General features: G+C 63.2%; 58 protein-coding genes (1 of these 58 cut by a window edge). 13 read left to right on the top strand and 45 right to left on the bottom strand.

Annotated features, from left to right (window positions below; all coding sequences use genetic code 11):
• Positions 1-737 carry the 5' portion of a LuxR C-terminal-related transcriptional regulator gene (locus A0J57_RS17025; RefSeq protein ID WP_061937546.1) on the bottom strand. The gene continues 619 nt to the left of window position 1, outside the view, so only the first 737 of its 1356 coding nucleotides appear in the window; its start codon is at positions 735-737; its stop codon lies beyond the left edge, outside the window.
• Positions 738-1029: 292 nt separating this feature from the next.
• Between A0J57_RS17025 and A0J57_RS17020 the strand changes: the two genes are divergently transcribed.
• The 4 genes from A0J57_RS17020 to A0J57_RS17005 are packed head-to-tail and all read left to right on the top strand — an operon-like array spanning position 1030 to position 2881.
• Entirely contained in the window at positions 1030-1674 is a 645-nt protein-coding gene (locus A0J57_RS17020; protein ID WP_061937543.1) for an HdeD family acid-resistance protein, read from the top strand.
• On the top strand, positions 1667-2152 hold the full coding sequence (locus A0J57_RS17015) for a redoxin domain-containing protein (protein ID WP_061937540.1): 486 nt from the start codon (positions 1667-1669) through the stop codon (positions 2150-2152). The genes A0J57_RS17020 and A0J57_RS17015 overlap by 8 nt, the downstream gene beginning before the upstream one ends.
• The gene (locus A0J57_RS17010) at positions 2109-2705 is read left to right on the top strand and encodes a DsbA family protein (RefSeq protein WP_201030946.1); all 597 of its coding nucleotides are present in this window, start codon (positions 2109-2111) and stop codon (positions 2703-2705) included. Before A0J57_RS17015 ends, A0J57_RS17010 begins: the two co-directional genes overlap by 44 nt.
• The gene (locus A0J57_RS17005) at positions 2702-2881 is read left to right on the top strand and encodes a hypothetical protein (protein WP_061937534.1); all 180 of its coding nucleotides are present in this window, start codon (positions 2702-2704) and stop codon (positions 2879-2881) included. The genes A0J57_RS17010 and A0J57_RS17005 overlap by 4 nt, the downstream gene beginning before the upstream one ends.
• 32 nt (positions 2882-2913) lie before the next feature.
• Here the strand turns inward: A0J57_RS17005 and A0J57_RS17000 are convergent, their stop codons facing one another.
• Together A0J57_RS17000 and A0J57_RS26400 are read right to left on the bottom strand one after the other, a co-directional pair.
• Entirely contained in the window at positions 2914-3318 is a 405-nt protein-coding gene (locus A0J57_RS17000) for a PRC-barrel domain-containing protein (protein WP_061937531.1), read from the bottom strand.
• 73 nt (positions 3319-3391) lie between these two features.
• Entirely contained in the window at positions 3392-3559 is a 168-nt protein-coding gene (locus tag A0J57_RS26400) for a hypothetical protein (RefSeq protein ID WP_158298523.1), read from the bottom strand.
• Between A0J57_RS26400 and A0J57_RS16995 the strand changes: the two genes are divergently transcribed.
• Positions 3558-4115, top strand: a complete 558-nt coding sequence (locus A0J57_RS16995) for an Hsp20/alpha crystallin family protein (protein ID WP_158298522.1) — start codon at positions 3558-3560, stop codon at positions 4113-4115. The genes A0J57_RS26400 and A0J57_RS16995 overlap by 2 nt on opposite strands.
• Positions 4116-4193: 78 nt before the next feature.
• Here the strand turns inward: A0J57_RS16995 and A0J57_RS16990 are convergent, their stop codons facing one another.
• Positions 4194-5075 carry a hypothetical protein gene (locus A0J57_RS16990; protein WP_061937524.1) on the bottom strand — a complete coding sequence of 294 codons (882 nt, stop codon included), beginning with the start codon at positions 5073-5075 and terminating at the stop codon, positions 4194-4196.
• Positions 5076-5298: 223 nt separating this feature from the next.
• Positions 5299-5604, bottom strand: a complete 306-nt coding sequence (locus A0J57_RS16985) for a putative quinol monooxygenase (RefSeq protein ID WP_061937520.1) — start codon at positions 5602-5604, stop codon at positions 5299-5301.
• An 816-nt stretch (positions 5605-6420) separates the two neighbouring features.
• Between A0J57_RS16985 and A0J57_RS16980 the strand changes: the two genes are divergently transcribed.
• Positions 6421-6870: a hypothetical protein gene (locus A0J57_RS16980; RefSeq protein WP_193394944.1), complete on the top strand. Its 450-nt coding sequence runs from the start codon at positions 6421-6423 to the stop codon at positions 6868-6870.
• A gap of 15 nt (positions 6871-6885) precedes the next feature.
• Here A0J57_RS16980 and A0J57_RS16975 read toward each other — a convergent pair whose 3' ends face one another.
• The 6 genes from A0J57_RS16975 to A0J57_RS26035 form a co-directional block, all read right to left on the bottom strand.
• On the bottom strand, positions 6886-7449 hold the full coding sequence (locus tag A0J57_RS16975; RefSeq protein WP_153017840.1) for a hypothetical protein: 564 nt from the start codon (positions 7447-7449) through the stop codon (positions 6886-6888).
• 38 nt (positions 7450-7487) lie between these two features.
• Entirely contained in the window at positions 7488-7616 is a 129-nt protein-coding gene (locus A0J57_RS27210; protein ID WP_268873891.1) for a hypothetical protein, read from the bottom strand.
• A gap of 42 nt (positions 7617-7658) precedes the next feature.
• Complete coding sequence (locus A0J57_RS16970; RefSeq protein ID WP_061937514.1) at positions 7659-8312, bottom strand: BON domain-containing protein; 654 nt, start codon at positions 8310-8312, stop codon at positions 7659-7661.
• Positions 8313-8482: 170 nt separating this feature from the next.
• Entirely contained in the window at positions 8483-10384 is a 1902-nt protein-coding gene (gene dnaK / locus A0J57_RS16965) for a molecular chaperone DnaK (protein ID WP_076605767.1), read from the bottom strand.
• A 332-nt stretch (positions 10385-10716) separates the two neighbouring features.
• Positions 10717-11019 (bottom strand): sigma-70 family RNA polymerase sigma factor, encoded by a 303-nt coding sequence (locus tag A0J57_RS16960; protein WP_076605770.1) that lies wholly within the window; start codon positions 11017-11019, stop codon positions 10717-10719.
• Between the two features lie 56 nt (positions 11020-11075).
• Positions 11076-11318 carry a hypothetical protein gene (locus A0J57_RS26035; RefSeq protein WP_153017839.1) on the bottom strand — a complete coding sequence of 81 codons (243 nt, stop codon included), beginning with the start codon at positions 11316-11318 and terminating at the stop codon, positions 11076-11078.
• Between the two features lie 257 nt (positions 11319-11575).
• On the opposite strand from A0J57_RS26035, the gene A0J57_RS16955 reads away from it, so the two are divergent.
• Positions 11576-13828: a TonB-dependent receptor gene (locus tag A0J57_RS16955; RefSeq protein ID WP_062017285.1), complete on the top strand. Its 2253-nt coding sequence runs from the start codon at positions 11576-11578 to the stop codon at positions 13826-13828.
• A gap of 110 nt (positions 13829-13938) precedes the next feature.
• Entirely contained in the window at positions 13939-15720 is a 1782-nt protein-coding gene (locus tag A0J57_RS16950; protein WP_061937500.1) for a CocE/NonD family hydrolase, read from the top strand.
• A gap of 18 nt (positions 15721-15738) precedes the next feature.
• On the opposite strand, the gene A0J57_RS16945 is transcribed toward A0J57_RS16950, so the two are convergent.
• From A0J57_RS16945 to A0J57_RS16850, 21 genes are all read right to left on the bottom strand, one after another.
• Positions 15739-16710 (bottom strand): nitronate monooxygenase family protein, encoded by a 972-nt coding sequence (locus A0J57_RS16945; protein ID WP_044660895.1) that lies wholly within the window; start codon positions 16708-16710, stop codon positions 15739-15741.
• 113 nt (positions 16711-16823) lie between these two features.
• Positions 16824-17357, bottom strand: a complete 534-nt coding sequence (locus tag A0J57_RS16940; protein ID WP_369118715.1) for a glutathione S-transferase family protein — start codon at positions 17355-17357, stop codon at positions 16824-16826.
• Positions 17291-17452, bottom strand: coding sequence for a hypothetical protein (locus A0J57_RS26940; protein ID WP_235600892.1), 162 nt, complete (start codon positions 17450-17452; stop codon positions 17291-17293). Before A0J57_RS26940 ends, A0J57_RS16940 begins: the two co-directional genes overlap by 67 nt.
• A gap of 206 nt (positions 17453-17658) precedes the next feature.
• Entirely contained in the window at positions 17659-18369 is a 711-nt protein-coding gene (locus tag A0J57_RS16935) for a CoA transferase (RefSeq protein WP_076605765.1), read from the bottom strand.
• Positions 18297-18578 carry a CoA transferase gene (locus tag A0J57_RS16930; protein WP_268873893.1) on the bottom strand — a complete coding sequence of 94 codons (282 nt, stop codon included), beginning with the start codon at positions 18576-18578 and terminating at the stop codon, positions 18297-18299. The genes A0J57_RS16935 and A0J57_RS16930 overlap by 73 nt, the downstream gene beginning before the upstream one ends.
• 62 nt (positions 18579-18640) lie before the next feature.
• Positions 18641-19531 (bottom strand): SDR family NAD(P)-dependent oxidoreductase, encoded by an 891-nt coding sequence (locus A0J57_RS16925; protein WP_061937490.1) that lies wholly within the window; start codon positions 19529-19531, stop codon positions 18641-18643.
• Positions 19532-19590: 59 nt separating this feature from the next.
• Positions 19591-20616 (bottom strand): NADP-dependent oxidoreductase, encoded by a 1026-nt coding sequence (locus tag A0J57_RS16920; protein ID WP_061937487.1) that lies wholly within the window; start codon positions 20614-20616, stop codon positions 19591-19593.
• Positions 20613-21776 (bottom strand): MFS transporter, encoded by a 1164-nt coding sequence (locus A0J57_RS16915; protein WP_158298521.1) that lies wholly within the window; start codon positions 21774-21776, stop codon positions 20613-20615. The genes A0J57_RS16920 and A0J57_RS16915 overlap by 4 nt, the downstream gene beginning before the upstream one ends.
• Positions 21777-21799: 23 nt before the next feature.
• Positions 21800-22807 carry an NADPH:quinone oxidoreductase family protein gene (locus A0J57_RS16910; RefSeq protein WP_061937481.1) on the bottom strand — a complete coding sequence of 336 codons (1008 nt, stop codon included), beginning with the start codon at positions 22805-22807 and terminating at the stop codon, positions 21800-21802.
• Complete coding sequence (locus tag A0J57_RS16905) at positions 22807-23979, bottom strand: acetyl-CoA C-acyltransferase (protein ID WP_061937478.1); 1173 nt, start codon at positions 23977-23979, stop codon at positions 22807-22809. The genes A0J57_RS16910 and A0J57_RS16905 overlap by 1 nt, the downstream gene beginning before the upstream one ends.
• A gap of 29 nt (positions 23980-24008) precedes the next feature.
• Complete coding sequence (locus A0J57_RS16900) at positions 24009-24461, bottom strand: MaoC family dehydratase (protein WP_061937476.1); 453 nt, start codon at positions 24459-24461, stop codon at positions 24009-24011.
• Positions 24458-26500 (bottom strand): 3-hydroxyacyl-CoA dehydrogenase NAD-binding domain-containing protein, encoded by a 2043-nt coding sequence (locus tag A0J57_RS16895; RefSeq protein WP_061937473.1) that lies wholly within the window; start codon positions 26498-26500, stop codon positions 24458-24460. Before A0J57_RS16895 ends, A0J57_RS16900 begins: the two co-directional genes overlap by 4 nt.
• Before the next feature lie 10 nt (positions 26501-26510).
• A complete protein-coding gene (locus A0J57_RS16890; RefSeq protein WP_061937470.1) occupies positions 26511-27305 on the bottom strand; it encodes an SDR family NAD(P)-dependent oxidoreductase in 795 nt (264 codons plus the stop codon).
• A 2-nt stretch (positions 27306-27307) separates the two neighbouring features.
• A complete protein-coding gene (locus tag A0J57_RS16885; RefSeq protein ID WP_044660902.1) occupies positions 27308-28087 on the bottom strand; it encodes an SDR family NAD(P)-dependent oxidoreductase in 780 nt (259 codons plus the stop codon).
• 34 nt (positions 28088-28121) lie between these two features.
• Complete coding sequence (locus tag A0J57_RS16880; protein WP_044660903.1) at positions 28122-28904, bottom strand: SDR family NAD(P)-dependent oxidoreductase; 783 nt, start codon at positions 28902-28904, stop codon at positions 28122-28124.
• Positions 28905-28919: 15 nt separating this feature from the next.
• Positions 28920-29975 (bottom strand): phosphotransferase family protein, encoded by a 1056-nt coding sequence (locus A0J57_RS16875; RefSeq protein WP_082718703.1) that lies wholly within the window; start codon positions 29973-29975, stop codon positions 28920-28922.
• A 39-nt stretch (positions 29976-30014) separates the two neighbouring features.
• Positions 30015-31298 (bottom strand): acyl-CoA dehydrogenase family protein, encoded by a 1284-nt coding sequence (locus A0J57_RS16870; protein ID WP_061937467.1) that lies wholly within the window; start codon positions 31296-31298, stop codon positions 30015-30017.
• Positions 31299-31336: 38 nt separating this feature from the next.
• Positions 31337-33052, bottom strand: a complete 1716-nt coding sequence (locus tag A0J57_RS16865) for a class I adenylate-forming enzyme family protein (RefSeq protein WP_061937464.1) — start codon at positions 33050-33052, stop codon at positions 31337-31339.
• Complete coding sequence (locus A0J57_RS16860) at positions 33045-34001, bottom strand: alpha/beta hydrolase (RefSeq protein ID WP_158298520.1); 957 nt, start codon at positions 33999-34001, stop codon at positions 33045-33047. The genes A0J57_RS16865 and A0J57_RS16860 overlap by 8 nt, the downstream gene beginning before the upstream one ends.
• A gap of 41 nt (positions 34002-34042) precedes the next feature.
• Positions 34043-36274 (bottom strand): TonB-dependent receptor, encoded by a 2232-nt coding sequence (locus A0J57_RS16855; RefSeq protein WP_061937458.1) that lies wholly within the window; start codon positions 36272-36274, stop codon positions 34043-34045.
• Between the two features lie 137 nt (positions 36275-36411).
• The gene (locus A0J57_RS16850) at positions 36412-37689 is read right to left on the bottom strand and encodes a TetR family transcriptional regulator (protein ID WP_061937455.1); all 1278 of its coding nucleotides are present in this window, start codon (positions 37687-37689) and stop codon (positions 36412-36414) included.
• 202 nt (positions 37690-37891) lie between these two features.
• Here A0J57_RS16850 and A0J57_RS16845 point away from each other — a divergent pair, with 202 nt between their 5' ends.
• Positions 37892-38938 carry a helix-turn-helix domain-containing protein gene (locus A0J57_RS16845; protein WP_158298519.1) on the top strand — a complete coding sequence of 349 codons (1047 nt, stop codon included), beginning with the start codon at positions 37892-37894 and terminating at the stop codon, positions 38936-38938.
• Here A0J57_RS16845 and A0J57_RS25400 read toward each other — a convergent pair.
• The 8 genes from A0J57_RS25400 to A0J57_RS16805 form a co-directional block, all read right to left on the bottom strand.
• Positions 38861-39340: an ester cyclase gene (locus tag A0J57_RS25400; protein WP_076605764.1), complete on the bottom strand. Its 480-nt coding sequence runs from the start codon at positions 39338-39340 to the stop codon at positions 38861-38863. The genes A0J57_RS16845 and A0J57_RS25400 overlap by 78 nt on opposite strands.
• A gap of 226 nt (positions 39341-39566) precedes the next feature.
• On the bottom strand, positions 39567-40418 hold the full coding sequence (locus tag A0J57_RS16835) for an alpha/beta fold hydrolase (RefSeq protein WP_061937444.1): 852 nt from the start codon (positions 40416-40418) through the stop codon (positions 39567-39569).
• 20 nt (positions 40419-40438) lie between these two features.
• Complete coding sequence (locus A0J57_RS16830) at positions 40439-41038, bottom strand: HD domain-containing protein (protein WP_061937441.1); 600 nt, start codon at positions 41036-41038, stop codon at positions 40439-40441.
• 33 nt (positions 41039-41071) lie between these two features.
• Positions 41072-41869 (bottom strand): class II aldolase/adducin family protein, encoded by a 798-nt coding sequence (locus tag A0J57_RS16825; RefSeq protein ID WP_061937438.1) that lies wholly within the window; start codon positions 41867-41869, stop codon positions 41072-41074.
• 66 nt (positions 41870-41935) lie between these two features.
• Positions 41936-42970, bottom strand: a complete 1035-nt coding sequence (locus A0J57_RS16820; RefSeq protein ID WP_044660912.1) for an alpha/beta hydrolase — start codon at positions 42968-42970, stop codon at positions 41936-41938.
• Positions 42971-43168: 198 nt separating this feature from the next.
• Positions 43169-44326 carry an alpha/beta hydrolase gene (locus tag A0J57_RS16815; protein WP_062017279.1) on the bottom strand — a complete coding sequence of 386 codons (1158 nt, stop codon included), beginning with the start codon at positions 44324-44326 and terminating at the stop codon, positions 43169-43171.
• Position 44327: 1 nt separating this feature from the next.
• Complete coding sequence (locus A0J57_RS16810; RefSeq protein ID WP_235600891.1) at positions 44328-45140, bottom strand: enoyl-CoA hydratase-related protein; 813 nt, start codon at positions 45138-45140, stop codon at positions 44328-44330.
• A gap of 47 nt (positions 45141-45187) precedes the next feature.
• On the bottom strand, positions 45188-46981 hold the full coding sequence (locus A0J57_RS16805; RefSeq protein ID WP_044660915.1) for an acyl-CoA dehydrogenase: 1794 nt from the start codon (positions 46979-46981) through the stop codon (positions 45188-45190).
• Positions 46982-47314: 333 nt separating this feature from the next.
• Here A0J57_RS16805 and A0J57_RS16800 point away from each other — a divergent pair, with 333 nt between their 5' ends.
• Positions 47315-48121, top strand: coding sequence for an SDR family oxidoreductase (locus tag A0J57_RS16800; protein ID WP_061937432.1), 807 nt, complete (start codon positions 47315-47317; stop codon positions 48119-48121).
• Between the two features lie 50 nt (positions 48122-48171).
• Here the strand turns inward: A0J57_RS16800 and A0J57_RS26650 are convergent, their stop codons facing one another.
• Positions 48172-48378, bottom strand: a complete 207-nt coding sequence (locus A0J57_RS26650) for a helix-turn-helix domain-containing protein (protein WP_255309043.1) — start codon at positions 48376-48378, stop codon at positions 48172-48174.
• A gap of 221 nt (positions 48379-48599) precedes the next feature.
• Positions 48600-48848: a class II aldolase/adducin family protein gene (locus A0J57_RS16790; protein WP_235600890.1), complete on the bottom strand. Its 249-nt coding sequence runs from the start codon at positions 48846-48848 to the stop codon at positions 48600-48602.
• Positions 48849-49360: 512 nt separating this feature from the next.
• Between A0J57_RS16790 and A0J57_RS16785 the strand changes: the two genes are divergently transcribed.
• On the top strand, positions 49361-50410 hold the full coding sequence (locus A0J57_RS16785; protein WP_061937427.1) for an NADP(H)-dependent aldo-keto reductase: 1050 nt from the start codon (positions 49361-49363) through the stop codon (positions 50408-50410).
• A gap of 122 nt (positions 50411-50532) precedes the next feature.
• Here A0J57_RS16785 and A0J57_RS16780 read toward each other — a convergent pair whose 3' ends face one another.
• Positions 50533-51426, bottom strand: a complete 894-nt coding sequence (locus A0J57_RS16780) for a LysR family transcriptional regulator (RefSeq protein WP_061937424.1) — start codon at positions 51424-51426, stop codon at positions 50533-50535.
• Positions 51427-51502: 76 nt separating this feature from the next.
• Here A0J57_RS16780 and A0J57_RS16775 point away from each other — a divergent pair, with 76 nt between their 5' ends.
• Together A0J57_RS16775 and A0J57_RS16770 are read left to right on the top strand one after the other, a co-directional pair.
• The gene (locus A0J57_RS16775; protein ID WP_061937421.1) at positions 51503-52102 is read left to right on the top strand and encodes a pyridoxamine 5'-phosphate oxidase family protein; all 600 of its coding nucleotides are present in this window, start codon (positions 51503-51505) and stop codon (positions 52100-52102) included.
• 5 nt (positions 52103-52107) lie between these two features.
• Positions 52108-52518, top strand: coding sequence for a VOC family protein (locus tag A0J57_RS16770; RefSeq protein WP_025550669.1), 411 nt, complete (start codon positions 52108-52110; stop codon positions 52516-52518).
• Between the two features lie 77 nt (positions 52519-52595).
• Here the strand turns inward: A0J57_RS16770 and A0J57_RS16765 are convergent, their stop codons facing one another.
• A complete protein-coding gene (locus tag A0J57_RS16765; protein WP_061937418.1) occupies positions 52596-55562 on the bottom strand; it encodes a TonB-dependent receptor in 2967 nt (988 codons plus the stop codon).
• Between the two features lie 115 nt (positions 55563-55677).
• Positions 55678-56386, bottom strand: a 709-nt coding sequence (locus A0J57_RS16760) for a cupin domain-containing protein (protein WP_062017273.1), incomplete at its 5' end; no start/stop codon positions are given.

The raw sequence follows: 56386 nt of genomic DNA, 5'->3' as shown, positions 1-56386 counted from the left end.
GAGTGAATGCCGTCAAGCCAGATCTGAAAAGTTACTTTCGTGCCGTCGGACAATCCCCACATCCTTCGGACTCTGTCGTCCCAGGTCAGGCGACTTTCCCCGCCCTCGATCTCGATCGAGTAAAGCCCAAGGCCTGCGAGCTCGACGGCTGATTTGAGGCTCTCCCGGCTTTGCCGGGCCGAGTGGTGCGCATTGATCGTCTGATAAGCAGCAGCGGCGAACCGCGCGAGGCTGGTGAGAACCCGCCCATCCTCGGCATCGAACTCACGCGACGGATCATGGCTGATCGCCCACACCGTGCCGATCGGCGCGTCATCATGATGAAACGGGGCGAGGAGTATCTCCTCGATGTCAGGCGTCGCCTGCCCCGTTGCCGGGAACTGCGTGATCGCGTCTCGGAAGATCAGCACTTCGTTGCACTCGATGACTTTGCCGCACGGGCTCGCGGAGCGTGGCATGCTGCCATTGACGAACGGCGCCCACTCGCCAGCGACCGCCGGCCAGACGAACTCATCCGTCTCCTCGCGCAAGAGGCTGACCCCCGCAGAATCCGCGGTGCAAATCTGGAGGATTAGCTCGCATAACAGATTCAGCACATTGTCAGGCCGTTGCGCCATCTCGTCGGCCAGGGCGATGAGCGCCGCGTTCTCGCGCGCGGAATCGGCCGGCCTTTGCGGTCGTGAAGAGAGCCGCTGCCGCGTTAGAAGAGCGGGATCGAGTACAGGCTCGTTTTGCATTTCGTTCCGAGCTCACGGCGCGATCCGCCTTCGCCACCATGGCGCAATTCCTGACGGCCATCAACGCATCTTTGTATTCGCAGGGGTAATGCGCCTTATCCCGCAAATGAGCAAGTGGAGAGAGCCATGCGAACTGAAGGCGGGCCTGAAGCGGAACTCAGGCGCCCGACGGCGGCGCCCCTGTTCCCGGGGGACGTCGCGATTTTCTCTCAGACTCCCAGGAAATTGACGGTCGTCAAGGCCCACCGGCCAAGGACATGGGAGGCGAGAGCGAGAAATCCGGAGACATGAGATGGCGACGATATTTGGCCGCGAAGGCGTACATTCGCGCGCGAAGCATGCACTTTTGGCAAGCAACTGGTGGGCGGCCGCGCTGCGCGGCGTTTGCGCGATCCTCGTCGGCTCCATCGCGATTTTCGCACCGGCCGTAACGCTCCTCGTTCTGATAATGATCTTTGCCGCATACTCGCTCGTCGACGGGGTTTTCGCCGTCGTCCTTGCGATCCGTGGTGCGCGGCGGCACGAACGCTGGGGCTGGCTTGCGCTCAACGGCGTCATTTCGATCGCCGCTGCGGCAGTCGCCCTATTCTATCCGGTCGTAACTGCGGTCGCCTTTGGAATCCTGTTCGCGGTCTGGGCGCTCATTTCCGGTGCCACGTCCATCATTGCAGCCTTGCATCTCGGCAACGATCACGGCCGCTGGTGGCTGCTGATCTCGGGTCTCATAGCCCTGTTCTTCGGCTTCTGGGCGGTGTGGGACGTCAATCTCGGGATGCTCGCCCTTTCTTATCTCGTCGGCTTCCAGGCGTTCTTTGCGGGCTTTGCGCTGCTCGCACTTGCGTACCGCCTGCGCGCTCGCAACGCGGGGGGACCGCCTGACGCATCGCGGGCCGCCCCATTTTCGGAAGCCCGCCCGCAGGAGCCAAGCCATGGGTGAGATCCTGCAATCCGGCGCGAAAGCGCCTGACTTCAGCGCCCCGGTCACGCCGGATCAGAAGGTGTCGCTCAGCGATTTCAAGGGACGTCGCCTGATCCTCGCCTTCTACCCGGCCGACTGGAGTCCGGTCTGCGGCGATCAGATGAGCCTCTACAACCTGGCCCTTCCGGAGTTTCGCAGGCACGGCGCGGATTTGCTGGGCATCTCGGTCGACGGCACCTGGTGCCACCAGGCTTACGCCAAGGCCAACCAGCTCCATTTTCCCCTGATAGCGGACTTCCATCCCAAGGGCGAGATCGCCCGATCTTATGGCGCCTATCGCGAGAGCGAGGGGGTGGCCGAGCGCGCCTTGTTCATTCTCGACGAGACCGGGCAGATCGTCTGGAGCCATCTTTCGCCGATCGCGGTCAATCCCGGCGCCGACGGAATTCTGGATGCGCTCGAGCGAATGCCGAAACCGGAGAAAGCCGATGTCTGAACTGCGATTCCCGATCAATGAGCGCGACCACATAGTCGGGCCCGACGACGCTCCCGTCACACTCGTCGAATATGGCGACTATCAATGCCCGCATTGCCAGGCCGCATGGCCGCAGGTCGAGTTGATCCTGCGGCATTTCGGGGACGAGCTTCGCTATGCTTATCGGCATTTCCCGATCTCGACCGCACACCCCATGGCCAAGCCAGCGGCTGAGACGGCGGAATTCGCCGGAGCGCATGGGCTTTTCTGGGAGGCGCATTCGGCGATCTATGCGAACGGATCTCAATTGTCGGGCAGCACTCTGGCTGCGATTGTAAGCGGGCTGGGGCTCGATGTGGCCGACCTTCAGGACGCCCTTGATCAAGGCGCTTGTTCTTCCAAGATCGAGTTTGATTTCGCCAGCGGCATTCGAAGCGGCGTGAATGGCACGCCTTGTTTCTTCGTCAATGGCAAGCGGCATGACGGCGCCTATGATGCGGTGTCGCTCTCGGCGGCGATCGATGCGGCGCGAAGGGATGGTGCGTCCAACCACGTCAGAATTCCCCTCGCATGACTCGCGAGAAGGAGGAAAAGAAGGTCGACCCGGTGGAGGAGGCGGGCATCGAATCTTTCCCCGCAAGCGACCCGCCGGCGTGGACGACAGGTGCCTCCAACACGGACAAGGCAGACGAGTATCTCGCTGGCCAGGATGAACAGGACAGGCGCGCGGGATCGAATGAAACCGAGTGAAAGGGCCGGCCGCGCCGGCCCTTCCGCCGTGCTCAACGATATCGAAATGAAGGAAGCTTGCCGACGGCCTGCCTGCTCGCGCCCGGCAGCACCATCCCCTTCGGGGTCATCTGCAGAGACGAATAGGGAATCGCGATCAGCCGTCCGCCGATGCCGAGAAATCCACCGACGTTGATGATGGTCATCAGCACTTTGTCGCGCTGGATGACGAAGTCGTCGACGCGGCCGATTTCCTGCCCTTGCGGATTGTTGATGGGCTTTCCGATCAGCTCGCTGACGCGGAAGCCGAGCGCTACCACTTTTACGTCGACCACGGTCAGCACCACCGGCTTTTGCGCCGCAGCGGGCGTGCCGAGGGCCATGGCGCCGGCAGGCATCGCAACGGCCGCCGCAAGCAAGAATAGCCTGCGGCCTGCGCAATTCTCAATCGAAGACATGTGCTTTCTCCTCTCGTCAGGAGCCAATGTCATCCCATCGGAGCGTTTCGCAGACCATGATAGGCGTCAGTTTTCAGGGGTCGGAAATGCTGATCGCCGTCAATGCGTCGTCGCTTTGCATTGGGCAGTGCTGATGACAGCCGCCGGCGAATCGGCGGATGGATCGAAGGAGATTGAAGATGGCTTCGCGCTCGCTCGCACCCACGTCCCGCACGCGGCGTACACCGGTAGTACCGTCCATGATGGACCCCTTCCGCCTGATAGACAGCCTGTTTTCCGACGTCGCCGGGACGCGCAGCGGGACGGTCGGGGACCTTCTCGCCCAGCCGCGGATGAACATCGAGGATAAAGGCAACGAAATCAGGGTAACGGTCGAGCTGCCCGGGGTTTCGGAAAGCGATCTGGAAGTTACGCTCGACGACGACATACTCGTTATTGCGGGCGAGAAACGGCTGGAGGAAGAAGTCGATGAAGGTAGGATGCGCCTCGTCGAGCGCGCGTTCGGACGCTTCCGCCGCGCGGTCCAACTACCGTTCGTGCCGAATCCCGGCGACCTCGGCGCGCAATTCAGGGACGGCGTCCTGACGATCACCGTTCCGAAGAACAGCGACCAGCGCAACAGGCAGCGCCGGATCGAGGTCAGGCGCGACTCCACCCAAGCCGGAAACGGATCGAGCCAGGACGCAAGCGAACGCGCAAACGCAAGTTCTGGCTCATCATCCACTGAGCAAGGATCGCGCCAGGATCAGGATAGCCGCGCAGGAGCAGAGCGCGAGACGGCCGACACAACCGTCTGAGAGGCTCCGTGGGCGATTGCGAGGCCCGGCAACCGCGAGTGCCGGGCTCCGCATCTTGTCACGCGTCGCGATCTGCCTTCAGTTGCTCCGCCCGGCCAGCCAGAGCGCGACGTTGCGCACATAGAGCTGCGTCGATCGGCGCGCCTCGGGCGTCCGGGGTAGCGCATCGCCCGGCGGCTCACTGACAAAACTCGGGGCGCCGGCGGCCGGGTCCCAGTTATAATCCGCGAAATGGTGGAAGGTAGACTGGGCGATGGCGGGTCCTCCGGCCTCGGACGGCTCGAAAGCCACGGCGATATTGAATTGGCGGCTGGTAATCGCGCTCTTGCCGGCGGCGATCACCCGTGCGCTCGGATCGTCGGGCGGGGCGCCAACGGCGCCTTCATGAGGATGAGCAGGTAAATAGCGTAGCACGCCACCCTCATCTTCCGGATCCGCGAGGATGGGATGCAGTTCGCCGACGATCTCGATCTCCTGGAAATCGCCATTCGCGCCCGAATGATAATTGGGCCATAAAATCGCGGGTGTCTCGCGGTCGTCAATGCAATGACGGTCTGGATCGGGTTCCCGGTTCGTCGAATGAAAATAATGGGCGGCGCCAACGCCACCCAGGGTGCAGACCGATGAGCCAAGGTCCATATGGTCGCGGGTCACCAAGAGTCCGCCGCCATTCTTGCGGAAGCGCGAAATGGCGGCGCAATCCTCGGCGTCGAGACCCGTTCCGGTATCGACGGCGAACAGCCAGAGCTGATCATAGTCCGACCTGTCGATGGTCGAGAGCACGGCATCGGGTCCGGTTGCGGCGTCTCGGTCGCGGGCGGTGACCAAGGTCATCGGCGCCCCGTTCGAGTCCCTGAGGCCGGCGAGCGTTTCGCGAAGCATCGAGAATCGGCCGATATGCCAGTCGTCCTCGATCGTCGCTATGGTAGTCTGCAGGAGGATGCGGATTGGTTCGGCCATGATTGCCTCTCCTTTGCCGATTCAGTTGTCCGAACGACCGTGCCCCCCGGCGCACTCTGTACGAGCTAATCCGCCAGCCGCGGCAAGTCTTTGCGACACGCGATGTCAGATCGCGCTCGACCAAATGGATGGTGACGACCGTGGGCGAAGGCGCGTAACCTGTCCAGACAATTCATGCGTATCCCGACGAGCTGCGGCCACACGCCTGAGCCTCGGGCGCGCGTTACCTGGCGGAGAGCTTGGCGGCGAGCACATCCAGCCTACGGATCTCGGGCGGGGAGGCAAGAAGGTCGCCCGCGCGATCGGCCAGCGCCTCGGCGACGGCGCCGGCGAGATGGATGTCACGCGCCTCTTCGCTTTCGAACGCGTCGAATATCGCGAAGGTGGCTTGATCGAGGCGGACCCCGAACCAGCAGACCGTCCCTGTTTCTTGCTGAACTACCGGCAGTGCGTCGGCCAGAAAGGCCGCGACGTCGCGCTCGCGGCCTGCCCGCGCGACCAATTCCACCCAAAGCCCGAATTTGACCATCGCCTGTCTCCCTAGGCCGTAAACTCATAGATGACGCGTTCGAGGCGCCAAAATGGCGAACATATCGGGCCGAAATTCGCGCCGCTAAGGTTGGACACCTTGGCAAGCGCATTTCGGTTCGAGATGGAAGCCATTTGGCGTCCTGCGGATTTGACCAAAAAGGCCTATCCCAGCGTCGAGAGGGATCGAAATATCGACATATTCCTGCGCCCTCTCTCCTTGTGCCGGGCCTTTTTGCCTCAAACCTCGAACGCGCCTTCTATGAGTTTACGGCCAGCTCCTATCCCTTTCCGCGTCTTTCCGATCGACAATGACGCTCCTTTCCCTCGCGTCTCGCTTTCATGGATGCGTCCTGATGCGTTCAGTCCGGCCTACATAGCCGGTCCCTGCCGAATGCCGCCTTGACAGTCGTCATTTTAGGAGACTGTCTGCGGTCAGACATAAGATTGCGGCAGAGTTAGCCGCGAAAACTTGCACGCTGCGAGACTTGGATGATGCCCAAGAGGCGTACATGACCGAGCGGACACGTTTTTGCCTGCCTGCTGTCAATCCTGCCGTTTCCTGGGTAGCAGGCATGAATCATGTCATGTACTGCCGTCGTTCGCCGACGACCGCCGCTCTTTCGATATCTGTCCGCTGCAGATGCTGGATACGGCTATCTGCCTCACCATGCCTCTAGCCAAAAGCGGACGGCAACCTATCTTCCCTTCAGCTCTCTCACCGAATGGAAATTGATAGTCTGTGTTACCCTTGGTTGAAGAATTATATTGGGAACGCGTCGCTCGCGATTTTGACGATGTCGGACCCGAAGCCTGCATGACTGAGATCCTCGACGATCTGAGCGCGCACAATCCTCATTATCTTGAGATGGCCCTTCGCTGTGCGGCGGGCTTTAGCGATCCCGAACGCATCATGACCGGGTTTGCAATATTCTATCGCATATTGGAGCTCGACGCCCGCGATCGAAGCGGCGCGGTGCCGCGGATCACGCCCGATACGCGCGACATTGTAAGCGCGCTGATCGGCGAAGTCGGTGAGGAGCGGTTCATATTGCTTGCGACCGAAACGCTACGCAGCGAGAATCCGTGTCTGTTGCAGATGGCACACAGCTTTTCGTCTCGGTACAAGGACTATCTGGCGATTATGCAGGGCTTCCTATTGCTGTACAAATGTCTTGCTGCTCAAGCCGTGACCGATCGGATGTTGACGCTGAACGGTAGGGATGGCTTTGACGACCCGAGGGGTTTGCCTGCGCCGGACGCGTGAGCCGCTGCGGGACCGCTATGCATTTGCCGCACCGATACGGCGCTTATGGTCGGCAATCAGGGGACGGCAGACATGCTCCACTTCCGATATGGTATCCGCCAGGCGGTGTGCGAGCATGTCGTCCTTTTCCTCTACCCAGCCGATCGCATCCTCCCAGCGATCCCGTTCGGCATCGGGGGCGAGTTCATCAGGATCGCGGATCAGCGACTGGGCGGAAGACATCACTTCACCATGGATCGCGCGCATTTGTTCGAAAGGACGAGCGGAATCCTCTCCGAAATAAGCCATGAATCGATAGCGGCTGGCCTGGAGCTCCGAGAAAAGCGCACTCTCCTGGGTGAGGCGTTCGATCGGTGAGGCATGAGCATGATGGCGCCGGTCGCGATCGTCGCTCTGTGGCGCGAGATCGCGCGGTCGATCAGGAACCCGCGCCCAAATGAGCACGTCGCGGGCATGGTAGAATTGGGCGAGCGCTTCTTCCGCAAGCTCCGCCTTACGCCGCCCTACGGTCTCGGCGCGCCAGGCATCGACCCCCCGGATCGCAGCCCATCCCGCGATGAATGCGGCGAGGCCGGCCATTGCCGTGCCCGCCGCGTTCACCCATTCCGCCGAGAGGATCATTGCGTGCCGAGGATGCGCACGAATATGATCGCGCCGGCACCGCGCAGCGCCATCGCCCACCACAGGCTGGCGATCCGCGCCGTCCCCGTATCGGGATCGAGCAGCCGCTCATAGAGGGTCATCATGATGGCCTCCTTTCCAATGGACGATGTTGCCGACTTCGGCTGCTATGCCGTAACGACAATCTTGTTTTCGACCCGCACCACGCCTGGTGCCCGCCAGGCGGCACGCTCGGCTTCCTGCCGCTCCGCCCAGGAGCGCACGGTCCCACGCAGCGTCACCTCACCGCCGACGGTTTCCACACTGATCTTCTGCGCATCGACTTCAGCGGACCGCTTGAGGGCCTCCTCAATCCGCTGTTTGACCTCGCTAGGGGTAGCACGCGGCTTGAGCGTGATCAGATTGGTGACGCCTTTGAGGCCTTTGATCCGGCGCACGGCCTCTTCAGCGCGCTCGCTCTGGAATTTCCATTCGACCTCGCCCTCCAGCGACAGCCAGCCGTTCCTGACGACCGCCTGGATATGCTCGCCCGAATAGGGCAGTTCGCGCCTGATCGCGGCGACGGCGTCGCGGGCGATGTCGGGATCGGCCCGTTCGTTCAGGCTCGGAAGCTTGACCTCGATGTCGTTGGCGACTCCGCGGACGCCCGCGATCTTCTTGACGCCGCGCTCGGCCTCATATTTCTGGCTGTAGCTGCGCACGAAGCCGGTCAGGGTCACGACGCCGTCCTTGACGGCCACGCTTATATCGGTTGCGTCTATGTCCGGGTCCCAGCGGAGTTCGGCTTCGACGTCCCGCTTGATGTCACTGTCGGTCTTCATGGCAAGTCTCCCGTTGATGGAGCCCGCAGTCTAGGTGGCGGGACGATCGTGCCGCGTTGACGATCATCAGGCCGCGCTGCCTCTTGTGAGAAAAAATGGGCTCCGCAGCTTTGCGGAGCCCAATCGGTCTTCGGGGCGGCGACACAGAAGGAAGGACGGGAGGGGTCGGCTCAGCGACCGCCCTTCGGGGCGCCATCGACCTCTTCGAACTCGGCATCGACGACGCCATCGTCGGCGTGGGCCTCGCCTCCGCTGCCGCCATCGCCGGACGGCTGGTCCAGAGCCGTGGCCAGTTGGGCGAGGGTTGCGGCCTTGCCCTCGATCTCGGCAACCGATTCGCCGCCGAGCGCCGATCTTGCCTCGGCGATCGCCTTTTCGACCGCGGCGCGGGCGGGACCGGCGCCCTTTCCTTCGGCAAGTGCGCGCTCGGCGGCAGCGATCACCGAATCGGCGCGGTTGCGGGCTTCGATGAGCGCGCGCCGCTTGCGATCCTCCTGCGCGTGCGCCTCGGCTTCCTTGACCATGCGGTCGATATCGGCCTGGCTGAGACCGCCCGACGCCTGGATGCGGATCTGCTGCTCCTTGCCAGTGCCCTTATCCCTGGCGCTGACGTTGACGATGCCGTTGGCGTCGATATCGAATGTCACCTCGATCTGCGGCTCGCCGCGCGGGGCGGGCGGAATGCCGACGAGGTCGAATTGGCCGAGCAGCTTGTTGTCCGCCGCCATTTCGCGCTCGCCCTGAAAGACCCGGATCGTCACTGCCTGCTGATTGTCCTCGGCGGTGCTGTAGGTCTCGCTCCGCTTGGCCGGGATCGTCGTGTTGCGATCGATCATCCGGGTCATGACTCCGCCCAGCGTCTCGATGCCGAGCGAGAGCGGCGTCACGTCGAGAAGCAGGACATCGCCGACATCGCCCTGAAGCACGCCGGCCTGGATCGCCGCGCCCAAGGCGACGACCTCGTCCGGGTTGACGCCCTTGCTCGGTTCGCGGCCGAAGATCGCCTTCACATTGTCCTGGACCCTGGGCATGCGGGTCATGCCGCCGACCAGCACCACTTCCTCGATGTCCTCGGGCTTGAGCCCCGCATCGTCGAGCGCTGCACGGCAGGGCGGCTCGGTTCGTTTGACCAGATCATCGACCAGATTTTCGAGCTGGGCGCGGCGCAGCCGGATATCCAGATGCTTCGGCCCGTTCTGATCGGCGGTGATGAAGGGCAGATTGATGCTGGTTTCCATCGTCGAGGACAGCTCGACCTTCGCCTTTTCGGCGGCCTCGCGCAGGCGCTGGAGCGCCAGGCGGTCCTTGCGCAGATCGATGCCGTCGCTCTTTTTGAACTCGTCCGCCAGCCAGTCGACGATCCGCTTGTCGAAATCCTCGCCACCCAGGAACGTGTCGCCGTTCGTTGACTTCACTTCGAAGACGTCGTCGCCGATCTCGAGGATGGAGACGTCGAACGTGCCGCCGCCAAGGTCGAACACGGTGACCTGGCCCTCCTCCTTCTTTTCCAGCCCGTAGGCAAGCGCCGCGGCAGTCGGTTCGTTGATGATGCGCAGCACGTCCAGTCCGGCGATACGGCCCGCGTCCTTGGTCGCCTGTCGTTGGCCGTCGTTGAAATAGGCGGGTACGGTGATGACCGCCTCGCTCACGCTTTCGCCCAGATAGGCTTCAGCCGTCTCCTTCATCTTGGTGAGCACGAACGCGGAGATCTGCGCCGGCGAATAGGCCTTTCCGCGCGCCTCCACCCAGGCGTCGCCATTCTTGCCCTTGACGATCTTGTAAGGAACGAGCTCCTTATCCTTGGCGACGACCGGATCGTCATAGCGCCGGCCGATCAGCCGCTTGATCGCGTAGACCGTATTTTCCGGATTGGTCACGGCCTGGCGCTTCGCGGGCTGCCCGACGAGGATTTCTCCATCTGCGGTAAAGGCGACCACCGAGGGGGTCGTGCGACCACCTTCGGCATTTTCGATGACCTTGGCCTTGCCGCTTTCGAGCACCGCCACGCAGCTGTTGGTGGTGCCAAGGTCGATTCCGATCACATTGCGGGCCATATTTGCTTCCTTCCGCATTCCGTCAACCTGATCGATGGTTGCAGCCGGCAGGGTGCGTCGCCTTGACGGTCGTCAAGACCGGCCGGAGAAGGTTGCTCCGAAATCAAAGACTGTCGGCTCCCTCGGCCTCAGTGGACGTCGGCTTTCAGGCGATCGACGGCAAAGCTTCAATGACTGGGACAGGGACGCAAAGCGGACATGGCGGCTCGCGCACTAAAGGTCCGTCATCCACCTTGCGTTGCTCCAGAGCTGACCGGGCAAAATGTCCCAGCCCTTGTCGTAAGGCAGATCGTCTCTTGAAGCCGAACAAGTGAAGGCCTGAGATAAAGATTGACCAAGCCACCGACTTTTCAGACGCTCCTTCCACCTCGACGGTGCCGATGCACCATCTCGGTGGCAAGCCTGAAGTGGCGACATACACGGTCTTCACTCATACGGAAACGCCGGGCCACCTCTGACACACTCATCTTGCGTCCCACCACCAGGATCAGAATGGCACGTGTGAGTGGCTCCATCTGTGCGACCGCCTTTTCGATCCCCACATCCCCCTCTCCCCGCTCGCCAATATGACGCTCGACGTCCGCTTGCGCGTTCCCTCCCAGGTAATGCTCGATGCGCGCGACGCAGATCTCGTCCGCGACCCGATCACGCATCCGCGCAATGAACCTCGCCAAGCTTCTGCTAACATCATGTCGATACACCATTGCGGTCATTCTCGAGCCACGGAAAGAACCCACGCGGATTGCATAAAAGCGTCCCCAACGGCCGGATTGTTGGCGGTTGCACGCAGAACATTCACGGCGGCAGCTGGAGGAGAGGGCAACGCGTTGCTAAGCCGGGTCGCGAATACGCCGGATGATGCCCAGAAATTACTGAAAGTTCGGTCCATCCACGCCTGATCAAAAGGTCGCTTACCGTGGCGTACGATCGCGTCCGCCACGACCTTCGCCATCCGAATGCCGCCTGTGCCGCAATAGGGTCGTCAAGATCACAGCATCACCAACACAGACGCTTGACCAAATCCGGTCCTGCCATGGATCGACGGTTCCTACACCACCCCTCAGACGCGACCCGGGCGAACGCTGAGGAATGCTGTATCGCAGTCCGTCGAATGCAAGAAATTAACACCTCCACTTTGTGGGCATCCATCATTCCAAGCCTATATGGAGCCCCTCTAAAAGGTGGCAGCAACAATAAAAGGAGGGGAAATTGCGCTACCGATTGCTCATTGCCATCTGCGGGTCATGCGTGTCGCACGCCGCGCTGGCTCAGGCCGACATGTCACCCGCGCAGCCAGCCAGCGAACCGGCGGCCACGACAGCGAGGCCCGCGCAGGATCTGTCTTCGCAAAGTCTCGGCGAAATCATCGTCACCGCGTCCCGCCGGAGCGACACGGTCCGGAAAACGCCCATCGCCGTGTCCGCCTATGCCGGACAGAAGCTCGAGGCCGCCCAGACGAAGAGCCTCAACGATCTCGTCGGGCCAAGCCCGAACATTCAGATCGGCAATAGCTATAATTCGTCGAACATCACAATTCGCGGCATTGGCAACCAGCAGATCAACGCAGGCCAGGACTCCGGCGTCGCCATCCATTCCGACGGAGTCTATATCGGCCAGCCATCGCTGACCCTTGCCACTTTCCTCGATCTCGCGCGCGTGGAAATCCTCCGCGGGCCGCAGGGCACCCTGTTCGGGCGCAACGCCACCGGCGGCGTCATCAACGTGGTTCCGAACGAGCCGACGGCAGAGACCCATTATGGCTTCGACCTGACAGCAGGCGTCGATCCCGCCCTATTCCAGCTTTCCGGCTTCATCAACGGCGCGCTCAACGAATCGGGAACGCTCAGCGGCCGCATCGCGGCGCAGCAGACATATAATCGCGGCTTTACGCGCAATCTCCTCCCCAATGGCCCCAACCGCCTCGACGATGCGAAGAACCAGTCCATTCGCGGCCAGATCAAATGGGAGCCGTCGGACTCGTTCAATGCGCGAGTTTTGCTGGAATATGCCAATGACGATTCCAACGGGCCAGCGAGCTTCCTGGAGGGAACGCCCGATCCGACCATTCCTCTGCCGGCAATCCTGGTCGGGCAATCGCGCGGCGATGTCGGCGATCGCGAAGTGTTCGCCAACATCAATTATCGCAAGGTTCACGCTTTCAACGCCAACCTGACCCTCAATTGGGCGCTTGGCGGCGGGAACCTGAAGGCGCTGCTGTCCTACGCCGACTCCAAGCTGCTGAACGTCTCGGACGGCGACGGCACAGCGGCGGAGGATACCAATGCATCCTTCAAGAACACGGCGCGCCAGACATATAACGAGCTTATCTATACCTCCGACAACGCCAAGCCGTTCACTTATCTGCTGGGCGTCAACTATTTCCGCGAGCGCCTCGAACAGGCGATCGAGGTGCCGATCGCCGAAGCGCCTCTGGGCGGCGGCGTCACGCTCTACGACATCACCGTGTTCGGCGGCGCGGTTCCGCTCATCACCACATCCTATGCCGCGTTCGGGCGGGCCCAATATGCGTTCACGCCTGATTTCAAGCTGTTCGCCGGTCTGCGCTACACCCGCGACAAGAAGTCGGTCGTTCAGTATAACAACTTCATCAATGGCGGCACGCTTCAGTCGTCCACATCGAAATGGGATCGGCTGACATACGAACTGGGCGCGTCCTATGCGTTCAACCCCACGCTTGACGGCTATCTCAAATATTCGACTGGCTTCAAGGGTGGCGGCTATTCGGCGGGCACGTTGGCGCCATCCTTCCGTCCGGAAACCAACGCGAACTACGAAGCGGGACTGAAGGGCAATTTCTTCAACCGCACCCTGCAAGCCAATATTGCCGCATTCTACATGAAATATGACGACTTACAGGTGAACCAGATCGTCGGCGTCTCCTCCTCCGTCACCAATGCGGCCAAGGCCACGGTCTATGGTGTCGAACTGGAAACGTCCCTGCGCCTGGCCGATGTCTTCCGCATCGACTGGTCAGCCGCCTATCTGAATGCGTCGTTCGACCAGTTCCAGACAGCCGACTCGTCGCGGCCTACGACGTGCGATCCGGGCACGGGCGTAGGCTCTGTTCCATGTTCGATCGACCTGTCGGGCAATGCCCTGCCGCAATCGCCCAAATATACGAACAGCCTGGGCGGCTATTATGATATTCCGACCTCAACGGGGAAGGTCACGCTCGGCGCCCGCTACGACTGGAAATCGCGCGTCTATTTCACTGAGTTCAACCTGCCCATTTCAGCACAGAAATCGGTGGGCAAGCTCAACCTGTTCCTGAACTATGAGAGCGACAATGGACGTCTGACGGGCAGTCTCTTCGTCAAGAATGTCACCAACGAGCAGGTGAAGGGCAACGTCATCGTCGTGTCTTCCATCATCGGTTCGCTTGCGCTTGGCCAATATCAGCCGGGACGCCAGGTGGGCATGTCGGTGGGCTATCATTTCTAGTCGACCCGACGGGCTCGACTGGAATATGAACAGGAGATTCCGGCCGGCGAAGCGGACTTTGCCGGCCGGATTTGCCAAAAAAATGCAAAGCTTCTGGAGTGTCTGCAACCATGTCGTCCTTTGATCCGGCTGCCGCTCCGAAGGACGTGGTGATCCATTATGACGTTCCATGCACGCTGAGTGACGGAACGGTGCTCCGCGCCGACGTAGCGCGGCCGGCCGGCGAAGGTCGATGGCCGGTTATTCTCGCCCGCACGCCCTATGGCAAGGCGGTCGCGCCGGGCTTCACGACCGACCTGACGCACGGCGCGCGGCACGGCTATGTCACCATCATCCAGGATGTGCGCGGTCGCGGGACATCAGACGGTAAGGATGATTTCCAGCCATGGGTCGATGAGGGACGGGATGGCGCGGAAGCCGTCGAATGGGCCGCTGCCCTCCCCTACGCCAACGGCAAAGTCTATATGAGCGGGCCATCTTATCTGGGTTTCGTTCAATGGGCGGCAGCAGCTCAACAGCCTCCCGCACTTCAGGCTATCAACCCGATCGTGCCGGTGGGCCATTTCAACCGCTCCTTCATCTATTGTAGCGGCGTCTTCGAGCTGGAGCTGAACGGTTACTGGTGGACAATGCTCGGCGTGGAAGCATTGATGCGCCGCGACTGGGACTCTCCCGAGGCCAAGGCCGAAGCCGTCACGCGCGCTGCCGCGTGGCTCGAAGCGCTGGCGCGGGACGGCTATGACCATCTCCCGCTCGACCGGTTCACGCCTGTAGCGAACAGCATTCAGGGCGCTCAGCTTTTCGATCTGCTCAAAAATGGCGCGAACGATCCATCAATGAAGGCCAGCGTCCGGTCGAACGAATATGAGAACATCAGCGTGCCCGCGCTGATCGTAGCGGGTTGGTATGACATCTTCATCCGGGGATCGATCGACCAGTTCGTCGGCCTATGCTCCAAAGGCGGCAGCGAATCGGCGCGACAGAAAAGCCGCTTGATCGTCGGCCCATGGGCGCATCATCCCCAAAGCAAGATGACCGGGGAACAGATCTCGCCCGGCTCCGCCGCGATCCAGGCGCTCAATCCCTTCGGCCATATGGGTCTCGCCGCCCGTTATTTTTCCGAGCTGAACGTAGTGGGGAACACGGAAGCGCCGGTCAAGATCTGGATCATGGGCGCGAATAGGTGGCGCGACGAACAAGAATGGCCGATAGCGCGCACCGTCGTCACGCCCTGGTATCTGTCGAGCGGCGGCCAGGCCAATACGAGCGAGGGCGATGGCGTCCTGTTACCGCAACAGGGCAGCGGCGGACCACCCGACGCCTTCATCTACGACCCGGCAAATCCCGTGCCCACGCGCGGCGGCGCGGTGTTCGGCGTAAGCTGCGTTCCGGGCGGCAGCGACCAGAATGTGATCGAGAAGCGCGATGACATACTCGTCTATACATCCGATATTCTGGATGAGGACATCGAAGTCACCGGTACGCCCTTTGTCGAGCTGTGGGTGAAGACCGATGTGGTCGACACCGATTTCGTCGCTCGACTGGTGGACGTGCATCCGGACGGCACGGCACGCCTCATCACCGACGGCATCATCCGCGCCCGCTATCGCGACAATCCCGACAACCCCACTCGTCCGGCGACGCCGCTGGAACCCGGCAAGCCCTATCTTCTGCGTATAGAGCTCCTGCCGACCAGCAATCTGTTCAAGGCGGGGCATCGTTTGCAGCTTGATGTCACCAGCAGCTGCTTCCCTCGCTGGGCGCGCAACCTCAACATCTGGGACGAATGGGGCGGCACCCTGGCCGAGGCGAAAATCGCGCATCAGCAGGTGCTTCATGACGAAACGTACCCATCCCGCATCCTGCTGCCGGTCATTCCTGGGGCACGCTGAACGGCGCCCCCGATAGCGTCAGAAGACCGCCGCCAGCCGTTCCGCCACGATCGATTTCGCCTCGTCCACGATACGGTCGATGAGCTGCTTCACCGTCGGGATATCGTCGATCAGCCCTGCGACCATGCCGCAACTCCAGGCTCCCGCATCGACCTCGCCATCGACCATGATGCGGTAATAGACACCCGCCACCTGCTCGGCGATATCCTCGAACCGGATGCTGTGACCCAGCGCCCGTTCCTTCTCGATCACCTGATCCACGGCAGGGTTCCGCAGCACCCGCTCGGTGTTCCTGAGCGGGCGCATGATGAGGCGCGTGTCACGCTCCCCGGCCTGGACGATGGCTTGCTTGACGCGATCGTGCACCGGCGCTTCCTGCGTCGCCACGAAGCGCGTGCCCAGGTTCATCCCTTCAGCGCCCAACGCGAGCACGGCGACGAGCGACTTGCCGTCCGCCATCCCGCCCGACGCGATGAAGGGAACCGAAAGCGCCTTCGCTGCCAGCGGCAACAAAATGAGGCCCGGCACGTCATCCTCACCGGGATGCCCGCCACACTCGAAACCATCGACGCTGACGGCATCGCACCCGATGTCCTGCGCCTTCAGCGCATGGCGGATCGAGGTGCATTTGTGGATGATCTTGACACCCGCCGCCTTGAGCGCGGGCAGATGCTCGATGGGGTTGTTCCCCGCAGTTTCGACGACCGGGATGCCCTTCTCGCAGATCACCTTCACATAGCCCAGGTAGTCGGGCGCGTTCACGACCGGCAGGAAGGTGAGGTTAACGCCGAACGGCTTGTCGGTCATGGCGCGGCACTTGTCGATTTCCGCCGCCAGATCCGCAGGCGTCCGCTGGGTCAATGCGGTCAATATGCCAAGGCCACCAGCCTCCGAGACAGCCGCCGCCAGTTCAGCCTTGCCGACAAAATGCATGCCCCCCTGAACGATGGGATATTGGATGCCGAACAACTCAGTGATGCGTGTCTGCATGAGGATTTCCTGAAAACTGGTGAGCGGTGATAATCTAGCCTGCGCTACCCCGCCATGACTCAATCGCGCAATTTTATGGTCGCAATTCGGGCAGAGGCACGCGCCTGGCGGCGTCATTCCACTGCATTCTCCCGCTCGACCGCCATCACTCGCTGATAGGCTGGGCGGGCTTCGAGCCTGCGGAAATACTCCACCGCGGCCGGAGGGAGATCATCGCCAAGGCCCAGCGCCTCCGCGAACTTGATGGCATAACCCACCGAGATATCGGCTGCGGTAGAACGACCGCCGCACGCATGGTCCCGCCCGTGCATCATGCCCATCGCAGCTTCGAGACGCTTTAGGACCCAGCGCCGATAATCCTCCGCCACTTGGGCATTGCGGCGCTCCGACGGCTCCAGCATCGTATATCGAAAATATTGCGTCTGCGGAACGGTGAGCGTCGCCTCCCCAATGTGCAGGATGTTGGGATAGTCGGCATAGGCAGGGTCGGATGGTGCGACCGACAGCCCGGCTTCAGGATGCGTGTCCGCCAAATATTGCGTGATGGCGGAGGATTCGCTCATCGCCGCCCCATCAACGATTAGGAACGGAAGGTCCCCAGCGGGTTGATCTCCAGATAATCGGGCGCGCGAAACCGGGGCGGGAATGGCAGCATGTGCAACCTGTAGGCTGCGCTCAGCTCTTCCAGCATCCACAGCGCGCGAAACGAACGCGCGCCATCACAATGATAGAGTTGAATCACGGCCTCTCCCTTGTTCAAACCAAAGCGTCGGCCGCCGCCAGAGCGCCCAGTCGATCCTCGCCATAGCCCAATATCCCGCGCAGCACGCGATCATTGTCCCGGCCATAAGGCGGAGCTCCCCCAGCGGTCGCCCGATCGCGTCTCTAACCTAAGCGGGAGAAGGCGGCGACCGCCTCCCCGCGAGCCACTCGTTCCGGACTTCCATGTCATGCTCGCCCAGCCGGGGGGGCGGGACGAGGCCACACAAATCCTTCAGGACAGTCACGGGCAAAAGCCCCCGGCATCTTGTAAGGACCGAAAGGACCAAAGGTCTCGATGAAGTCTCGCGCTCCAAATTGGGCGCTCTCGGCCAGATCGGCCACCGTCAGGATAGGCGCGATGCGGACCCCGCGCTCGATCGCGACGCCGACAAGCTCATCCTTGTGCCGCGTAGCGAGAATGGATTGCACCCAGGCCCGAACCGCATCGAGATCGGCTCCGCTCACCTCCCCGGCTATGATCTTCTCATGAAGCCTGCTCCAGTCCCAGTTGCCGAATAGGGGATGGAACCAGCCCTCGTCGCGCATCCATGTCATCAGCTTGTTGGACGCCGGACCGGCGGCTGGCCCGATGCCCAGGTGCATCTCCGCCAGACCGTCCGACACCGTCCATTTGGACTTGCGCGTGATCGACCCGCCGCCGCTGAAGTCCACGACATGCTCGTCCCCCGCCTTCCTGCGCGGTACGAAATCGGCATGCCCCACCCCTTCGGCGAGCACCGCCCCCAGCGTGCACTGAGGCAGCGTCTGCACGACCGCGAGATCGACATGCTGCCCTCGGCCCGTGCGGGCGCGGTCGGATCGAGCTAGGCTGGCCGCCCTTCCGCAGGAGTGCGGGATTCGATCAATATATCCACCGATTGCAGCAGACGATCCCACAACGCCTTGTCTCCACCGGGATCGGCGACGATGGAGTGCTTGCCCGCCGCATAGGTGGCCCAGAACAAGGACTCCTCGCCTTCGGCCCAGTCGGGTGCGAAGGGCGCGAGCCGCCGGGCGGGGTTCCCCCCTTCGGACTCCACCTGCACCACGTCCGCGCCCATCTGCGCTAGCATATGCCCGGCCAGTAGCCCCCGGTGATCGCACAGATCGAGAACCCTTTAGAGCTTCAGAAACCTCTCCCCATATCCCCTCATGTCCGGCAACGGAATTACCGCACGAGTTCTTGCAGCCCCGCGACTTCCCTGCGATGCTGCTCCGGTCCCGACGCCGGCACATGCTCGCCCGCCCGGTCGCCGATCCTGTCCATCTGCGACAAAATCGCCGCCGCCATATCCTCTTCCCCGATCAGATAAGCGCCGCTGGTCATAGTGACATGCGCCCGCGCGAAGCGCCCCGCTCCCGCTAGAACGATGGCCCGGCTCGGCGCTTCGTCGGCTGAAAGCGCCACGACTGCGGGAGCGACCATATCGCTGCCCAGCCGGGCAAGGTCGCCACTATCATAGAGGCCGCTGGTCATACCGGTTGCCGCGCTGGGGGCGAGGCAATTGACATGGATGCCGTATCGCTCTCCTTCGATCGCCAGCGTCTGCATCAGGCCGACCAGCGCCATCTTGGCCGCGCTGTAATTCGCCTGCCCGAAATTGCCATAGAGTCCCGACGAGGATGTGGTGAACACGATTCGGCCATAGCCCTGCTCACGCATCAGGTTCCAGACGGCGTGCGTGCAGTGGACCGATCCCATCAGGTTGACGTCGATCACCGTTCGGAAATCCTCGATGGTCGACTTGGCGAAGGTGCGGTCGCGTAAGATGCCGGCATTGTTGACGAGGATGTCCACCCGTCCCCACTGCGCCACGATTCCGTCGATCATCGCGGTCACGCTTGCGGGATCGGCGACATTGGCCGCACAGGCCGTGGCCTGTCCGCCAGCGGCGATAATCTCCTGCGCGACCGCCTCGGCGTCTTTCTGCGACAGATCGTTCACCGCGACCATGGCGCCGTGCCGCGCCAGCGCAAGGGCATGGGCGCGCCCAAGACCCTGACCCGCGCCGGTCACCAGAGCGACACGCCCGGAAAGCGAAATGAGAGGGGCTGTCATGAAGTCATCCTTTCGATGGCTGGCTCCGCTGCCTGCGGAGGGCGAAGGGGCCGCGCCGGTCAAGGCCGCGCGCCTTCGGTGTTGAGACGAATGAGCGGCTTCCCCGAGAAACCGCCGGTGAAAAGTTCCTCAACCGCTTGGGGGACGCTCTCCAGCCCGTCGCGGATTTCCTGCCACGGACGAACGGTTCCGTTCTCGATCCAGGCGGACATCTGCGCGCGAAACCCGCCCAGCAGGTCCGCGCGATCGGAATAGGGCAGATAGCCCTGGATATGGATCCGCTGCGTTACGATGCGGTTGAGGTGGTGCATCGTGTCGGATGCGCGCTCCTGATTGTAGCTGCCGATCATCCCGCTGATCGCGAACCGCGCATTCGGGTTCGCGCTGGCGAGCGCCACGTCGAGATGCTCGCCCCCCACATTGTCGAGATAGATGTCGATACCCTGGGGCGCTACCGCAGCCAGCTTTTCCTCCAGCGAGCCTGGAGTTTTATAATCGATCACGGCATCCGCGCCGATCTCTTTCAACCGCTCGCCCTTGGCGCTGCCGCCGGCGGAACCGATGACCGTGAGGCCGATGGCCTTGCCGATCTGCACCGCCGTGCTGCCGACCGCGCCCGCCGCAGCCGACACGAACAGCGTCTCTCCGGCCTTGGCTTTCGCTATTTCAAAGAGCCCGTAATAGGCCACGAAGCCGGTGGACCCCATTGCGTTGAGATAATGTTCGGGCGCGCCGGACGAAGGCAATTTTTCAAAGGCGGTCGCCGGTCCCTGCCCGTAATCGCGCATCCCGAACTGGTGCATGGCCCGGTCGCCGGGTTTGAAATCAGCGGATCGCGACTCGATCACTTCGCCGACCGCCCAGCCCGGAATGGGCTCGCCCAGCCCATAGGGCGCCAGATAGCCGCGCGTCTCCGCCGACATCCGCACCCGCATGGCCGGCCCGACCGTCAGCCAGACGTTCCGCACGCGCACCTCGCCCTCGGCGAGCGGCGCATCGTCAAAGTCGCGCAACGCGAAAAGGTCGCGGCTGGGCAGGCCCTGGGCGCGCTTGACGAGCGTCCATGCCCGGTATGTGCTTGTCATAACGAAGAAGTCTCCAGAGCTTTGGGGGCCGACCGCGATCCGCGCTCGGCATGTAGGGTCAGGGCAGCGGCAATGCCGAAGCAGACAACCGAGCCGTAAAAGGGCAGATCGGCCGATGACAGCAGCAGGCCGGCGGCGATGATCGGCCCCGTGGCGAGGCCGGCAAACTGCATCGTGACCCACAGGACCGACAGGCGGCCGCTGGGATCGATCGTGGCGACCAGCCCGGCGCAATAGGGCAAGATCAGCACCCAGCAGAACATGAAGATGAAGGCCGCCGCCGCGAAGATCGTCTGTCCCCTGTCAAATATGAAGATCAGCACAGCGACGCACAGGCCCGCCGCGCCAGCCGATATGGGCAGCCGCCGCCCCGCTTTATCGCCGATCCCGGATACAATCAGGCTCGCGACGATCCCGCCTATGGTCGCGAGCGACAGGGCGCTGGCAACCGCTTCGCCCGACATATTGCGATCCAGCCCCAGCACGCCCACTAGCGGCCAGGTGAGACCGACGCCGACCAGCAGAATGAACGTTCCCAGCAGCACCGCCGGGCCATACCCCCGGCTGGACCTTGTGCACGCCGTCCCCTGGGGCTGCAGCGTGACCGGTTCCGAGGGCAACCACCGGAGCAGCAGGATCGCCAGCACCGCCAGCGCGACGACGGACAGGAACAGCCATTCCGGGTGCCATGCCGCGCTGAAGCGGCTCAGCAGGCCGAGCATGATGGTGGTCATCGTCAGGTTCGCCGTCAGATAGATGGCGAAGATACGGTCCGGTATCGGCGTGGCTGCAATACTGGCCGACAGCATTCCCTGAAGCGCGCCCGCCGCCAGACCCGCGACGAACCGGGCGCCAATGAGTAACAGGAATGTCGAAGCGAATGCCGAAACCAGATTGGCGAGAACGATCAGAACCAGCCCGACGAACGCCGCCTTGCGCCGGTCGAGGCGGCTCAGCCATGCCGCGATGATAAGGGTGGTCGCGGTCGTGCCGCCCATTTCCGATGCGTTGATGAGCGCGATCTGGCTGTCCGTCAGGCCGAGTTTCGTGGACATGCCGGCGAGCAGGCCCGGCATCGCCACGATGATGGCGGCGCTCGCCAGACCCGTGAGGACGATGGACGCGACCGGCAAAAGCCCGACCGATGGGGGCGTAGACATGCCAATGGTCGCTTCGCCGTTCATCACGCGCCGATCGTCACGATGACTTTGCCGACCGCTGACCGGCTTGCCAGACGGGCGATGGCCTCGCCGCCCCGTTCGAGAGGGAAAATCTGGTCGATCTTGGGCGTGATGCGCTCTGCCGTCCACCAGTCGATCAGTTGCAGGATGTTGCGCCGGTTATGGTCCGGCGCGCGCTTGGCGAAGCCGCCCCAGAAGATGCCGCGAACATCGCAGGATTTGAGCAGCGGCAGATTTAGCGGGATCTTGGGTATCCCGGCCGGGAAGCCGACGACCAGATAGCGCCCTTCCCACGCGATGCAGCGAAGCGCAGGTTCGGCATAGTCGCCACCCACAGGATCATAGATGACATGGGCGCCCTCCGGCCCCACCCGTTCCTTGAACGCCAGCCCGAGGGCGCGCGCCTGATCCTTGTCGAAGGGCGCCCGGCCATAGACCATGACGTCGTCGGCCCCGGCGGCAAGAACCACCTGCGCCTTTTCCTCGCTGGACACGGCGGCCACGACGCGCGCGCCCATGACCTTGCCGATCTCGATCGCCGCCAGCCCGACGCCGCCCGCAGCACCCAGCACCAGCAGCGTCTCGCCAGCGGCCAGGTCGCCGCGATCAGCGAGCGCATGGATTGTGGTGGCATAGGTGAGCAACAGCCCCGCAGCCGCGACGGGATCCTGTCCTTCGGGAATCTTGAACGCATCGGCCGCGTCGAACACAGCATATTCGGCCAGCCCGCCGCTCGATTGCGCCAGCGTCGCGATCAGGCTGTCGCCCGGCTCCCAGCCCGTCACGCCCTCGCCCACCGCGTCGACGATGCCCGAAACCTCGACACCCGGCGCGAAGGGCCGTTGCGGCTTGAACTGATATTTGTCCTCAATCACCAGAACGTCGGGATAGTTGATGCCGCAGGCCAGCACGCGCACGCGCAACTGGCCCGGCCCCGGATCGGGAATAGGGACATCCGACAGGACCAGCGATTCCGGCCCGCCCGGATCGACGGAGAGCAGGGCTTTCATCACAGAACCTCGAACAGGCCGGCAGCGCCCATGCCGCCCCCGACGCACATCGTCACCACGACATAGCGCGCGCCGCGCCGGCGTCCCTCGATCAGGGCGTGCGCGACCAGACGCGCGCCCGACATGCCGTAAGGATGGCCGATGGAGATCGCCCCGCCGTTCACATTGAGCCGGTCTTCCGGAATGCCCAGCTTGTCCTGACAGTAGATGACCTGCACGGCGAAGGCTTCGTTGAGTTCCCAAAGGCCGATGTCGTCTATGGTGAGGCCGAAGCGCTGGAGCAGCTTGGGAATGGCGAACACGGGGCCGATGCCCATCTCGTCCGGCTCGGTGCCCGCCACGGCCATGCCGACATAGCGGCCCAGCGGGTGCAAGCCGCGCTCGGCGGCGAGGCCCGCGTCCATGACGACCACAGCCGCCGCGCCGTCGGACAACTGGCTCGCATTGCCCGCGGTGACGGTGCCGCCGTCCACCACTGTCCTGAGCGCGGCCAGCCCTTCGGCGGTGGTTTCGGGACGGGCACCCTCATCCCTGGTCAGCGTGACGAGCTGCGACGACACCGCGCCGGTGGCCTTGTCGCGCACCGTCATGGTTGCCTCGACAGGCACGATCTCGTCGTCGAACGCGCCATTCTGCTGCGCGGCGGCCGTGCACTGCTGCGACCGCAGCGCGTAGGCGTCCTGCCGCTCGCGCCCGATGCCATAGCGATGCGCGACGGTTTCGGCGGTTTGCAGCATGGGCATGAACATGTCTGGCACTATCGCCACCAGTTCGGGGTCCTCGTCGATCCTGAGTTCCTCGGTCTGCACCAGAGAAATGGATTCGACGCCGCCCGCGACGATGACCTTCATCCGGTCGACCATGATCTGCTTGGCTGCGGTGGCGATCGTCATCAGGCCCGAAGCGCATTGCCGGTCGAGCGACATGCCCGCTACCGTGACCGGCAGTCCGGCGCGCATCGCCGCCGTCCGCCCGATTGTGGACTGATAGCCCTGCTGCAACGATGCGCCCAGCAGCACATCGTCGACTTCGGCCGGATCAATGCCGGCGCGGGCCACCGCCGCCCGGATCGCGTGCGCGGCGAGAGTCGGCGACGGCGTCGCATTGAACGCACCGCGATAGGCGCGCCCAATGGGGGTCCGCGCGGCTGACACGATAACGGCGTCCTGCATGTTCAATCTCCTAGGCAGACCCTGAAGGGTCACACAAAAAACTGGGTTACCCACGTCGCGACGACGGCGGGCTTTTCCTGCCCTTCGACTTCCACGCAGATGTCCTGCGTCTGCTCGAAATGGCCGGGGTTCTTCTCTTTCACGTTCCTAAGCGTCGAAACCGAGCGGATGCGACTGCCTACCTTCACCGGCGACACGAAGCGCACACGGTCAAAGCCGTAGTTCACGCCCACCTTCATATCCGGCAGCCGCGCCGCGGTGGTCTTCTCCTCAAGGTAGGAAAGCAGCGACAGCACCAGAAAGCCGTGCGCGATTGTGCCGCCGAAGCGGGTCTCGCGCGCCCGCTCCGGATCGACATGGATATGCTGCCAATCCATCGTCGCATCGGCGAACCGGTCGATCATCGCCTGATCGACCGTCAACCAATCCGAATGGTGTGTGACCCCCCTGTCGGCCTGCAAACGCGCCAGCATGTCGCTCATCCGGCCCTGGCCTCGTCAAGCGACCGGCCATCGCGCGCCGCCTTAACCAGAAGGGGAGACAGCGAAAAGTCATCGCCGAGCCGATCGGCATAGCGCTCCAGATCTGCGACGATCTTGGCGAAGCCGACCTGCTCCGCCCAGAACATCGGTCCACCCGTATGGCGCGGCCAGCCATAGCCGTAGATCCAGACGACATCGATGTCCGACGCACGCTGCGCGATCCCTTCGCTCAGGATCTTGGCCCCTTCATTGACCATGACGTGCATGGTTCGGACCATGATTTCCTCGTCGGAAATGGCACGCGGCGTCACCCCAGCCTTCCCGCGGTAATCGTCGATGATTCCGGTCGCGACCGGGGAGGGAAGAGGACGCCGCTTTTCGTCATAATCGTAGAAACCGCCGCCCGCCTTCTGGCCCCAGCGGCCCACGGCGTTGAGCGCGTCGCGCAGGCTTTCGATGCGGGTGGGATCGCGGTGCCAGCCGATGTCGACCCCGGCGAGGTCGATCATCTGCAACGGCCCCATCGGCATGCCGAAGGCGACCGAGACGCGGTCGATCTGGTCGGGCGTCGTGCCCTCCAGCAGCATCTCCATCGCGCCCTCCAGCCGGGGGTCCAGCATCCGGTTGCCAATGAAGCCGAAGCAGACGCCCGACACGACCGGCACCTTGCCGATCTTGCGCGCGGTCGCCATGCCAGTCGCCAGCACGTCCGGCGCGGTCTTGTCGCCGCGAACCACCTCGACCAGCTTCATGATATTGGCGGGCGAGAAGAAGTGCAGGCCGACCACGTCCTGCGGGCGCTTCGTCGCCTCCGCAATCTCGTCGACCGAGAGGTAGGATGTGTTGGAAGCGAGGATCGCGCCCGGCTTGGCGATGCCATCCAGCCGCGCGAAAATCTGCTTCTTCACGTCCATATTTTCGTAAACGGCCTCGATGATGAGGTCGCAGTCCGCCAAGGCGTTGAAATCCAGCGTCGGCGTGAGCAGCCCCAGCGCGCCTTCGACCTGCGCGCTGGTCATCCGTCCCTTGGCGGCGGTGGCCTCATAATTTTTCCGCATCAGGCCGGTGCCGCGTTCGAGCGCTTCCTGCGCCATCTCGACGATGGTGACCGGAATCCCGGCGGACAGGAAATTCATCGAAATGCCGCCGCCCATGGTGCCCGCGCCGATCACGCCGACCTTTTCGATGGACCGCAGCGCGACATCCTTGGGCAGGCCATCGATCTTGGCGGCGGCGCGCTCAGCGAAGAAGGCATGGCGCAATGCCTTCGACTGCGCGCCGTCCATGAGCGTGTGGAAAAGGCTGCGTTCCTTTTCCTGTCCCTCGGCCAGCGGCAGGGCGGTTGCTGCCCGGACCGCCTCGATGCAGGCTTGGGGCGCATCAAGCCCCTGGATCTTGCGCGCATTCTGCTCCGCGAACCGGTCGAACTCATCGCCCTCGAAGGAAACGGCGCGCGCGCCCGTCGGACGCGGCGCGTTGAGCGTGACGGCGTAGGCGATAGCGTCTTCAACCAGGCTCGCTTCCGGCACGATCTTGTCCACCAGACCGATGTCCAGCGCCTTCGCGCCCGAAATCGGACTGCCCGACACGATCATGTCGAGCGCGGCGGGAATGCCGACAAGGCGGGGCAGCCGCTGGGTGCCGCCGGCGCCGGGCAACAGGCCCAGCGCGACCTCGGGCAGCCCGAGCTTCGCGCTCGCGGTGGCGACGCGATAATGCGCGCCCAGCGCAACCTCCAGCCCGCCGCCGAGCGCGGAACCATGGATAGCGGCCACGACCGGCTTGACGCTGGCTTCGATGGCGTCGATCACCACCGCAAGGCCCGGCTCGGCGAGCGGCTTGCCGAATTCGGTGATGTCCGCGCCCGCGCTGAACATCCGCCCCGCCCCGTGGATCACGATGGAGGACACGCCCTCATCGCTCTGCGCGGCGTCTATCGCCTGATAGATGCCGCGCCGCACATCTTCAGACAGGGCGTTGACGGGTGGATTGCCGATCCGGATTGTAAGGACGGTGCCGTGGCGTTGCGTTTCGATCATCTTATCTCTCTCAAAAAATGGTCTCGCCTAATGCGCTGGGCCGGGCGAAGGGGTGAGAAGTCGAAAGTCCTGCATCGACGACGAGGGCATGCCCGTTGACGTAGCTGGCCTCGTCCGATGCAAGGAAAGCGATGGCCTGCGCGATTTCGGCAGGACGTCCCCCGCGCCGCAGCGGGTTGAGCTTGCCGATGGAGCCTTCCCGACCCTTGGCGCGCGCCTTGTCGTAGAGGTCTCTAGTCATGCCGCTTTCGATGAGGCCAGGGCAGACCGCGTTGACGCGGATGCCCGATCCGGCAAGCTGCTGCGCCGCGATCTGGACGAGGTTCACGACACCCGCCTTCGACGCCGAATAGGCCGGGCCGCCCGCCCCCGCGCGCAGTGCCGCGACCGAGGCGGTGCAGACGATGGCGCCGGTCCTGCCGCCATCCAGCATGGTCCTCGCGCCATGCCGGACAGCCAGAAACGGACCGATCAGGTTGATACGCAGCACCTGTTCCCAGCTTTCAACGCTCTGGTCGAACAGCCCCGCCTCTCCGCCTGTCACCCCCGCATTGGCGCAGACAATATCGATGCCGCCGAAACGGCTCGTCGCCAGCGCGAACATCGCCAGCACATCCTCCTCCCGGCCCGCGTCGCCCTGCATGGTGATGATGGCGTCATTTCCGGCGAAGCTCTCCGCCAGTGTCGGGCTGGTATCGAACGCGATTACCTGCGCGCCCTCTTGAGCGAACAGGCGCGTGGTCGCCGCCCCTATGCCAGAGGCTGCGCCGGTGATCGCCACAACCTTATCCGTGAAGCGCGCCATTCTTACGCCACCGGAGCGATAGTCATGCCGCCGTCCACGACGATGGCTTGCCCGGTCACATAGGAAGAGGCATCGGACGCCAGGAACAGGGCCGCTCCCGCCATTTCTCCCGGCTCGCCGATACGCCGCAGCGGGATCTGCTGGCTGAACGCCTTCTCCTTGGCGGGATCTTCCCACAGCGCCTTGGCGAAATCGGTGCGCGTCACGCCGGGCGAGATGGCGTTGACCCGCACCTTGTGGGGTCCGAATTCGACGGCCAGATTGCGGACCATGGCGAGGTCAGCGGCTTTCGACAGATGATAGGTGCCGATCGTGTCCGAACCGATATAGGCGCCGATCGACGAAACGATGACGATCGATCCCGATTTGCGCTCGATCATGGACGGCGCGACCAGTTGCGCCAGCCAGTGGTTCGACAGGATGTTGTTTTCCAGGATCTTGCGGAACTGGTCGTCGTTGATGCCCAGCGTTGGCCCATAATAGGGGTTGGACGCCGCGTTGCAGACCAGAATGTCGATCGGGCCAAGCCGGTCCTGAGTGGTCTTAACCAATGCTTCCAACGCCGACTTGTTGGAAATGCTGGCTTCGATGGCCGTCGCGCGCGCCTCGCCATGACGCGCGCTGATGGCAGCGGCGACCTCATCGCAGGACGCCTGTTTGCGGCTGGAAATGACGACGCGGGCGCCCGCGTCAGCCAGCGCCTCCGCGATGGCGCGGCCGATGCCGCGCGACGATCCGGTCACGATGGCGGTCTTGCCGGAGAGGTCGAACAGGTTGCTCATGCTTCGTTCCTGACTGTGTTGGAAGCCGACCGCATCACAGCCTTGCCGGGCCGATCGCCATGCCACCGTCGATGAGCAGCGACTGCCCTGTCATGAAGGCGCTCGCTTCGGCTGCCAGATAGACCGCCGCGCCCGCCATCTCGCCCGGCACGCCGATGCGGCAGAGCGGCGTGCGCTTCGTGACCTGCTCGACCCCGGCCGGGTCTTCCCAGAGCCGCTTTGCGAAATCCGTCTTCGTGATGCCGGGCGAGATGGCGTTGACCCTGATGCTGTGCTTGCCCAGTTCCACGGCTAGGTTGCGAACCATCTGAAGGTCGGCCGCCTTGGACACATGATAGGTGCCGATCATACCGGAACCCAGATATGCGCCGAGCGATGCGACGATGATGATCGAACCGGCCTGCCGCTCGATCATGCCGGGCGCGACGAGCTGGACGAGCCACTGGTTGGACAGGATGTTGCCGTTGATGATCTTGTGGAATTCCTCGTCCGGAATTTCGAGCGTTGGCCCATAATGGGAGCTGACCGCCGCGTTGCAGACCAGAACGTCCACCGGCCCCAGCCGCCTTTCCGTTTCCGCGACCAGCGCCCGCAGATCGTCCTTTACCGAAATGTCCGCCGCGATCGCGTTGGCGCGCGTTTCGCCCATTTGCGCGTTTATCGCGGCGGCGGCCTCCTCGCACGCATCGAGATTGCGGCTGGATATGACCACCTGGGCCCCGGCGTCCGCCAGCGCCTCCGCGATAGCGCGGCCGATGCCACGCGACGACCCGGTAACGATGGCGACCTTGCCGCTGAGGTCAAAGAGCTTGTTCATATTTCTATCCAGTCTTCATGGTTCGAGGGCGCCGGCCAGCCGGGCCTGTTCCCAGCCGAGCCGCGCCATCGGCACGAGCTTGGCCGCGGCCTTTTCCGCCTCAAGGCTTGAAGCGGTGCCGTCGATGATGCGTTTGCGGATGCCTTGCACGATGCCGACGATGCGGAAGAGGTTGAAGGCGAAATACCAGTGCGGATTGGCGATGCGCGGCCGTCCGCTCATTTCGCAGTAGAGGTCGGTAATCTCGTCCAGCGAGGGAATGCCCGCCGCCTCCAGATCGACGTTGCCCAGCGCCGCAAGGCCGTCCGCCGGCATCAGCCAGTGCGCCGCAAAATAGCTGAAATCCGCCAGCGGATCGCCGATCGTGCTTAATTCCCAGTCGATCACCGCCAGCACCTTCGGCTGGGACGGATCGAAGATCAGGTTGTCCAGCCGATAGTCGCCATGAATGATCGTCGATGCCGACTGCTCAGGCACGGTCCGGCCCAGCCACTCCATCAGCTTTTCGACTTCCGGCACGTCCTCGGTCTGCGAGTCGCGATATTGACGGCTCCAGCGCGCGACCTGCCGCCCGAAGTAATTGCCGGGGCGGCCATAATCCGAGAGGCCGACCTTCGCCGGATCGAACCGGTGCAGCCGCGCCAGCGTTTCCACCATCTCGACATAGATTGCCCGGCGCCCCGTCGGCGTTTCGTCGGGCAGCGCGCCGTCCCACAGCGTCCGCCCCTTGATCCGCTCCATGACGTAAAAGGCCGATCCAATCACCGCGTCATCCTCGCACAGGGCGATAGGACGCGGCACGGGAAAACCTTCCGGATAGAGCGCGCTCAGCAGCCGATATTCGCGATCGACGGCGTGGGCGGAGGCCAGCAATGCGCCCGCAGGCTTGCGGCGCAGCACAAAATGCCGCGTCGCCGTGTCGAGCGCGAAGGTCGGGTTCGACTGGCCGCCCGCGAACTTGTCCAGGCTGATCGGCGCTTCGAAATCGGGGACATGCGTCTCCATCCACGCCGTCAATCTGCCGACGTCGAAGCCGTTATCGACAACCGCAGCCTCAGCCATCGCGGTCATCCCAACTGCTCCGGGCGAAGAAAGGTGAAAGCCCCGGCATCAGCGCGTCGCTCCGACATCGCCGCTCGACAGGGTGTCACCCACCACATCCTGATATTTCTTGAACTCCGCTCGTGCGATGGCGCGCGCATGCACCTCGTCGGGCCCATCCGCCAGCCGCAGCGTGCGGGTATTGGCCCAGTCGAAAGCGAGGTCGAAATCGTCGCACACGCCCGCGCCGCCATGCGCCTGAATGGCGTCATCGAGGATCTGGCACGCCATCATCGGGGCCTGAACCTTCAGCATCGCGATCTCGACTTGCGCGCTCTTGTTGCCGGCCTGATCCATCATGTCCGCCGCCTTGAGGCAGAGCAGCCGCGTCATTTCGATGTCGATGCGCGCGCGCGCGATGCGCTGCTCCCACACCGACTGGCTCGCGATCGGCTTGCCGAAAGCCTGCCGCGACAACAGGCGGCTCGCCATCGCTTCCAGCGCGTTCTCGGCGACGCCGATGGTGCGCATGCAGTGGTGGATGCGTCCCGGCCCGAGCCGTCCCTGCGCGATCTCGAAACCGCGCCCCTCGCCCAGCAGCATGTTGCTCGCCGGAACGCGCACATTGTCCAGGACCACTTCGCCATGCCCGTGCGGCGCATGGTCATAGCCATAGACGTTCAGCATGCGCTTGATCGTCACGCCCGGCGCCTCCATCGGCACCAGGATCATGCTCTGCTGGCGATATTTGTCGGCGTCGGGATCGGTCTTGCCCATGACCACCGCCACCTTGCAGCGCGGATCGCCGGTGCCGGTCGACCACCATTTGCGGCCGTTGATGACATATTCGTCGCCCTCGCGACGGATCGACGTCTGGATATTGGTGGCGTCCGAGCTGGCGACATCGGGTTCGGTCATCAGGAAGGCGGACCGAATCTCGCCGTTCATCAGCGGGCGCAGCCATTGTTCCTTCTGCTCCAGCGTGCCGTAGCGATGAAACACTTCCATATTGCCGGTGTCGGGCGCGGAGCAGTTGAAGATTTCCGAACCCCAGAACACCCGGCCCATCTCTTCGGCGCAGAGGGCATATTCGAGGTTGGTGAGTTGCTCGCCCTCGAACACGAAGCTGTTGTCGACATGCTCCTGGCCCGAATGCGGCGGCATGAAGAGGTTCCACAAGCCTTGCTCGCGCGCCAGCGGCTTCAATTCCTCGATGACCTGAATCACCTTCCAACGCGGTTCGGCTGCCACTTCGGCTTCGTAATCGGCCAGGCGCGGCTTGACGTTTGTCTGGATGAACGCGCGCACGCGGTCGCGAAAGGAAGTCTGGCGGGGGGTAAGGGCGAAATCCATCGTCTATTCCTCAGATAAAATCATGTCACGCTAGGATGTCAGTCCTGCATCGCGTCGGAGAGAAGCAGCGCCCGCACGTCATTTTTCATGACCTTGCCATTGGCGTTGCGCGGCAGAGGTTCGTGGTGAAAGCGGATCACCACCGGGATTTTGAACGCCGCCAGCCGCTCGCGCAGCCAGAGCTTCAGCTCGTCTTCGCTGATCGAATGGCCCTCGGCAATCAGGCACATCGCGCCGGGTTCCTCGCCCAACCTGTCATGCGGCAGGGCTACCACCGCCGCGTCCGTCACGGCGGGATGGCTGAACAGCGCGTTTTCGACCTCGACGGCATAGATATTCTCACCGCCGCGGATGATGACATCCTTGCTGCGGCCGACGATGGTGCAAAAGCCTTCCTCGTCCAGTCGGGCCAAATCGCCCGTCCGCAGCCAGCCATCGCCGAAGGTTGCTTGGGTCGCTTGCGGATTCTGCCAATATCCCATCACGATCTGCGGCCCTTGAACGCATAATTCGCCAATCTCGCCGACCGGGAGCGGTTCGCCCGCCTCGTTGACGACCCGCAGGTCGTCGACCGGCAGCGGCGGTCCGCAACTGTCGGGCCGGTTCAGATAGTCTTCCGCGCTGTGTCCGGTGATCGTGCCCGACGTTTCCGTCATGCCCCAGCCATTATAGGGCACGGCCGACAATTCCCGTTCGATCAGGAAGGGCAGGTCCGGCGCGGCCGGCGCGCCGCCATAAGGCACATAATTGAGCGAACTGAGATCGAACCGGTTTCTCTCCGGGGAATCGATCAACTGCCACGCGATGGTCGGGACGCCGCCTGCCGACGTGATCCGTTCCCGCTCGATCAGCCCCATCGCCTCGACCGCGTTCCACTTGTGCATCAGCACGACCTTGCCGCCGCAGGCGAAGGCGGACATCAGCAGCGCGGCGCAGCCAGTCACATGGAATAGCGGGATGGTCATCAAAGTGACCGATGGCGTGAGGTCGCTGATCGGCTCGCCGCGGCGCAACGCGCCGCGCTGGCCGATGAAATCCATCGCCACCAGGCCCGAAAGCATGTTCCTGTGCGTGCCCAGCGCGCCCTTGGGACGACCAGTAGTGCCGCTGGTATAGAAGATCGTCAGCGGATCGTCGGGTTTCATCGTGACGTCCGGCAACGGCAGGTCGGGCAACCGGCCATAGTCCACGACCGCCCCAATGATGGATTCGAGCAAAACCACGCCGGGACGCGATGACCGCGAAACGATGATTTTCAAGCGATCGGCGGATATCGGACTGCCGCTCATGACGCGCTCGAACCGCTCGCCATCGCAGAAAAGGACAGTGGAGCCGGACTGCTCCAACGCATAGGCGAGTTCCTCGCCCGTCCACCATGCATTGAGCGGCACGGCGATGGCCCCGCACACCGTCGCCGCAAACAGCGCCACCGGCCATTCGGGCAGGTTCCGCATAGCGATCGCAACACGATCCCCCTGCTTCACACCCTCGCGGACGAGATGGTCCGCCAGTGTCGCAACCGCCCGGAACCAGCCCTCATAAGTGACGCGCTCGTCGTTAAGGACCAGAAACTCACGCGCGCCATGCGTCGCCCGCACTTGCTTCGCCAGTTCGGCGACATTGGCGGGCAGGCTCGCCCATGTCCGCAACTCGCGGCCGTTGATGACTTCCTTGCGGATTTCAAAGCGCGAGCCCGGAACGCAGAGCTGCCCTTCTGCTTCCTTGAGCGACATGGCCGGCCAGGATTTAGTCATTGTGCGCTCCCACTCTTGCAAGTTTATCGACCGGGGCCGCCTCGACACCTGCCAGAAACGCCGCAATTTCATCCACCGCGCGCGCCGCTTCCGGCAGTTCCTGCGGGAAGAGATGGAAGGCATGCGGCAAATGCGGCCAGATACTCAGATGTACCGTCACCCCCAGCCGCCAGAGCGCGGCAGCGAAGGCGACATCCTGATCGCGCAGATATTCGTCGGACGACGCCTGGATGATCGTCGGCGGAAATCGCTCAAGGACGTCCGAAGCGGCTGCGGCCGGCGAAACGAGGGGATTGTCCACTGTCGTGACGCCCTGAAGATACAGTTCAGCGATCTTGGTCTGCGTTGTCGGCTCGCATGTCGGGTCGTCGGAACCCGGCGGCATCTTGTCGGGCGGCCGGAAATCGACCACGCCTGACAATAGGGCCAGTGCATCGGGCAGCCGGGCGTTGCGCGACACAAGGTCGATCACGAGCGCGGCGGAGAGGTTGCCCCCCGCGCTATCGCCCATCAAAGCGAGGTAGGCGGCCTCCAGCGGCCCGGCCGGTCCGTTGGCAGATGCGTAGGCATAAGCGCGCCCGGCATCCTCAAGACCCGCCGGAAACGGATGTTCAGGAGCCAGACGGTAGTTCGGCGCGAACACCGCGCGCCCGGTCCTTCGCGCGATGAGATCAATCAGATGGCGGTGCGTGTCCACCGACCCGGCGAACCAGCCGCCGCCATGGATATAGACGATGTGGTGGCCCGGCTCCGCCTGCGGGGGCATGAACCATTCGCCCGAACAGGTGCCGAGATCGACCAGCACCATAGAGCACCCGAATTCGCGCTCCGCACCTGTCAGGCAATAATTGTCCATGACGTAGCGCATCGCGACTTCGAGATCGTCCATCTCATCCGAGCGCGCGATCAGGCCCGCTATATGGTCTTTGACTCTTCGGGCCTGCGCCACGCTCAGATGTTCGGTCGGCATCGCTTTGCTGTCGTTTCTTTCTAGAAATGATATCCGAACGACGCGCCGATCTGGCGTGGCGGCTGATATTGGCTGAGCGCGAGCGATCCGATCAGCGCCGACACGACGATCACATTCGACTTCACCTGTTCATTGGTGACATTCTTGGCAAACAGGCTCGCCGTGATCCGCTTGTCGTCGCTCTCATAGTTGAGCGACAGGTTGAGCTTACCCACCGCAGCCTGCGAGGAAACCGGGATGTTGAACTCGCTGAAATATAGCCGCGACTTCCAGTCGTAGCGCGCGCCCAACGTGACCTTCCCCGATGAGATCGGCATCTCATAATAGCCGCCGGCGCTGACGCTGTATCGGGGCGCCTGCGGCAGGGTGTTGCCGTCGAGGTCGAACCGCCGTGTCCCGTCCGGATCGACCGTCCCCAGATTGGGGCGCGCCGGATCGCCGGTGTGGAAACGGTCGAAGGTCGCGTGGAGATAGGCGCCCGACACCTCGAACCGCAGCGCCTCGACTGGACGTATGACGGTTTCCGCCTCGATGCCGTAGATGGTCGCCTTTGCGGCGTTCACCACTTGCGTGGACGCGCCGTTGATCTGGTTCACCTGAAGATTGTCATACTTCATGTGGAACGCGGCGATATTGGCCTGCAATCCCCGGTCGAAGAACCAGCCTTTCAAGCCCGCCTCAAGGTTGGTGTTCTTTTCCGGATCGAAGGCGGGAGCCAGACCGCCGGCCGAAAAGCCGCCGCCCTTATACCCGGTGGCATATTTCAGATAGGCGTCGAGCGTATTGCTAAACGCATAGGAAGCGCCGACTTCATAGGTGAGCTGACTGGAAGACGTGCTCTGCCGCGGCAGCATGCCGACATAGCTGTTATAATCGTCCAGATCGACCTTCTTGTCGTGCGTGTATCGCACGCCGGCGAAGATTTTCGCCTCGGGCGTCAGCGCATATTGGGCATGGCCGAAAAAGGCATAGGAGGTCGTGTTGATCTTCGCGCCCAGATCGACCGGCATCGGCAGCAGGCTGATCGGAACCGAAATATCCTGCTTCAGCTTCTCGTGGAAATAATTGGTGCCGACGATGTAAGTGAATGGCCTGGACGCATCGGACGAGTAAAGCAGTTCCCCATAATATTGGTGGGTCTTATTGTTGAAGTCGGAATAGGTGTGCAGCGCGTCGGTGCCATCGCCGTCCTGGATGTTGTGGATCTTGGTATCCGCATAGGAACCGACCGCCTTGAGGTCGCCGCCCCCCAGCGCCCAGTTCAGCGTCAGGTTGACATTCTTGCCTTCGATCCGGCGCACAGCTTCGTTGTTATTGACTTCGCGCTTGCGGACGCTCCCCACCGACTGCCCCACCAGGATCGCTGGCAGGGGCTGGGTTGGATCAGGCGTGCCTTCGAGGAAGGTCGCCGGGCCATCGGAGTGATCGCGCTGGTACTCGACCAGCAGCCGGGCGTTGAAGCTATCGGACGGCTCCCACTTGATCTGGCCGCGAACCGATTGATTGTTCGCGTCGTCCAGCCGGCTAGGCGAGTTGGTGGTGACCAGATTGTTCGAGTAGCCGGGCGCGTAGGTCTGCTGGGTCGCCAGATTCTTCGTATAGCCGCGATTATATGTCTGCTGGGCGGAAAGACGGGCAGTCAGGGTGCCCGACGCATTGAGCGGCCCGCTGACATAGCCTGCCGTGTTGATCCGGCCGGGATCGATGCCCGCCGTGACGTCGAAGCCATAATGCACGTCCCGCGTCGGCTCGTTGGGGATGATGTTGACGGCGCCACCGGTGGCATTGCGGCCGAACAGCGTGCCTTGCGGGCCACGCAGAACCTCCACCCGCGCCACGTCGAGGAAGGTCGACAATGTCAGCAGCGGCTGCGCCATGTAGACGCCGTCCACCTGGATGGACACGCCCGAGTCGGAGCCCGCATTGATCGACGACCCGTTGCCGATGCCACGGATCGCGACGTTGGCCGAATTATAGCTGTTGCCGATCTGGATGTTCGGATTAGGTCCGACGAGATCGGTGAGCGCCACGGTCTGGGCGGCGCGCAGCTTGTCGCCGGAATAGGCAGACACCGCGATGGGCGTTTTCAGGATCGTCTCGCTGCGGCGGGATGCGGTAACCACAATATCCTCTATCTGGCCCAAGCCGGACGATTGAGCGCCCTGCGCGGGCGCGTCGGACGTCTGCGCCCAGGCCGCCGGAACGACTGCGGCCCCGCAAAGCAGCGCAAGCACGTAATGGCCTTTCATCATGATAACCCCTCCATCAATTTTGTCTTTTTGTGCCGATTCGCGTTGTATCGATTTCGGCTGGGGGGAGAATGATGGTTGATCGCACCCGCGATGTCTCAATTTACCGCAAGGCGGAAATCGCATTTAGGGCAATCGGCTTACAACCAGAAGCGGCCGGAGGAGATCATCGCCAGATCATGGGCGAATTCCCGGCGCACATGCGCAAGATCCTCCGTCCGCGATCCGCTCGCCACCAGCCGGATCATCTTTCCGGTGAACAGGGCCTGGGACAGCAGCGGATCGAGCGGGCGCAGCGACGACGAGATCGGCGTCAAGAGACGCCGCCAGGCGCTGTGCTGATCCGCGATGTCGGCCCAGATCGCGGATTGCAGCGACGGCTGACGGCTCGCTTCGAGCCAGACCCGGTAGATTGCGAGACTTTCCAGCGCATACTCCGTCGCTTCGCGAAAGAAAATGACGCTCGTTCGATCGATCAGCCTTTCCAGGCTTTCTTCCCCACGCTCCATCGACGCGACGATGCGATAGCGATCCTTCGCATTTTCAAACAGGCGATGCTGGGCGGTTTCGATCAGGCTGGCGGTCGTGGGAAAGTGGTAAAAAGCCGCAGACGGGGAAAGCCCCGCCTTGCTCGCCATTGCTTTCAGCCCGATCGCCGTCTGGCCCTTGGAAACCAGTTCGTCCAGCGTCGCCCGCAATATCGCTTCGCGCGTCACCGCCGACTTGCCGCTCTGTCGGGCGGGTTTGGCGGGGACAACCTTCTGCCCATGGCCCCACCGGTCGAGAGGGTCTTCGCCGCCATCGAACACCGCCTTCAAATCCTCTTCGGTCGGGCGGAGAACCAGCACGAAAAGGAGAAGCCCGACCGTTATGTCACCATAAGATCGCGCGGCAAGATCGCTGTCGCCATCCCCGGAGGCGGCTGCCCATTCGCTCCAGACCTGGGTCGCAGCGGCGAACCAGCGGCGGGCCAGCGCGAGGGATTCGGGGTGGCGCGGCGCGTCGAGCATGATTTCGGTCCAGCACGCCCCACGCACACGCTGCTCCCCGGCAACCTTGGCAAGAAAGGCGATAAGCCAGGATCGCGGGCATCCCGCCCCTCCCCGCTCGCTCGACCCGGCGGCATCATCGCTGGGAAGAAGCAGCGTGTCATGGTCCAGCATTTCCTGGGAAGCGGCCGCCAATATGTCAAACTTGCTGGCGAAATGGTAGGTCGTCGATGCAAGCGAAACGCCTGCGGTGCGGGCGATTTCCCGGTGAGTCATGCCCGCGATTCCGCGCTCCGCCAGCACCAGGATCGCCCCTTCGATGATCCGTTTGCGGGTTTCGACGGACCGCGCCTGCGCCGGCGCGCGCTTCGGCTCACGCGCCCCGACTGGCTTGTCCGGCAGGGTCGAAAGGCGACGGGCGACGGCCAATGCGGAACTATCCTCTCCAAAGCCACAGGCGGCAGGCATTGCCTGGAACCATTTTTTGTCCTATAGTACAAATTATGTCAAGGACTGGCCTCGCAACGACGGGCCGACATGAGAGAGGCTGGATATGAAAGCGAACCTCTGCCGAGTTCAGGAATCAAACGGCTATCCATCGATGTTCGGTTCCCAGGCATGGCCCAGCGCGATGCCTGATAACCGGTCCATTCTGTTCTCCACCGCAGCGCGCAATTTCGGTGCCGAACAGCTTTCCAGACATTATGTCGAAACATTTTTCGGGCCGGAACGGGCGCGCGCGCTGATGGTGGGAGCCGGACTGTGCGACGCTGCGGGCCAGTTGCCGACGAGCATTTCCCGCGTCGACTTCTGGAACCTCTGCGTCGATGGCGTCTATAAATATGACGACGAGGGCCATGGCTGCACCCCCCGCCCCTTGCCGAAGGGCAGCTGGACGGTGATCTTCACCGCAGTGAACCATATGGACTCGGTCGGGGAAGGTCTGAAGCGCTTCTGCGAGTTCGTTCAGGTCATACCCTCTGGTATGACAGTGTCGGTCGGCTATGGCTCCGACGGGATTAACATCACCTATGCCATGAACGACCTGTCCGAGCGCGGGGAAATCTATGCCGAGCTGATCGCGATCGTGTTTCACTGCGTCCTGGTCTGGGGCACGGGGCAATGGATCGAGCCGGTCCGCACGCGGCTGTCGAGCCTGCTGGCCGATCGCGACGAGTCGCTACTGACCGGCCTCGCGACCAGTTGCTGGCGGCACGGGACGGGCGTCTCCATGGTCTATCCCAAGGAGATACTCGACATGCCGCTCGGAGTGCGTCGCTACAAGAGCTTCTCCTTCCACGAATCCTCCGTCTTCATGGAAATCGCACAGCGCTCACCGCGCTCGATTCATTCGGACGCATCCAACTCGATTGTTGAGGAATTGCGGGTGCTGATGCAGGATGAAATCCCCAGCCAGCGGGTCGCAGCGCGCAAGCTCGGGATGAGCGCGGCGACCTTGCAGCGCCGGCTCACGCAGGAAGGGACGAGCTTTCGCGAACTCTCACGGGAGGTCCGGATGCGGAAACTCTGCACCCTGCTCGCGACCGACGCCAATCTGGACGATATCGCTTTCGATCTTGGCTTTTCGGATCGCCGCAGCCTATGGCGCGCCTGCTTCGACTGGCTCGGCATGTCGCCTACGGCCTACCGCCTCCAACGCCGCCTGTGCGATAGCTAGCGCCTCACCCTGGGCTTCAACTGCTGTCTTATCGATGACCGAGAAAACTTCTGCGATCTTCCCAGCTCGCAAAGTGTAAAAAGCATGTTCGTGGAATACGACGCGCCGTCCGTTGACTGGAACGCCAAGAAACTCTTGCACAGGCGTGCAGTCGAAACGAAGCCGTGAGGCGATATGACTGGCATTCGCCACAACGATGTCGGCGTTGAAATGAAGGTCCGGGATATCTCGGACATTCTCTTCAAGCAGGGCTCGGTAGCCATAGACCCCGAGTGGGCGCTCATTGTGGACCACATCGGTAGCCACGAATTCGCCAAGCTCGTTCCAGGCACGGGCATTAAGGCATGCAATATATTGCTTATACATGCTGACTGCCGCTGTTTCTTGTGACGATCCATTCATTTTTAGACGCTCCTGTCTTCAATCCCGTCTACGGATCACGCGTATGGCGGCGGAAGGCGACCCCCATCACTTCCTCCGCTTACACTATTTTGCCACCGCCTTGGGGTTGATCCGCAGTGCTCGGCCCAGCGTCGCGAGCAAAGCCTGGGGCTGCGTCCTTCCATTCCGACGAAGGGATCGCACCATCAAACCGTGGGGTCAAACATCCGAGGAACGGGCGCCCCCGTCAAGCGAGACCGTCAGCGCCCTGCCTTATATGGGCTAGGAGCAAGTTCGACACGGTGTCGGGGCATTGATCGACGATGAAATGTCCCGCCCCCTCGACGATCTCGAATCGGAACGGACCGGTCACATAGTCCGCCGTCAGTTCCGCCGCATAGCGCCCGACCGTCGCATCTTGCGTGCCCCAGACATAGAGGGTGGGCAGGTTGATGGCCGGCGTCTGCGCGCCCGTGAAGCCGCTCGCACGATACCAGTTGATCGCGCCTTCCACCCCACCCGGCTCAGCGAGCTTGGCGATGTGAACGGCTGCGATCTCCGGCGGCACATATTGGGTTTCCAACGCTTCCCGGAGGGGTCGAAGTCCGTCCACCCGCATCCGGTCATAGGCGTCCGCGTCCTTCAGAAAGCGGTGGTGACGCGAACGCTCCGGCTGTTCGGGGTCTTCCGTCAACGCCCGCGCAAACGCCGCCGGATGCGGCCGCGACAAGATGCTCAGCGTGCGGATCCGCTCCGGATGAGCCGCAGCGAGCAACCAAGCGATCTGCCCGCCCCAATCATGCCCCACCAGATGGAAGTCCGCGACGCCAACCGCGTCCATCAGATCAACGGCGTCCTGGACGATGAACTCCACCTGATAGGCATCTTCCTCCGCCGGACGCGCGCCCGTCGAATAGCCACGCTGATCGGGCGCGATGACGCGAAAGCCCGCAGCCGACAGCGCCTCGACCTGAGGATGCCACATATAGCGCGACTCCGGGAAGCCATGCAGCAGCAGAACGGCCTGACCATGGTCATGACCCACGATATCGACGGTGAATTCAAGGCCGTTCAGGCTCACGCAGCGCGTTTCGATCATGTCTGTCTGCTATGGCCCGGTTATTCTGCAGTCGGGCTTTTGTAGAAGGAATAGCGCATCGTCGAAAACAGCCGGTGAACCATCGGCTCGAACGCTTCGAGCGGCATGCTTTCATAATTGGCGTCGAACGCGGACTGATCGTAGAGGTGACAGAAATCCGCCGTATATTCAAAATGCGGATGCCCCCTGAACTTCTCCCGCATATGCTGGTCTTCGCCGATATGATGGAAGAAATAATAGCCTTGGAAGATGGCGTGCTTTTCCACCATCCAGTGGTTCTTTTCCGAGACATAGGGCTTCAGGATCGCCGCGGCGAGATCGGCATGATTGCCCGACCCCAGCGTGTCGCCGATGTCGTGAAGCAAAGCGCAGACGACATATTCCTCGTCCATCCCCGCCCGATAGGCGCGCGTGGCGCACTGGACGCTATGTTCCAGCCGATCGACCGGGTAACCGCCGAAGTCACCGTCAAGCAGCTTCAGATGCGTCAATATCCGGTTCGACAGTCCCGCATGGAAGGGCTTGTAATGGCTATCGATGATCGCCCAGTCCTCCTTGGTAGAATCCGCCATTTGCGTGAAATGGGTGGTGGGGCCTTCGATTTCCTTGGTGTCGGACATGGTCGGACTTTCTTGCATGAGCATCGATATTAGTCAGGCGTCGAAGCCCGGCAGTTGGCGGTGCAGGCGGCGCAGGCAGCCCGGCCAGATCAGTTCATAGGCGGACTGGCCGCCCTCCAGCCGCAGCGGACCGCGCGCCGCCATCTCGCGGGCGACGGTATGCTGCGCTTCTTCCGGCGCGATCAAGACACCCTCGCGCCCGGCTGTCAGCGCCATGACCTGAATCTTGCAGGCCCGCTCCAATATGAACATGGTCCGCCAGCAATCGCCCGCATCCAGCCCGACCGCCAGCGTCCCGTGATTGCGGAGCAGCATCGCCGCATTGTTGCCGAGGTCGGCGACCAGCCGCTCGCGCTCATCCAGATCGAGCGCGATGCCTTCATAATCGTGATAGGCAAGCTCGGGCAGGATCGCCAGCGCGGTCTGGCTGAGCGGCAGCAGCCCCTCCTTCTGCGCCGACACGGCGATGCCCTGATCGGTGTGCAGGTGCATCACGAACTTCACATCCTCCCGCGCGCCATGGATCGCGGAATGGATGGTGAAACCCGCCGCATTGACCTTGTAGGGGGTGTCCTGAACGACATTGCCGTCCATATCGATCTTCACCAGCGACGACGCCGTCATTTCCTCGAAGAAGATGCCATAGGGGTTGATGAGGAAATGCTCTTCCGGCCCCGGCACGCGCGCGGAGATATGGGTATAGACCATATCGTCCCAGCCATTCAGGGCGACGAGGCGGTAGAGTGCGGCGAGATCGACACGCATCTTCCACTCCGCCTCGCTGACCTGACTTCTCAATGAAGGTGTCGGCGCCCAGGAACCGTCAGCCATTTCAATCTCCTTTAGCTATTCCATCGAAGGGCGAGCCAGCGACATCGGCGGAAGGCAGAGCCATCCCTATTTGCCCGTACGGGCGAGATAGGCGATGTCGTTGGCGGTGTTTGCGCTGATGTCGGGCGCGCATCGCGGCAAAATCTCGACTGCGTGCACTGTCCCGATCAGCGAGCGGCACCGCGCGGGCACTCCGGCTGCCAGCAGCTTGCGGTAGAATACGACGCCTTCGTCATGCAGCGGGTCGCACTCGTTCACGCTGATGACCGTCTGCGGAAGCCCTTTAAGATCGTCTTCCGACGCGAAGATGGGCCATGCCAGCGGATCCTTGCGCTCGAACGCCTCGATACCATAGGCCAGCGTCAGGCGATTGTTGCCGATGCTGATGAAGATGCCTTCATTATTGTGGGATGACGGATGGTCCGGATGCGGCCACTGCCCTGCGATGAACGGGCACAGCGAATAGACGCCGTTGATAAGGCCGATGTCGCCGTCACGATTAAGCTTCAGCGCGGTCGCCAGCGCCAGATTGCCGCCGCCGCTCTCGCCGGCAAGCGTGATCCGGTCAGGATCGATCTGCAATTCCTCCGCATGCGCGTGGACCCATTTCAGCCCGGAAACACAGTCGTTGAGGCCGGCGGGAAAGGGCGCGATTTCAGGCGCGGAAGACGGTAGCAGGCTGTTGCGGAAATCGACCATGGCGACCGCTACGCCCTGCGCTGCGATGATGCTGCCCCATCCCCGATAATTGGGGTCGAAGGCGGACAAGGTCGCCATCCCGCCGCCATGCATATAGTAGACGCAGGGCAGGACGCCCGCGCCTTCGGGGCGGATATACTGGATCTTGATCTCATTCCCATCGGGCTGCGAAATGAAGGTCTTGGTTTCATAGATGATGCCGGAGGACGGCGCAGACGCTTCGCACACGGCTTCCGCAAAAAATTGCGCGTCGGCCGCTACGGCTGCTTGCGCTTCGGGCGTGTGCATGAATTCGATCAGCTCTTCGCGCGTAAGCAGATCGGAAGCGGCCGGCGCGCCATATTCGCCGAAAACAGCCTTGATCCTTGGATCGATCCGATGGTCATTCAACAGCTTTGTCATTCTGTGCCTCTCCGATTTTTATGCATTTCGCCCGCCGTGCGCACCGCTCCATCCATGTGCAGAAGGATAGGAACCGATGGAGTCATGTTGGGACCGGACCGTTTTTCAGCGCGAAATGGTGGCCCGATCATGCCATCGGTACGCGGCGGGGCAATGACCAGCCCTCGCAACCCTCCGGTCGCGATTTGCGGCACAGCGTCATGACGGCCCCGCGAAAGCTAGCAGGATTTCAGCAAAGCGCTCCGGTTGCTCCTGCTGCACCCAGTGCCCCGCCCTCTCGATGAAATGGAGGGCAACCGGCTGCGTCGCCAACCCGTCTCGCATCGATTCCAGCAGTCGCGGAGACTGATAGGGCCCCCAGTCGGCCTTGCCGGCAACGAATGCCACTGGCATGGCAAGACGCCGACCGTGGAAAGGTGCCAAATCCCGGCCTGTCATCCCCTCGGCCAACGCGCTGCGGTACCAATTAAGCGCGGGCTGGAACCCGGTTCGCGCGAATTCGGCGGCGGCGACCGCCAGATCGGCATCGCTCAGCCATGTGCACGCCGCCATTTGCCTCGCATCGGGAATGATGGCGGCGGCAACCTCCGCCATGCCGCACTGCGCGGGCATGCAGTAATAATGCGGCAATCTGGCGATTTCCTCGACGGTCCAGCCCTTGAGCGGACCAGGTCTGTTGCCGTCCCAATCGGCGCTTTTCTGATGATAATAGCCGCGCAGAAACTGGTGCATGCCCTGCGGCGCATGCCACATGTCCGCATTCGCCTCCGGACCGCAATAATAGGCTTGGTAATGTTTGCGCGGCGGCGACAGGCGCGCCAGCTCTTCATGGATCGGATGGTCGAGGAAAGGCGCTGTGGGCAACGCACCTGCGGGCGGAGCGCCGCCGAAGGGCGATGCGGATAGCACCAGCCGGCGAACCCTGTCGAGTCGCGCGAACGCGCAGAATCCCGCTACAATGGAGCCGGCGTCATGGCCGACCAGCATGTCCAACGACGACATGTCCAGCGCGTCCATCAGGTTGAAGATATCCGCAGCCAGACTGCCAGTGGCATAAGGCTCCAGATCGGTGAGATAGGCATCGGACTGCGGGCTGGTCCGTCCAAATCCCCGTTGGTCCGGCCCGATCACATGATAGCCCGCGTCCGCGAGCAGCGGCATCACTCTGCGCCAGCACCACGCCAGTTCGGGAAAGCCGTGGAGAAGAAGGATGACGGGTCGCCCCCTCCCCTCATATCCGGCTTCCAGAATGTGCATGTCGAGATCGCCGACACCGCTGACGATGCGGGACCGTATGCCATCGGGCAACAGGGCCGGGGGAAGTGGCCCCGGATGCGCGGCGGAGTGCCCGGCCACCCTAATCGCCGCTGAAGACAGGCGCGCGCTTCTCCGCGAAAGCCCTGACGCCCTCCACATGGTCCGCCGTTTGCGAACAGTCGATATGGCAGCGCACCTCATGGTCCATATAGGCGCCGAACTCGGTGGACAGCGCGCTGTTGAGATGCTCTTTCATATAAGCCAGCGCATGTGGCGGCGCGGACGCGAGACGCCCGGCGATCAGCGCCGCCTGCGCCTTCAGTTCCTCGGCTTCGCACACCCAGTTGGTCAGCCCCAGATCGAGCGCGCGCTCGCTCGCCACGCGTTCGGGCAGGAACATCAACTCCTTGGCCCGCGCCATCCCGACCAGCCGGGCCAGCAGATATCCGATGCCGAAATCGCCCGAAAGCGCCACGTTCGCGAACGCCGTCAGCAGAAATGCCGGACGCGCCATGATCCGCAGGTCGCATGCCAGCGCCAGCGCAAGGCCCGCGCCCGCGGCGGGGCCGTGGATGACAGCCAGGCTCGGCTTGCCCATCGCGACTAGCCTGCCCGATGTCGCCCGCTGGATGACGCGTTGATACTCAATCCGGTCGTCCAGCGAGGACGGCGTGATCGGATTGTCCCCCATCGCCTTCACGTCGCCGCCCGCGCAGAAGGCGCGGCCGTTCCCCTGGAGGACGACGCACCGCACCTCGCGGCTGCTTTGGGCAAATGCGAGTTCCCGGTCGATCGCCTCCAGCATCGGATCGCTCATCGCATTGCGCGCCTCCGGCCGGTTGAGCGTCAGCGTCAAAACGCCCTCGTCCAGCGCCGATAGCAGATCCGGCGTTCCTGTATTCCGGTGTCCCAAGCCATCCTCCTTTTGATTATCGCGCATGTCTGCCGAGTCTTGGATCGTCAAGCGACCCTCAACTGCCCGGGAGTCGTCGCAAGGCAGGTATCGTCCAGCGCCTTCACCAGCCCCAGGTCAATCTGCGCGCGCGGCAACTGGTAGCGGAAGAAATAGTCGCAGGCGGCGCGCTTGGCTTCGTAAAAGGCCCTGTTGGCAACGCCGCCTTCTTGCCTGCGGACAGCGACCATCGCCTGCCACAGCCACAGCCAGCCGATCACCACCGTCCCCGTCGCGTCGAGGTATAGAGTCGCATTGGCGAGGCTGCGCTCCAGATCGGGTTCGGCCAGTGCGGCGCTGGTGGCCTCCGTGACCCAGCCGATCGCTTCGGCCAACCGGGCCGCATGGCCCGACAGTGCGGGAATGGCCGCCGCTTCCGTGATCGTCGCATTGATCCGCTCGATCAAGAGGTCGAGACCACGCCCTTCTGCCAGCCGGACTTTCCGTCCCAGAAGATCGATGCCCTGAATGCCGTAAGTGCCTTCATAGATATGGTTCAGGCGATTGTCGCGATACAGGCGCTCGATGGGATGATCGCTGGTATATCCCGCCCCGCCCAATATCTGCATCGCCCATTTGTTGGCCTCAAGGCAATGTTCGGACGGCCATGACTTGACGATCGGCGTCAGCACCTCCAGCAGCAGGGCAAGGTCGGCCTGATCCTCCTTCTTCGCGCTCTTCTGCTCGTCGATCAGCAGCGCGCAATAGGTGCAGAGCGCAAGCGCACCTTCGACCGCCGCCTTCTGCGCCAGCAGCATCCGCCGGATGTCGACATGCTCGATCAGCGGAATCTGGGGCAATGCTGGATTTTTCTGACCGAGGCGGCGGCCCTGAAGCCGGTCGGTCGCATAGTGGAGCGAATAGAGATACCCCACCAGACCGGACATGGTCGCGACATGCCCCACGCCGATCCGCGCTTCATTCATCATGTGGAACATGGCGTGCAGCCCCTGATGGGGCTTGCCGACCAGATAGCCGACCGAAGGACCATCCTCGCCAAAGTTGAGCTGGCAATTGGTCGTTCCGCGCTGTCCCATCTTGTGCGCCAGACCGACCAGCGTGACATTATTGTCCTCCCCCGGTTCACCCGCTTCATTCAGGCGCTTTTGCGGGACAAGGAACAGCGAGATGCCCTTGACTCCGGCGGGCGCGTCGGGAAGCCGCGCGAGCACGAGATGCACGATATTCTCGCTCATGCGGTGGCCGCCGCTCGAAATCCAGATCTTCGTGCCGCGCAGATGATAGGAGCCGTCGCCCGCCGGATCGGCCCGCGTGGTAATGTCGGCGAGCGACGATCCCGCCTGCGGCTCGGACAGGCACATCGTGCCCATCCAGCGCCCCGCAATCATATGCGAGGCGTAGCGGGACTTCTGCTCCTCCGTCCCGAAAGCCAGCAACAGCCGCGCTGCGGCAGCCGTCAGCAGAAAATAGTTGGCGATCGCGACATTGGCCGCGCTGAACATGCCGTTCACCGTCATGCTGACTGTGTGCGATATGCCCAGTCCGCCGGATTCGACCGGAAAGCTCTGCGCCGACAGACCTGCCTCGCTATAGGCGTTCAACGCACGGCCGACATAGGCCGGCATTACCGCCTCGCCATTCTCGAAGGTCGGCGGAACGGCGTCGAGCGGGGCGGCGGTCGGCAGATATTCGGCCTCGGCGATGCGCTGCGCCGTATCCAGAAGCTGGGAAACCAGCTCCCGGTCCTGCCCCTCGAAAGGGCCGGACGCATGCGCCTTTTCCAGATCGAACATGTCGAACAACAGAAAGTCGAGATTGTGACGATCAACGATGGTGCTCACGGTAACTCCTGAGGGCCAAGCGGTGCGCCAACGCGCCCGATTGTGCATTGGGAGCTTTCCGCCGCGGCGGCTAGGACGGTTTGATGCAGCCCAAACATCGCAATCTCGCTCAACCCGCAGCCCCCGCATGCGTGCGGCCAGGACGGCTTAAGCGCAGGAGAGAGTAGGGAATATTTGTCGGTGAGCCCGCCGCCACGTGCGGGCGTGAGCCCATATGTCACCCGCTTCATGAGGCGATTGGTCATGGCTCCGGATAGATCGGTAGCATATTGCGACGCATAACATTGGGCATTCGCCTGATCGGCTCCTCTCCACATGCTAAAGGAAACTGATTTGTCTGGGAATCTTGGCACCGCGATCGTCACCGGGGCTTCTTCGGGTATCGGCAAGCTGTTCGCCGATCGTCTCGCCGCGCGCGGCTACGACGTCGTGCCCGTCGCGCGGCGTGAAGACCGGCTTCGCGCCATCGCGGCCGATCTGGAAAGCCGCTTCTCGGTGCGCGCCGACGTTCTGGTCGCCGACTTGTCCGATCCTGCCGGCGTCGCCGCCGTCTCGGAGCGTATTTCCGGCGATCCGTCGGTGTCGTTCCTGGTGAACAACGCCGGCTACTCCACGATCAAGACGCTGGTCGAAACGCCTGACGACGTGATCGCCAACATGGTCGCGCTCAACGTCACTGCTTTGACCACCCTGTCCAAAGCCGCTCTCGTCCGCTTTACGGAAAAAGGCGCGGGCACGCTCATCAATATCGGCTCCGGAGCGGGTTTCGCGCCCTTCCCCGGCATCGGCATTCCGGTCTACGCCTCCACCAAGGCTTATGTCTATCTCCTGACCAAATATCTCCAGAACGAAGTCGAAGGCACTGGCGTCAACGTGCGGCTGGTCCTGCCCGGCGCGGTGGTTTCCGAAGGATGGGACGTGGCGGGCGGCGCCGATCTGGACCCGCTGCCCGACGCGATCGTCATGTCGACCGAGGATTGCGTCGACGCCGTCATGGCGGGCCTGGAGCAGGGTGAACGCGTCATCGCACCGTCACTGGCGGACACATCCCTTCTAGCAGCCTATGACAATGCGAGCGGCACGCTGCTGCAATCGATGTTCAATGCCGAGCCTGCTGCGCGCTACGGCCTACGGAAATAAGCTCCCCCTCCGCTATCGTCCCCGGAAGCGCAGCCGATACTCGCCGGGGGTCAGCCCGACGATGCGCGTAACAGCCTTCGGAACGACGACGTGTCGGCATAGCCCACCTCCCACGCGATCGGGTCGATCGGTAGCACGCTCGACCGCAGCAATTCCTGCGCGCTCGCCACCCGCAGCCGCTGGCAATAGTCGGTGGTGATAAGGCCCGTCGCCTTCAGAAAACGGCGCAACAAGATCCGCTTCTCAAGCCCACCTATAGCGGCCAGGCTCGACAGACGGGCGTCGGTTGCGCCGGTCGCCCGCAGCTAGTGCTGAACCTTCAGCACCGCCCAGTCGCCAGGGTCGTGAGGTGAGATGGGCAAAGTGGTCCACACGTAACGTTAGCTTTTCGACGGATTTTCCTTGTTGAGGAGGTACGTCGATGAAGAAGCAGCGGTTTTCGGTGGAGCAGATCGCGGCGGCGCTGAAGCAGGCTGAGCTAGGCTTGCCGGGGCAGCAACGTCTCGGCAGAGGATCGGCCCGCGTCGATGGCCGTGCCGTCTGCCGCCACGCGCATGAACTGCGCTGCATCGAGGCGCCCCTTATGCGCCCCCGACCGGGTGATGAGGATCGTCCCGTCGGCCAGCCGGGCGGAATAATTGCCGGCGGTCGCGGGCGCCAGGCCGCGGGCATCCAGGCGGCGACCGGCCTTGGCAAGCGCATCCGCTGGATCAGGTAAATCAGACACGGTGGCGGGCATATCCAGCTCTGGAGAAAAGCGCGGTTCGGCGCGGCGCCGGTCATCCCTGTCGGACGTCCCGGCTGGACAAGGGCGGTGATCCTTCGATATCCAGCTCTGGAGAAAAGCGCGGTTCGGCGCGGCGCCGGTCATCCCTGTCGGACGTCCCGGCTGGACAAGGGCGGTGATCCTTCGATGACAAAGAACCCTGGCGACCCTAGCGGGCGGAACAGAGGGCCGCAATCGGTCCTTTCACGACCCGGAGCGCGCACAGCGCGAAACGATCGGCGGCCGCGCGGCCATTCTCCCGTTCCGCCGGGCTCCGGCGACCGTGAAAACAGGCTTGCTCAACGCTTTATGAAATTATCTTGAGTGTCCTGCCGCCTCCAGCGTCTAAGGAGAATGGGCCGGCGACCGTGAAAACAGGCTTGCTCAACGCTTTATGAAATTATCTTGAGTGTCCTGCCGCCTCCAGCGTCTAAGGAGAATGGGCGGAGGCCAGCTTCATATAGGGATACGGAATGGAATATCGCACATTGGGACGCACCGGGATCGAGGTCAGCCTGATCTGCCTCGGCACCATGACATGGGGCTCGCAGAACAGCGAGGCGGAGGCGCATGAGCAGCTCGACCACGCGGTGGGCCACGGCGTCAACTTCATCGACACGGCGGAGGCCTATCCGGTGACGCCCGTATCCCGCGAGACGCAGTTCCTGACCGAAACCTATATCGGCAACTGGATCGCGGGCCGGAAGCGGCGGGACGACGTCATAGTCGCCACCAAGATCGCCGGTCCCACCCGCGACGCCGTGCGGGAATTTCGCGGCGGCAACAACCGGCTCGACCGGCGCAATGTCGAACAGGCGGTGGAGGACAGCCTGCGCCGGCTGCGCACCGACTATATCGATCTTTACCAGGTGCACTGGCCCGACAGGCCGGTGCCGTCCTTCGGCGCTCGCGGCCTCACGCGACTGGACGATACCCCCGACACCGTGCCCATAGAGGAAACGCTGGGCGCGCTGGCCGACCTGGTGCGGGCAGGAAAGATCCGCCATTTCGGCGTCTCCAACGAAACCCCCTGGGGCGTGTCCGAATATCTGCGCCTGTCGCGTGAGAAGGAATGGCCGCGCGTCGCATCGATCCAGAATGCCTATAATCTGCTCAACCGCACCTTCGAACATGGGTTGTCGGAATATGCGCTGCGCGAACAGGTGTCGCTGCTCGCCTATTCCCCTCTGGCCGGCGGCAATCTGACGGGAAAATATCTGGGCGGCCGCATTCCGGAGGGTTCGCGCAGGGACGTGAGCCGCCAGTTCGTGCGGTACGACCTGCCCGGACAACCGACCGCCAGCGCGCGCTATGTCGCCGTCGCGCAGGCCCATGGCCTGCCCCCGGCGCAACTGGCGCTGGCCTTCGTCAACAGCCGGCCCTTCGTCACGTCGACGATCATTGGCGCGACATCGCTGGAGCAGCTCAAGATGGATCTCGCCAGCGTCGACGTCCGCCTGGATGCAGATGCGCTGGCCGCCATCGAAGCGATCCATCGCGAACTGCCCGATCCCTGCCCCTGATCGCGGGGATCGGCGGCGATCCTTTTTGAATGCGTGGTGGCGGCGCGCGCGATCACCGTATCGATGCAAAATACCCCAAGCCGGGCGCGGCAGGAGCGGTTCCGGCCAGGCGTTTCCCGCCATCAATCCCACGACCCCTGCCGCGCCCGCTCGCGCATCGCCTCCAGGAACAGCCGCACAGCGGGCATTGCCGCGCGCCCGGCGTCGTAGAGCAGGCTGACCGGCACGGGCGGCGGCGCGTGGTCCTCCAGCAGGCGGACGAGCCGCCCGGCCGCGACCGCCTCCGCCGCCTGGTAGCTCAGGACATTGGCCACTCCCACCCCAGCCTCGGCCGCCGCGATCGTGCCGTCGATCGTATTGACGGTCAGGCGGGGAGCGACCTCGACCGTGCTTTCCGCCTTCCCGCCGAAACGCCAGGCGGCGCCGATCCTGATGCCGCTGCCGACGATGCAGCGATGGCCGGCCAGATCGGCCGGCGTCGCCGGAACGCCATGCGAAGCCAGATAGGCGGGGCTGGCCACGATGGTCTGCCGCACCGATCCGATGCTCATCACCCGCAGCGCGCTGTCGGCCAGCGGCCCGATCCGCACGGCCACGTCGATCCCTTCCTCGACGATGCGGACATTGCGGTCGATCAGCATCATGCGCGCGCTCAGCCCGTCATGAGCCGCCAGCAGCGCGCCGATGGCAGACAACACATGCAGTCGCCCGAACATCACCGGAGCGGTCACGTAAAGCTGGCCGCGCGGCGCCGACCGGCCGCCCATGACGATCTGCTCGGCCTCCCGCAGGTCGGACATGATCCGCCGCGCCCGGTCCAGAAAGGCCGCACCTTCGTCCGTCAGCGATACCGCGCGGGTGGAGCGGTGGAACAGCGTCACGCCCAGATGCCGCTCCAGCGCGGCGACGGCGCGGGTGACGGCGGGCGGGGACATGCCCAGCTTGCGCGCTGCGGCGGCGAAGCCGCGCTGGTCGGCCACCGCGACGAAGGCGGACAGGGCATCGAAGCGATCCATTATTCCCCGAACTGAAACAGTGAAAGCCAATCATCGGCCATTATCATGCAGCGCGCAATGGCTTAGCTTGTCCGGCATGGCACAGGTCTATCTCCACACCATGTTCGGCAACGGCGCACGCGCCATGCAGGAAGCCGCCGGTTCGCGCGCTTCCTATGCGCGCATGGAGGCGAATGCGGGCGCGGCCGACATGCTCACCGACCGGGAGGCGGATTTCATCGCCGCCCGCGACAGCTTCTACATGGCCAGCGTCAGCGAGGATGGCTGGCCTTACGTCCAGCATCGCGGCGGCCCGGCCGGCTTCCTGCGGCGGATCGGGGACAACCGGATCGGCTTTGCCGATTATCGGGGCAACCGCCAATATCTCTCGGCCGCGAACCTCGCCGCCGACGACCGGGTGTCGCTGTTCCTGATGGACTATCCCAACCGCCGCCGCCTGAAGCTGATCGGCCATGCCCATGGCAGCGACCATCCGGCGACCATCGCGGCGCTGATGACGCCCGGCTATGGCGCCGAACCTGAGCGCGCCTTCCTGATCGATGTCGTGGGCTTCGACTGGAACTGTCCGCAACATATCACCCCGCGCTTCACGCAGAAGGAGATCGAGCGCCTCACCGCCCCCCTGGTGGACGAGCTCGACCGGCTTCGCGCACGCATTGCCGAACTGGAAGGATAGAAATCATGAAAGACAAACTCACGCGCGGCGTCCATCATGTCGGGCTGACGGTGCCCGATCTCGACCAGGCGCGGGCCTTCTTCTGCGGCGTGCTCGGCTTCGACGAGGTGGGCGGCGTTCCCGATTATCCCTCCATCTTCCTGTCGGACGGCGCGATCCTCCTCACCCTCTGGCGCGCCGCCGATCCGCTGAGCGCCCGGGCCTTCGACCGGCGGGCCAATATCGGGCTGCACCATCTCTCGCTCGCGGTGGCTGACGATGCAGCGCTGGACACCGCGTGGGAGAAGGTGCGCGCCCATCCGGAGGTGGTGGTCGACGCCCCGCCCGGCCCGATCCGCGCCGGATCGGCCACCCGGCACTTCCTGGTCTTCATTCCGGGGGGCATCCGCCTGGAATTCGCCACGCCCTTTTCCTGAACCGCCATCCTCCGATGTGAAAAGGGCTCCGGAGCATGCATGCTCCGGAGCCCTCTCCATGCGACCCGGCGAAGGGATTACATGCGGATGCGCAGGCCCACCGAAACCATGCGCCCGATCGGGTTCGACACGAAGCCGTTATAGCCCCATGCGCCGCCCAATATGCCGTTGGTGTTGCCGTTGTAGAAGGGCGGGTTCTTGTCGAAGATGTTCTGGGCGTCGACATAGATCTGCCATCCCCGGGCGAAGCTTTCACCCTGGAATTCATATTGCAGGTGCAGGTCGAACGTGTCGTTGGCCTTGACCTTGTCGCCGCCGCCGATCGGGTTGCCGATCGAATTGACGATGATCGGTTCCACCGTCGTGCTGATCCAGTTGCGGTAGGAACCCGTATGGTTCCAGAACAGATCGGCGGACAATCCATCCTTGGCCCAGCCCAGTTGTGCGCGGTTCTTGAACCGCACCGACGGGAAGGTGGTGTTGTAACCGGAAGTGTTGAGGATGCTGAAGTCCGTACCGCCGCCGAAATTCTGCCGGAACTTCGTGAAATAGGTGAAGCCCGTGCCGATCACGAAGCTGCCCAGTTCACCGATCTCCGTGCGATAGTTGAACTGCCCGTCGATCCCCTCCACCGTCAGGTTGAGCGCATTGCGGCTGCTCTGGTCGATCAGGAAATAGACCTGCGGCGGGATCGCGCCCGACACCGTCGCGCCATTGGCGATATTGGCGAACTCGTCGATCTGCGCCTGCGAGCAGGTCTGCGGACAGATGGTCAGCAGGTTGCGCAGCCCCGCCGAGTTCACGATGGCGCTGGGGCTGGGGGAGGAGACGCCGCCGATGAACTTGTTGTGGAAATAGGTGAAGGCGGCGGTGAAGCCGGGCAGGAAGCGCGGCGCCAGGTCGATGCCCGCCGACCAGCTGCGGCCCTTTTGCGGGGTCATGTTGGAAAAGCCGCCGCCCAGCTGGCGCCGCATGCCCTGGATCGCCGGCGTGCCGATGGTGCAGGTGGTCGCATTGCACTGCACGCCGGGGATGTTCGCCACATCGGGATAGTTGGCGATGGGCACGGCGATCTGCGTGCCGTTCACGCCGACGCTGCCGGATGCGTAGAGATAGCCCTGCGTCGGATCGCCGATCACCGCGGTCGGCGGCGCCACGAAGGCGCGGGAATAGTTGCCGCGCAGCTTGACGCCCTCCACCGGCTCCCAGTTCGCGGCGAACTTCGGATTGGTGGTCGATCCCACGTCGCTATAGCTGTCGTAGCGGCCGGAGATGCTGAGGTCGAAACTGTGGACCAGCGGAATGCCCATATCCGGTGAAACGACCGGAATATAGAGTTCGGCGTAAAGCGACTTCACGTCGCGCTTGTAGTTATAGACGCGGAAGTTCGAACCGGTCGTGGTCGGGCCGGTATTGTTGGAGCCCGTGATCTTCTGGGTCTGTTCATACCAGAGATATTCGCCGCCGACCGCGATCTTGAGCTTGCCCGCGGGAAGATTGAACAGCGACCCGTTGAGGTCGAGCTTCATCTGGTTGAAGGTGTTGTAGTTCGTATTTTCGCTATTGTTGCGATAGAGCGAGCGGATGACCGCTTCGGAAGTCCGGTTGGTGCCGTCGAAGGGCCGCCAGACGTCCAGCGCGTTCGCCGCCGTCAGCGGCAGGTTGAGCGCGATGACGTTCTGGCCCGGAATGTCGGTCGCCGTGGTGCTGCCGCTCAACTGCGCGGTGCCGTTCAGCGCCAGCAGGGCGCAGGCGGAACAGAAGCCGTTGACGGTGTTGAGCGCCGAGCGGTTCCAGCCGAAGGCGTCGCTGAAGGTCAGCGTCCAGTCGTCATTGACATGATATTCCGCGACGGCGGTCGAATAGATCGAATCCGACTGCGATTCCTGTTCGCCATAATCCGCGTCGGGCAGCAGGGCGAGCCATGTGACCGTCTGCTGCGTGGCGCCGGGCGCGCCCGCGGGCGCCTGGTAGAAGGGGTTGATCTGGCCGCCCCGGCCCGATCCGGGACCGAATACGGTGGCGTTGGTCAGGCCGCCGGGTCCGGACGCATTATGCGTTTCCTGGCGGTTATAGTTCATCATCGCGGTGACGGTGAACTTGTCCGAAAAATCGTTCGTGACCTTGATCATCGCATTCGCGCGGAACTGCGAAGGCAGAAGATTGGCGTAGACCGAATTGTTGCAGGGCGCGTTCGCCTGAATATTAGGAACTGTCGTCGTCGCGCCGGGCGAAAGGAAGACGCCGCTGACCCCCGGCGCGATGATCGTCGCGGGGCTGCACTGATAGCTGTTTGTGTTGGTGCCGCCGACCGGACGATAATCGCCCAGGCTGGAAAAACGGCGGTCCCTGTTCTTCAGTTCCGACTGGTCGGAATAGGAGCCCGCGACATAGACGCCGCCCGTGTCCCACTTCTTGCCCCAGATGAAGTTGAAGTTGGTATTGTGATAGCTGTCGGCAAAGCCCGCCTGCGCATTCGCCTCGAACCCGTCGAAGGTCCGCCGGGTGATGAAGTTGACCACGCCCGCGACCGCGTCCGACCCGTAGACGGACGACGCGCCGTCGGCCAGCACCTCGACCCGCTGGATCGCGCTGACCGGGATGATGTTGGGGTCGGTCTGGGCGAACTGCGTGCCGCCGCCGGGCAGGCGCAGGCCGTCCAGGATCACCAGCGTGGTGTTGGACGACGATCCCGCAAGGCTGTGGATCTGCGGCGAATAATAGGAATAGGCATTCTCGCCCTGCGCGACCGAACCGGCCGTGGAAATGGACGGCACGGTGTTGACGAGTTGCGACACGTTGACGGGCGCGGTCTTCTCGATCGTATCCTGGCCCACCGAAATCAGGTTGGACCCGACGGGCGCCACGCCCCGGATGGCGGAACCGGTGACGACGATGTCGCTGTCCGTTACCGACTGGCTGTTCTGGGGCGGCGGCGCGATCGTCGCATTGTCCTGGGCCAGCACGGGCTGGCCGGCCACCATCGCCGCCGCAATCGCGATCAGCGAACTGTTCAATCGTGCAGGCAGATATTCTCCCAACATGGCTCTCTCCCTCATTATCATATACTATAGGATTTTTATGTGAGTTTATGGCTGTCCGGAGGCTGAAAGTCTCCGGATTCCAGGGTATTTGGCGATGGCCCCCGAGGGGCGCGGTTCAGTGCGGCTGGAAGCTGTGCAAGCCGCGGGGATAAGGGTTGATCGCGACGCGCGTGGCCATCTGCCCCGGCTGCCCGCCGAAGCTGGCGCGATGCCACCGGCCCTGGGCTGCGGTCACGACGTCGCCGGGCGACGCGGTGAAGAACGGCACGCCTTCGATCTGGTAATCGACATTGCCTTCCATGATGAACCAGAATTCATCATAGCCGAAGTGGAAATGGCCAAGATCGCTGGTCGGCGGAGTCTTGATGCCCTTTCCGCGAATATTGTTCACGAACAGATGATCGCCGGCAATGAAGGCGCCTGCTCTTTGCCCGCCGGTCACCACATCCTTGTAATAATCGAGATAAGGCCGGTCGGCGGCGCCATAATGCCCGTCGCCGCCCATCAACGCGGCCTTCACATAGGTGAAGCCCGGCACGTCCCTGGGCTTGTCCGGCCTGGTCGCGGCGCGATAGAGCGGCACGTCGCCCGCGCCGTGCACCTCCAGCCACAGCGCCGGCTCGTCGCCCACGCTTTCCAGGGTGAAAGGCAGGCGGAAGGGAATATTGACCTCTCCGCCCTTGACCGCGACGAAGGGTTCCTGCCCCTTGATGCTGACCCGAAGCTGCCCGCCCCAGACGATGAGGGCGGTCGCATTGTCGGCATACATCAGCGGTTCGGTGCGCTGCCCGGCCGCCATCTGGTGCCAGTCCGCCTCCAGATCG

It is taken from the genome of Sphingobium sp. 22B (assembly GCF_001580035.1).
In the GTDB taxonomy this organism is placed as follows: Bacteria; Pseudomonadota; Alphaproteobacteria; order Sphingomonadales; family Sphingomonadaceae; genus Sphingobium; species Sphingobium fuliginis.
This window is presented reverse-complemented; position numbering and strand designations above follow the sequence as displayed.

What these genes read in the sequence shown, in the direction of transcription:
- A0J57_RS17020 (WP_061937543.1), top strand. Translation starts at nt 1,030, where the DNA reads ATGGCGACGATATTTGGCCGCGAAGGCGTACATTCGCGCGCGAAGCAT.
- A0J57_RS17015 (WP_061937540.1), top strand. Translation starts at nt 1,667, where the DNA reads ATGGGTGAGATCCTGCAATCCGGCGCGAAAGCGCCTGACTTCAGCGCC.
- A0J57_RS17010 (WP_201030946.1), top strand. Translation starts at nt 2,109, where the DNA reads ATGCGCTCGAGCGAATGCCGAAACCGGAGAAAGCCGATGTCTGAACTG.
- A0J57_RS17005 (WP_061937534.1), top strand. Translation starts at nt 2,702, where the DNA reads ATGACTCGCGAGAAGGAGGAAAAGAAGGTCGACCCGGTGGAGGAGGCG.
- A0J57_RS17000 (WP_061937531.1), bottom strand. Translation starts at nt 3,318, where the DNA reads ATGTCTTCGATTGAGAATTGCGCAGGCCGCAGGCTATTCTTGCTTGCG.
- A0J57_RS16995 (WP_158298522.1), top strand. Translation starts at nt 3,558, where the DNA reads ATGATGGACCCCTTCCGCCTGATAGACAGCCTGTTTTCCGACGTCGCC.
- A0J57_RS26400 (WP_158298523.1), bottom strand. Translation starts at nt 3,559, where the DNA reads ATGGACGGTACTACCGGTGTACGCCGCGTGCGGGACGTGGGTGCGAGC.
- A0J57_RS16990 (WP_061937524.1), bottom strand. Translation starts at nt 5,075, where the DNA reads ATGGCCGAACCAATCCGCATCCTCCTGCAGACTACCATAGCGACGATC.
- A0J57_RS16985 (WP_061937520.1), bottom strand. Translation starts at nt 5,604, where the DNA reads ATGGTCAAATTCGGGCTTTGGGTGGAATTGGTCGCGCGGGCAGGCCGC.
- A0J57_RS16980 (WP_193394944.1), top strand. Translation starts at nt 6,421, where the DNA reads ATGACTGAGATCCTCGACGATCTGAGCGCGCACAATCCTCATTATCTT.
- A0J57_RS16975 (WP_153017840.1), bottom strand. Translation starts at nt 7,449, where the DNA reads ATGGCCGGCCTCGCCGCATTCATCGCGGGATGGGCTGCGATCCGGGGG.
- A0J57_RS27210 (WP_268873891.1), bottom strand. Translation starts at nt 7,616, where the DNA reads ATGATGACCCTCTATGAGCGGCTGCTCGATCCCGATACGGGGACGGCG.
- A0J57_RS16970 (WP_061937514.1), bottom strand. Translation starts at nt 8,312, where the DNA reads ATGAAGACCGACAGTGACATCAAGCGGGACGTCGAAGCCGAACTCCGC.
- dnaK (WP_076605767.1), bottom strand. Translation starts at nt 10,384, where the DNA reads ATGCGGAAGGAAGCAAATATGGCCCGCAATGTGATCGGAATCGACCTT.
- A0J57_RS16960 (WP_076605770.1), bottom strand. Translation starts at nt 11,019, where the DNA reads ATGCGTGATCGGGTCGCGGACGAGATCTGCGTCGCGCGCATCGAGCAT.
- A0J57_RS26035 (WP_153017839.1), bottom strand. Translation starts at nt 11,318, where the DNA reads ATGGCGAAGGTCGTGGCGGACGCGATCGTACGCCACGGTAAGCGACCT.
- A0J57_RS16950 (WP_061937500.1), top strand. Translation starts at nt 13,939, where the DNA reads ATGTCGTCCTTTGATCCGGCTGCCGCTCCGAAGGACGTGGTGATCCAT.
- A0J57_RS16945 (WP_044660895.1), bottom strand. Translation starts at nt 16,710, where the DNA reads ATGCAGACACGCATCACTGAGTTGTTCGGCATCCAATATCCCATCGTT.
- A0J57_RS16925 (WP_061937490.1), bottom strand. Translation starts at nt 19,531, where the DNA reads ATGACAGCCCCTCTCATTTCGCTTTCCGGGCGTGTCGCTCTGGTGACC.
- A0J57_RS16920 (WP_061937487.1), bottom strand. Translation starts at nt 20,616, where the DNA reads ATGACAAGCACATACCGGGCATGGACGCTCGTCAAGCGCGCCCAGGGC.
- A0J57_RS16915 (WP_158298521.1), bottom strand. Translation starts at nt 21,776, where the DNA reads ATGTCTACGCCCCCATCGGTCGGGCTTTTGCCGGTCGCGTCCATCGTC.
- A0J57_RS16910 (WP_061937481.1), bottom strand. Translation starts at nt 22,807, where the DNA reads ATGAAAGCCCTGCTCTCCGTCGATCCGGGCGGGCCGGAATCGCTGGTC.
- A0J57_RS16905 (WP_061937478.1), bottom strand. Translation starts at nt 23,979, where the DNA reads ATGCAGGACGCCGTTATCGTGTCAGCCGCGCGGACCCCCATTGGGCGC.
- A0J57_RS16900 (WP_061937476.1), bottom strand. Translation starts at nt 24,461, where the DNA reads ATGAGCGACATGCTGGCGCGTTTGCAGGCCGACAGGGGGGTCACACAC.
- A0J57_RS16895 (WP_061937473.1), bottom strand. Translation starts at nt 26,500, where the DNA reads ATGATCGAAACGCAACGCCACGGCACCGTCCTTACAATCCGGATCGGC.
- A0J57_RS16890 (WP_061937470.1), bottom strand. Translation starts at nt 27,305, where the DNA reads ATGGCGCGCTTCACGGATAAGGTTGTGGCGATCACCGGCGCAGCCTCT.
- A0J57_RS16885 (WP_044660902.1), bottom strand. Translation starts at nt 28,087, where the DNA reads ATGAGCAACCTGTTCGACCTCTCCGGCAAGACCGCCATCGTGACCGGA.
- A0J57_RS16880 (WP_044660903.1), bottom strand. Translation starts at nt 28,904, where the DNA reads ATGAACAAGCTCTTTGACCTCAGCGGCAAGGTCGCCATCGTTACCGGG.
- A0J57_RS16875 (WP_082718703.1), bottom strand. Translation starts at nt 29,975, where the DNA reads ATGACCGCGATGGCTGAGGCTGCGGTTGTCGATAACGGCTTCGACGTC.
- A0J57_RS16870 (WP_061937467.1), bottom strand. Translation starts at nt 31,298, where the DNA reads ATGGATTTCGCCCTTACCCCCCGCCAGACTTCCTTTCGCGACCGCGTG.
- A0J57_RS16865 (WP_061937464.1), bottom strand. Translation starts at nt 33,052, where the DNA reads ATGACTAAATCCTGGCCGGCCATGTCGCTCAAGGAAGCAGAAGGGCAG.
- A0J57_RS16855 (WP_061937458.1), bottom strand. Translation starts at nt 36,274, where the DNA reads ATGATGAAAGGCCATTACGTGCTTGCGCTGCTTTGCGGGGCCGCAGTC.
- A0J57_RS16845 (WP_158298519.1), top strand. Translation starts at nt 37,892, where the DNA reads ATGCCTGATAACCGGTCCATTCTGTTCTCCACCGCAGCGCGCAATTTC.
- A0J57_RS25400 (WP_076605764.1), bottom strand. Translation starts at nt 39,340, where the DNA reads ATGAATGGATCGTCACAAGAAACAGCGGCAGTCAGCATGTATAAGCAA.
- A0J57_RS16835 (WP_061937444.1), bottom strand. Translation starts at nt 40,418, where the DNA reads ATGATCGAAACGCGCTGCGTGAGCCTGAACGGCCTTGAATTCACCGTC.
- A0J57_RS16830 (WP_061937441.1), bottom strand. Translation starts at nt 41,038, where the DNA reads ATGTCCGACACCAAGGAAATCGAAGGCCCCACCACCCATTTCACGCAA.
- A0J57_RS16825 (WP_061937438.1), bottom strand. Translation starts at nt 41,869, where the DNA reads ATGGCTGACGGTTCCTGGGCGCCGACACCTTCATTGAGAAGTCAGGTC.
- A0J57_RS16820 (WP_044660912.1), bottom strand. Translation starts at nt 42,970, where the DNA reads ATGACAAAGCTGTTGAATGACCATCGGATCGATCCAAGGATCAAGGCT.
- A0J57_RS16785 (WP_061937427.1), top strand. Translation starts at nt 49,361, where the DNA reads ATGGAATATCGCACATTGGGACGCACCGGGATCGAGGTCAGCCTGATC.
- A0J57_RS16780 (WP_061937424.1), bottom strand. Translation starts at nt 51,426, where the DNA reads ATGGATCGCTTCGATGCCCTGTCCGCCTTCGTCGCGGTGGCCGACCAG.
- A0J57_RS16775 (WP_061937421.1), top strand. Translation starts at nt 51,503, where the DNA reads ATGGCACAGGTCTATCTCCACACCATGTTCGGCAACGGCGCACGCGCC.
- A0J57_RS16770 (WP_025550669.1), top strand. Translation starts at nt 52,108, where the DNA reads ATGAAAGACAAACTCACGCGCGGCGTCCATCATGTCGGGCTGACGGTG.
- A0J57_RS16765 (WP_061937418.1), bottom strand. Translation starts at nt 55,562, where the DNA reads ATGTTGGGAGAATATCTGCCTGCACGATTGAACAGTTCGCTGATCGCG.